This is a genomic window from Streptomyces nitrosporeus (assembly GCF_008704555.1).
Classification (GTDB): Bacteria; Actinomycetota; Actinomycetes; order Streptomycetales; family Streptomycetaceae; genus Streptomyces; species Streptomyces nitrosporeus.
Genome location: NZ_CP023702.1, coordinates 4,351,587 through 4,409,257 on the forward strand (window position 1 = coordinate 4,351,587; position 57,671 = coordinate 4,409,257).

34 protein-coding genes and 1 pseudogene (2 of these 35 cut by a window edge) are annotated in these 57,671 nt (G+C 71.8%); 21 read left to right on the forward strand and 14 right to left on the reverse strand.

Features of this window, described 5'->3' with window-relative positions; translation table 11 throughout:
• The 3 genes from CP967_RS19415 to CP967_RS19425 all read right to left on the reverse strand — a co-directional run.
• On the reverse strand, nt 1–332 hold the beginning of the coding sequence (locus tag CP967_RS19415; RefSeq protein ID WP_150491946.1) for a polyprenyl synthetase family protein. 718 nt of this gene lie to the left of the window's left edge; the window shows 332 of its 1,050 coding nt (coding positions 1–332); its start codon is at nt 330–332; the stop codon falls past the left edge of the window.
• A 32-nt stretch (nt 333–364) separates the two neighbouring features.
• Nucleotides 365–1,510 (reverse strand): tetratricopeptide repeat protein, encoded by a 1,146-nt coding sequence (locus tag CP967_RS19420; protein ID WP_150489176.1) that lies wholly within the window; start codon nt 1,508–1,510, stop codon nt 365–367.
• Nucleotides 1,511–1,727: 217 nt separating this feature from the next.
• The gene (locus CP967_RS19425) at nt 1,728–2,498 is read right to left on the reverse strand and encodes a DUF4232 domain-containing protein (RefSeq protein WP_150489177.1); all 771 of its coding nucleotides are present in this window, start codon (nt 2,496–2,498) and stop codon (nt 1,728–1,730) included.
• Between the two features lie 385 nt (nt 2,499–2,883).
• Here CP967_RS19425 and CP967_RS19430 point away from each other — a divergent pair, with 385 nt between their 5' ends.
• Complete coding sequence (locus CP967_RS19430; protein WP_150489178.1) at nt 2,884–4,620, forward strand: helix-turn-helix domain-containing protein; 1,737 nt, start codon at nt 2,884–2,886, stop codon at nt 4,618–4,620.
• 57 nt (nt 4,621–4,677) lie between these two features.
• On the opposite strand, the gene CP967_RS19435 is transcribed toward CP967_RS19430, so the two are convergent.
• On the reverse strand, nt 4,678–5,382 hold the full coding sequence (locus CP967_RS19435) for a 4'-phosphopantetheinyl transferase family protein (RefSeq protein ID WP_150489179.1): 705 nt from the start codon (nt 5,380–5,382) through the stop codon (nt 4,678–4,680).
• A 111-nt stretch (nt 5,383–5,493) separates the two neighbouring features.
• Here CP967_RS19435 and fabG point away from each other — a divergent pair, with 111 nt between their 5' ends.
• From fabG to CP967_RS19530, 18 genes and pseudogenes are all read left to right on the forward strand, one after another.
• Entirely contained in the window at nt 5,494–6,240 is a 747-nt protein-coding gene (gene fabG / locus CP967_RS19440) for a 3-oxoacyl-[acyl-carrier-protein] reductase (RefSeq protein ID WP_150489180.1), read from the forward strand.
• Nucleotides 6,237–7,001 carry a thioesterase II family protein gene (locus CP967_RS19445; protein ID WP_190175395.1) on the forward strand — a complete coding sequence of 255 codons (765 nt, stop codon included), beginning with the start codon at nt 6,237–6,239 and terminating at the stop codon, nt 6,999–7,001. The genes fabG and CP967_RS19445 overlap by 4 nt, the downstream gene beginning before the upstream one ends.
• A 279-nt stretch (nt 7,002–7,280) precedes the next feature.
• Nucleotides 7,281–8,216 carry a TauD/TfdA family dioxygenase gene (locus tag CP967_RS19450; protein ID WP_150489181.1) on the forward strand — a complete coding sequence of 312 codons (936 nt, stop codon included), beginning with the start codon at nt 7,281–7,283 and terminating at the stop codon, nt 8,214–8,216.
• Nucleotides 8,217–8,288: 72 nt separating this feature from the next.
• Nucleotides 8,289–9,266 (forward strand): TauD/TfdA family dioxygenase, encoded by a 978-nt coding sequence (locus tag CP967_RS19455; protein ID WP_150489182.1) that lies wholly within the window; start codon nt 8,289–8,291, stop codon nt 9,264–9,266.
• Nucleotides 9,267–9,294: 28 nt separating this feature from the next.
• On the forward strand, nt 9,295–10,257 hold the full coding sequence (locus CP967_RS19460; RefSeq protein WP_150489183.1) for a beta-ketoacyl-ACP synthase III: 963 nt from the start codon (nt 9,295–9,297) through the stop codon (nt 10,255–10,257).
• 144 nt (nt 10,258–10,401) lie between these two features.
• On the forward strand, nt 10,402–10,647 hold the full coding sequence (locus CP967_RS19465) for an acyl carrier protein (RefSeq protein ID WP_167535409.1): 246 nt from the start codon (nt 10,402–10,404) through the stop codon (nt 10,645–10,647).
• A gap of 21 nt (nt 10,648–10,668) precedes the next feature.
• A pseudogene (locus CP967_RS19475) lies at nt 10,669–12,048 on the forward strand (condensation domain-containing protein).
• The gene (sbnA, locus tag CP967_RS19480; protein WP_150489187.1) at nt 12,045–13,058 is read left to right on the forward strand and encodes a 2,3-diaminopropionate biosynthesis protein SbnA; all 1,014 of its coding nucleotides are present in this window, start codon (nt 12,045–12,047) and stop codon (nt 13,056–13,058) included. The pseudogene CP967_RS19475 and the gene sbnA overlap by 4 nt, the downstream one beginning before the upstream one ends.
• Nucleotides 13,052–14,116 carry a 2,3-diaminopropionate biosynthesis protein SbnB gene (gene sbnB, locus CP967_RS19485; protein WP_150489188.1) on the forward strand — a complete coding sequence of 355 codons (1,065 nt, stop codon included), beginning with the start codon at nt 13,052–13,054 and terminating at the stop codon, nt 14,114–14,116. The genes sbnA and sbnB overlap by 7 nt, the downstream gene beginning before the upstream one ends.
• Nucleotides 14,117–14,357: 241 nt before the next feature.
• Nucleotides 14,358–19,385 (forward strand): non-ribosomal peptide synthetase, encoded by a 5,028-nt coding sequence (locus CP967_RS19490; RefSeq protein WP_150489189.1) that lies wholly within the window; start codon nt 14,358–14,360, stop codon nt 19,383–19,385.
• A 31-nt stretch (nt 19,386–19,416) separates the two neighbouring features.
• Nucleotides 19,417–20,340, forward strand: a complete 924-nt coding sequence (locus CP967_RS19495) for an ornithine carbamoyltransferase (protein ID WP_150489190.1) — start codon at nt 19,417–19,419, stop codon at nt 20,338–20,340.
• Between the two features lie 50 nt (nt 20,341–20,390).
• The gene (locus CP967_RS19500) at nt 20,391–21,689 is read left to right on the forward strand and encodes an MFS transporter (RefSeq protein ID WP_167535410.1); all 1,299 of its coding nucleotides are present in this window, start codon (nt 20,391–20,393) and stop codon (nt 21,687–21,689) included.
• The gene (locus CP967_RS19505; RefSeq protein WP_150489192.1) at nt 21,682–22,455 is read left to right on the forward strand and encodes an ABC transporter ATP-binding protein; all 774 of its coding nucleotides are present in this window, start codon (nt 21,682–21,684) and stop codon (nt 22,453–22,455) included. Before CP967_RS19500 ends, CP967_RS19505 begins: the two co-directional genes overlap by 8 nt.
• Nucleotides 22,452–24,941, forward strand: a complete 2,490-nt coding sequence (locus tag CP967_RS19510; protein ID WP_167535411.1) for an FtsX-like permease family protein — start codon at nt 22,452–22,454, stop codon at nt 24,939–24,941. Before CP967_RS19505 ends, CP967_RS19510 begins: the two co-directional genes overlap by 4 nt.
• Before the next feature lie 329 nt (nt 24,942–25,270).
• The gene (locus CP967_RS19515) at nt 25,271–25,489 is read left to right on the forward strand and encodes an MbtH family protein (RefSeq protein WP_150489193.1); all 219 of its coding nucleotides are present in this window, start codon (nt 25,271–25,273) and stop codon (nt 25,487–25,489) included.
• An 88-nt stretch (nt 25,490–25,577) separates the two neighbouring features.
• On the forward strand, nt 25,578–36,530 hold the full coding sequence (locus CP967_RS19520) for a non-ribosomal peptide synthetase (protein WP_150489194.1): 10,953 nt from the start codon (nt 25,578–25,580) through the stop codon (nt 36,528–36,530).
• Complete coding sequence (locus CP967_RS19525; protein ID WP_150489195.1) at nt 36,527–39,472, forward strand: non-ribosomal peptide synthetase; 2,946 nt, start codon at nt 36,527–36,529, stop codon at nt 39,470–39,472. Before CP967_RS19520 ends, CP967_RS19525 begins: the two co-directional genes overlap by 4 nt.
• A 377-nt stretch (nt 39,473–39,849) precedes the next feature.
• Nucleotides 39,850–41,643, forward strand: coding sequence for an AfsR/SARP family transcriptional regulator (locus CP967_RS19530; RefSeq protein ID WP_229888398.1), 1,794 nt, complete (start codon nt 39,850–39,852; stop codon nt 41,641–41,643).
• A gap of 79 nt (nt 41,644–41,722) precedes the next feature.
• Here CP967_RS19530 and CP967_RS19535 read toward each other — a convergent pair whose 3' ends face one another.
• The 4 genes from CP967_RS19535 to argS all read right to left on the reverse strand — a co-directional run bounded on the left by CP967_RS19535 (nt 41,723) and on the right by argS (nt 48,589).
• Nucleotides 41,723–42,550, reverse strand: a complete 828-nt coding sequence (locus tag CP967_RS19535) for a phosphopantetheinyl transferase (protein WP_190175098.1) — start codon at nt 42,548–42,550, stop codon at nt 41,723–41,725.
• 249 nt (nt 42,551–42,799) lie between these two features.
• Nucleotides 42,800–42,967, reverse strand: coding sequence for a hypothetical protein (locus CP967_RS34085; protein ID WP_167535412.1), 168 nt, complete (start codon nt 42,965–42,967; stop codon nt 42,800–42,802).
• 150 nt (nt 42,968–43,117) lie between these two features.
• Nucleotides 43,118–46,135, reverse strand: a complete 3,018-nt coding sequence (locus tag CP967_RS19540) for an AfsR/SARP family transcriptional regulator (RefSeq protein WP_150489197.1) — start codon at nt 46,133–46,135, stop codon at nt 43,118–43,120.
• 684 nt (nt 46,136–46,819) lie between these two features.
• Nucleotides 46,820–48,589, reverse strand: a complete 1,770-nt coding sequence (gene argS / locus CP967_RS19545) for an arginine--tRNA ligase (protein WP_150489198.1) — start codon at nt 48,587–48,589, stop codon at nt 46,820–46,822.
• Between the two features lie 178 nt (nt 48,590–48,767).
• Here argS and lysS point away from each other — a divergent pair, with 178 nt between their 5' ends.
• Entirely contained in the window at nt 48,768–50,522 is a 1,755-nt protein-coding gene (lysS, locus tag CP967_RS19550; protein ID WP_150489199.1) for a lysine--tRNA ligase, read from the forward strand.
• Between the two features lie 86 nt (nt 50,523–50,608).
• Here the strand turns inward: lysS and CP967_RS34725 are convergent, their stop codons facing one another.
• The 3 genes from CP967_RS34725 to CP967_RS19565 form a co-directional block, all read right to left on the reverse strand.
• A complete protein-coding gene (locus CP967_RS34725) occupies nt 50,609–52,474 on the reverse strand; it encodes a DUF2637 domain-containing protein (protein WP_229888397.1) in 1,866 nt (621 codons plus the stop codon).
• Nucleotides 52,475–52,655: 181 nt separating this feature from the next.
• On the reverse strand, nt 52,656–53,471 hold the full coding sequence (locus CP967_RS19560; RefSeq protein WP_150489200.1) for a DUF3558 domain-containing protein: 816 nt from the start codon (nt 53,469–53,471) through the stop codon (nt 52,656–52,658).
• Between the two features lie 205 nt (nt 53,472–53,676).
• A complete protein-coding gene (locus CP967_RS19565) occupies nt 53,677–54,471 on the reverse strand; it encodes a DUF3558 domain-containing protein (protein WP_150489201.1) in 795 nt (264 codons plus the stop codon).
• Between the two features lie 173 nt (nt 54,472–54,644).
• On the opposite strand from CP967_RS19565, the gene CP967_RS19570 reads away from it, so the two are divergent.
• Entirely contained in the window at nt 54,645–55,838 is a 1,194-nt protein-coding gene (locus tag CP967_RS19570; RefSeq protein ID WP_150489202.1) for an RtcB family protein, read from the forward strand.
• Between the two features lie 142 nt (nt 55,839–55,980).
• On the opposite strand, the gene CP967_RS19575 is transcribed toward CP967_RS19570, so the two are convergent.
• The 3 genes from CP967_RS19575 to CP967_RS19585 form a co-directional block, all read right to left on the reverse strand.
• Complete coding sequence (locus tag CP967_RS19575) at nt 55,981–56,739, reverse strand: SDR family NAD(P)-dependent oxidoreductase (RefSeq protein WP_150489203.1); 759 nt, start codon at nt 56,737–56,739, stop codon at nt 55,981–55,983.
• 72 nt (nt 56,740–56,811) lie between these two features.
• Nucleotides 56,812–57,147: a YnfA family protein gene (locus CP967_RS19580; RefSeq protein WP_150489204.1), complete on the reverse strand. Its 336-nt coding sequence runs from the start codon at nt 57,145–57,147 to the stop codon at nt 56,812–56,814.
• A gap of 46 nt (nt 57,148–57,193) precedes the next feature.
• Nucleotides 57,194–57,671, reverse strand: the 3' portion of a protein-coding gene (locus CP967_RS19585) for a Mut7-C RNAse domain-containing protein (protein ID WP_150489205.1). 260 nt of this gene lie beyond the right edge of the window; the window shows 478 of its 738 coding nt (coding positions 261–738); the start codon falls outside the window, past its right edge; its stop codon occupies nt 57,194–57,196.

The following is a 57,671-nucleotide window of genomic DNA, read 5'->3' on the forward strand; positions in this document are numbered from 1 at the left end:
CGCCGGCGCAGTTCGTCGCCGTCCATGATGTCGTCGTGCAGGAGGGAGAAGGCGTGGACGAGCTCGACGGCCACCGCGCCGGGGACCGCGCTGTGCCCCGGTGCCCCGCATGCCTCGGCGGCCAGGACGGCCAGCGCCTGGCGTAGCCCCTTGCCCTCCGAGGCGCCCGCGTCCGGGGTGCCGGACAGGTCGGACCAGCCGAGGGAGTAGGCGGCCATCTCCCCGGTCCACGGGTGCAGCCGCCCGAGGGCGTCCACGAGGGCGGGGCGTACCAGGGCGCGGGAACGGGCCAGTACGGAGGGCGGTGCCGGGGCGGGCGGGGCCCCGGGTATCTCCGTCTCGGTGGTGGCGACGGCGGCCGGGCTCACCGGCCCGCCCCCCGGCCGCCGGGCGCAGGGGTCTCCCGGCCGTCGGGCGCGGGGGAGGCGTCGTACCCGGGGACGGGGCCGACGCCGAGTTCGGCCGCCGCTTTGTCGATCATGTCGTGGGCGTGCCGCAGGCCGAGCCGTTCCAGGGCGTGGCGCAGCGAGGCCAGTTCGGCCACCGTCTCGGCGGGGTCCTGGCCGAGCCGGGCCAGGGACTTGGCCAGGCCGAGCCGGGCCAGCGCCGTGCCGCGCGCCTCGTCCATCGCACGGAACTCCGAGAGGGCCAGCGTGTAGTCCTCGCGGGCCTGTGCGTACCGGCCGGCCCGGTAGTGGACGTTGCCGCGCATCTTGTGGTTGTAGGCGAGCGCGCTGGACAGCCGCATCTCGTGGCACATCGTTTCGGCGCGGGAGAGCAGTTCCAGCGCCCGCTCGGTGTCGCCGTCCCGGACGGACAGCACGTCCGCCATGCCCCGCAGCGCCCAGGCCTGTCCCCGCCGGTCGTCGGCCTGCCGTGCGGTGTCCGCCGCCTCCTCGAAGAGGGCCAGCGCGGTGTCGTACGAACCGGTGTTGCGGTGCATCTGCGCGATGCCCTCCAGCGCCCACACCGTGTGCCGGGCCTCGCCCCGCCGCCGGGCCTCCGCGAGGAGCTGTTCGTGGAGCTCGCCGACGGCCTGGTAATCCCCCTGTATCCGGCCGGTCTCGGCCAGGCCGGCCAGCGAGTACCCGCGTACGACGATGTCACCGCCCCGCTCGCCCAGTTCGGCCGCCAGCCGCAGCAGGCGGTACGCGAGCGGCAGCGCCCCGCGCTGGCGGGCGAGGGTGCCGCCGCTCCACAGGGCCCATGCCATCGCCCCGGTGTCCCGGGCGGAGCGGGCGGCACGGTAGCTGGCCTTCCACGCCCGGTCGGCCTCCTCGTTGTGACCGAGCCTGCGGCAGGCTTCCGCGACGGCGAGCCCACAGCGTGCCATCCCGCTCAGGTCACCGGCCGCCTCGGCGGCCCGGAGCTCCTCCAGCCCTTTCGCCCGTACGTCGGTGAGCGAGGCGTTCACCGAGAGCGTTCCGAGCGCCCCCTGGTACTCGGGGGCGAAGGCCTTGCCGCGCTGTGTCTCCTCCGGAAGCGTGTGCTGCTGTGTCACCTGTGCCATGCGTGTCACCTGTGTCGTCCCGCCGTAGCCCTGCGTTGTTCGGTTGGTCGTCCACGACCGTAGGAGAGGGAGGCGTCCCGGCGAATCCCCCTCCGTGCTGGTCCCCTGTCAGTCCCGAGAGCTACGCGGTCACCTGTCGTCTCGTCAGGAGGACGTACGGGGAAGGCCGGTGGGCCGGTGCGCGCGAGGCGCACCGGCCCACCGGGGTCGGGAGGAGTCACCACATGAGGGCGTTCTCCATGTCGGTCTGCCAGTAGGTGACGCTCAGCGAGCTGTCGACGTAGGCGTCCTTGCCGAGCGTCACGTTCGCCGAGGCGCCCGAGAAGCCGCCGCTCCTGCCCTGGAAGCCGACCACCAGGTCCTTGGTGGAGTAGCCGCCCTCCCCGCTGCCGTCGGCGGAGGAGGTCCTCACCCCGGCGTACGCGGTCTCGCCGGGGGCGATGCTCGCCACCGCCTGCGGCTTGCTGTCCTCGAAGACGGGCGGGACGGACTGGGCCTCGCCGAACCGCAGGCTCGGGTAGCCGTAGGCGTTGCAGATACCGGAACCGGTGTTGGTGATGCTCAGCAGCATGTGGTTCAGGGGACGGCTCACGGGGGTGATCGTCACCTTGGTGTTCTTGGCGTCGCACGCCAGGGTGACCGGGCCGTCGTCCTCCGCGTCGCCGCCGCCCTGGGGCTTCTTGGCGGCGGGCTGGGTGTCACCCGACCCGGAGGAGCCCGAGCCCGAACCGGAACCGGAGTCCGAACCGGAACCGCCCGAGGCGCTGGAAGCGGAATCCGTTCCCGAGGTGTCCTCGCCCTTCTCGGCGGGGGCCTCGGCGCCGTTCTCCGGCTGTGCGGAGGAGGTGCCGGCGGTGGGCGAGGACGGGGTGTCCACGGCCGAGGAGGAGCCGTCCTCCTGGCAGGCGGTCAGGGACAGAGCGGCCAGCAGGGCGGCGGTGCCGAGGACGGAGGTGCGGGCGGCGCGGCGGAAGCGAAGGTTACGCATGAGTGGTTCTCCCCGTTCAGAAGGTTCACATGGTGATTCGGTGCCCGGGGCGCCGTTTGGCGCGCCGGGGCGTCGGCGGATGTACTGGGTGGTGACGTGTGGTCAGAGGCGCCACAGGAGTGCGATGACGATCACTGTGGAGGCGATCAGCACCCCTGTGGCGATCGCATCCGTCAGGCTGGGTACAAGGCGGGTGCGCACTGCGTCTCCCGGTTCGGACCGGCTGGGTTCTGCGGTGTGTCCACAGCTTGTGGGAGCCCCTGTCCCAGTCGCAACGACTGCTGGGCACGACGGGACGCTGGAACGCTGAAATACCCTTTGACCTGCGGAAACAGTGCCGCCCTGGAATGCCGTTCCGGGACGGGAGAGAAGGGGAACGGTCGGGGTGGGTACGGAGATCCAGGACTTCGCGGCGACGCTCAGGGAGCTGAAACAGCGCTCCGGGCTGAGCTACGGGGCGCTCGCGCAGCGACTGCACATGAGTACGTCGACGGTCCACCGGTACTGCAACGGTGACGCCGTCCCTCACGACTACGCACCGGTGGAGCGCTTCGCGCGGGTGTGCCGCGCCTCGGCGGACGAGCTGGTGGGGCTCCACCGGAAGTGGATCCTGGCCGACGAGGCGAAGCGGCGCGGTTCACGGAAGCCGGAGGGCGGGGAGGGCGCCGGCGCGGGGGAGGAGACCGCGGAGGCGGCGTCCGGCGCGGCCGGGGGCGCGGGCGCGGCTGCCTCTTCGGGCCCGGCTGCCTCTTCGGGCCCGGCCGTGGAACCGGGGGCTGGACCGGAAACGGAACGCGGGCCGGGCTCTCCTCCGGCTGCGGACCCGGGTGCGGGCGGGGCCCCGGACGCGGGCGGGGACGCGGAGACGGGCGGGGAAGCGGAGACGGGCGCGGGCGTGATGGCCGCGCCGGCCGGTCCGGCCGGTCCGGCCGGTCCCGGTCGCGCCGGGGAGACGGGTAAGCCGGAGGAGAAGGCGGCGCGGGCCAGGAACTCCTCGGTTCCGTCGTGGGCCTCGGCCGAGGGGCCGGGGAGCACGGAGGGAGGGGGCACCGCCGCCCCGCCCCGGCGACCGGAGGCCCGGACCGATGAGGTGACGGCCCCCGACGATGTGGCCCCCGGCGGCGGGGCGCACGACGACAGGGCGCACGAGGACGTGACCCCCGGAGGCGGGGCACCCGGCGCCGGGCGGAAGCGGCGGACCGGCAGGAGGACGCGGGTGCTGCTCGCCGCCGCGGCCGTCGTCGCGCTGACCGTCCCCGGCGCGCTCGCCGTGCGCGGTCTCACGCAGGACGACGGGGCGACGGCCGACGACGGCCGGGACGGCAAGGCGCTGGGCAGCAGCGCGCCGCGTACGCCCGGTGGTCCGGCCGCGAGCGTCAGCGTGTCCGCCTCGCCGAGCCGGACGGAATCCTCGCCGAGCGCCACGGCGAGCGCTTCCGGTACGCCGTCGAAGACGGCCGGCAGTCCGGCCGCGGAGAAGACCGGCAAGGCGCGGAGCACCGGCACACCGGTGACCGCGGTCATCAGCTCGTACAACTGGGAGGCGCCGTGCGGGCAGTACTACCTGCTCGACCGGGACCCGAACGACGTGGTGCCGCCGCCCCCGCCCCAGGACACCCGGACCTGGGCGCAGAGGCTGGGCGGGGTGGATGGGGGCGACATGATGCTGGAGATCACCGTCCAGGGGACCTCGGAGGAGGCCGTCGTGCTCAAGGCCCTGCACGTGCGGGTGCTGGGCCGCAATCCGGCGCTGGACTGGGGGGCGTTCTCGATGGGGGACGGCTGCGGGAGCGGAGTCACCCCGCAGACCTTCGAGATCGACCTGGACGACGGCCGGCCGCGGTCGAAGCCGGTGGCCGGCCAGCAGGGCGATGTGGTCGTCCCGGCGAAGGGCTTCCCGTACCGGGTGAGCTCCACGGACGTGGAGGTCTTCCACATCGACGCGCATGTGGAGGCCCACGACGTGACCTGGTACCTGGAGCTGGAGTGGTCCAGCGGCGGGCGGAGCGGGATCCTGCGCATCGACGACCAGGGCAGGCCGTTCCGTACGAGCAGCATCACGGCCCGGCCCGAGTACTACTACCGGCCCGACACCGGGCAGTGGGTGGAGAAGGAGTACTGACGGGCGCCCGGGGCCGCCGGGACCGTCCGGGCGGCCCCGGGCGGCCGGGCGCGTGCCTCACCGTTCCCGTGGCGGCACCGTCACCGCCGTGAGCACCAGGCCGCGGCCGGTGTGCCAGCGTCCGTCGAAGCCGGTCAGCGGGGGGCCGGACGGGGTGGTGCCCGGGACCAGGAGGGCGGCGGTGAAGGTGCCGTCCGGGCGCAGGGTGACGCGGGCGTCGTGGAAGCCGAGCCAGCGTCCCGTCAGCGGCGACCACGCCTTGTAGACGGACTCCTTGGCGCTGAAGAGCACCGTGTCCCAGTTGACGTCCGGGCGGCGGGCGGCGAGTTCGCGCAGGGCGGCCTGTTCGCCGGGCAGGCTGACCAGATTCAGCACCCCCTCGCTGCGCAGCGGCCGGTCCGGTTCCACGTCGATGCCGAGGGAGGCCGCCGTGGAGTCCCGGGCCACGGCCGCCGCCCGGTACCCCTCGCAGTGGGTGAGGCTCCCCACCATCCCGTCCGGCCAGCGCGGCGCGCCCCGCGGTCCGCGCAGCACCGGACCGGGAGGGATGCCGAAGCCGGCCAGGGCGGCGCGGGCGCAGTGCCGGACGGTGGCGAACTCCGCGCGCCGCCGGTCCACGGCCGTCGCGACGAGGGCCTCTTCCCCGGGGTACAGGAAGGCGTCCGGGCTGTCCTCGAAGGTGTCCACCACGGTGACCGACGGGGGGAGGAGGGGGGCCAGTACGCCGGCGAGCGCGGGGCCGCCGGCCGGGAGCAGTGTCATGGGCGGCCACGCTACCGGGGCGCCCCGTGCGCTCCGGCGGCGCTGGATGCCGTATAGGCCGGATATAGCCGTTGAACGCACGCTCGACTCATTCGAACGGATGGGGGCAGCATGCCGGACCAAGAGGCACAGGTGGCACTGGTGACCGGGGGGTCGCGCGGAATCGGGCGGGCGGTGGCCACCCGTCTCGCCCACGACGGTTTCGACGTCGCGCTCTGCTATCGCGCCGACGACGCGGCCGCGGAGCAGGTCGAGAAGGAGATCCGGGCCGCGGGCAGGCGCGCCCTCGTCCGCCGGGTCGACGTGGCCGACCGGGTCGGTGTCCGGGCGTTCGTCGCGGACGTCGAGTCGGGGCTGGGCCCGGTGTCGGCGGTGGTCACCTCGGCGGGTATCACCCGTGACCGGCCGCTGGCGCTGATGTCGGACGACGAGTGGGACTCGGTGCTGAGCACCAACCTCGACGGCACCTACAACCTGCTGCGCTCGGTGGTCCGGTCGATGATCCGGCGCCGTACGGGCACGGTCGTCACCCTCTCGTCGGTGGCGGGTGTCGTCGGCAACGCGGGGCAGACGAACTACTCCGCGTCCAAGGCCGGGATCATCGGCCTGACCCAGGCGCTGGCCAAGGAGTTCGGGCGCTACGGGGTGCGGGCCAACGCCGTCGCCCCGGGATTCATCGACACCGAGATGGTCGCCGGGGTGCCGGAGGCCATCGTGAAGGACGCGCTGACCCGCATCCCGATGGGGTGTTTCGGCACACCGGAGCAGGTCGCCTCGCTGGTCTCCTTCCTGGCCTCCCCCCAGGCCGAGTACATCACCGGCCAGGTCATCCGCATCGACGGAGGCGTGGCGCTGTGAGTGCCTCCTCCGAGACCTGGTTCCGCAGGTACCCGCGCGGCTCCGCCCCCAGGGTGCGGCTGGTGTGCTTCCCGCACGCCGGCGGCAACGCCCAGCTGTTCCACGGCTGGTCGTCGCGGCTGCCCGCGGACATCGAGGTCCTCGCCGTCCGGTACCCGGGCCGGCAGGAGCGGATGGGTGAGCCGTGCGTCGAGTCGATGGACGAGCTGGCCGACCGGGTCTCGGAGGCGCTCACCTCCTACAGCGGGGTACCGACGGCGCTTTTCGGCCACAGCATGGGTGCCTCGGTGGCGTACGAGGTGGCGGCCCGGCAGGAGGCCGCGGGCGGTGAAGGGCCCGTCGCGGTCCTGGTGTCGGCGCGCAACGCCCCGCACCACGCCTCGCCCACCGCCCTGCACCGGGCGGCCGACGACGTGCTGGTGGCCGGGGTGTCCCGGCTGGGCACACTGGGCGGCGACCCCTATGCCGTACCGGAGCTGCGCGAGCTGCTGCTGCCGGTGCTGCGTTCCGACTACAAGCTCATCGAGACCTACCGTCCGCACCACCCGGCGGTGCTGCGCGCACCGGTCGTCGCGTACGCGGGCGACCGGGACCCCGGGGTCTCCCACGCCCGGCTGACGGCGTGGGGCGAGCTGACGACCGGCGGTTTCACACTGCGGTCGTTCCCCGGAGACCACTTCTACCTCGCCCCCCGGGAGGCGGAGCTGACCGCGGACATCGCGGAGCGGCTGGCCCGGATCCCGTCCGGACTGCGGGCCTGAGCACGTCCGGACTGCGGGCCTGAGCACGTCCGGGGCGGGGTCCGGGCACAGCCGGCGGGCCGGAAGCACCCGCCCGGGCACGGCCGCACGGGGTCCACGCGGCCGGTGTGCCGAAGGGCGCACCCGGAGCCGCCGGAGGCTCCCGCGGCTTTCACGCACGGCTTTCACCGCACGGCTTTCACCACCGCACGGCTTCCACCGCACGGCTTCCACCGCACGGCTTCCACCGCACGGCTTTCACCACGCGGCTTTCACCACAACAGCGAGAGGAGCGGCACCGTGACGACTGCGACGTCCTGGGCGCCACTGGAGATCGAGGCGAAGGGCGAGGGCGGTACGGCCGAGCTGCTGAGCCGTCTGGACGGGCTGGAACCCGGCCTGGCCGCCACCCTGGTCAAGGAGAAGGCCCTGGTCTTCCGGGGCTTCGGGATCACCCCCGGGACACTGGACACCGCCCTGGACCGGCTGCTGCCGAACCGGCTGGCGTACGTCCACGGCAACTCGCCCCGTACGAAGGTCGGCGGCAACGTCTACACCTCGACCGAGTACCCGCAGGAATTCACCATCTCGATGCACAGCGAGATGAGCTACGCCCACGCCTGGCCGTCCCGCCTCGCCTTCTACTGCCAGATCCAGCCCGGCACCGGCGGCGCCACCCCGGTGCTGGACGCCGAGCGCTGGCTGGCCGTCCTGGACGAGGAGGTGCGCGACGCCTTCGCCGGGGGTGTGCGCTACGTCCAGAACCTGCACGACGGCTACGGCCTCGGCAAGAGCTGGCAGGACACCTTCGAGAGCTCCGACCGCGCGGAGGTGGAGGCGTTCCTGAAGACCGCCGGCGCCGAGTGGGAGTGGCGGCGCGACGGCAGCCTGCGCGTCGAGTCCTACCGCCCGGCCACCGTCGAACACCCGGTCACCGGGGCGGAGGTGTGGTTCAACCAGGCCGACCAGTGGCACCCGGCCGGACTCGGGGACGACACCGCCGCCGAACTCGCCCAGATCCTCTCCGAGGACGAGCTCCCCCAGTCGGTGCGGTTCGCCGACGGCAGCCCGATCCCCGCCGAGTACGTCGCCCAGATCCGCGACCGGGGCCTGGAGGCGGCCGTCGACGTCGACTGGTGCCAGGGCGACCTGCTGCTCATCGACAACGTGCTGCTGGCCCACGGGCGCAGGCCGTTCACCGGGGACCGCCGGGTTCTCGTCGCGATGTCCGACTGACACGGCGGACCACAGAACCGATACGGCGGACCACGGAACCGACACGGCGGATCACGGAGCGGACCACTGATCATGACGACCATCACCTCGGAAGAGACACCCGCCGGCTGGGCGGGCGAGGGGACGGTGCCCGGGGTACGGCGCCCCGATGCGCCCGGCACCGGCATCCACGAGTACATCGACGCGAACCGGGCGGAGCTGCGCGCCCTGCTCACCGAACGCGGCGCCCTGCTGCTGCGCGGGTTCGAGGTGGGCGGCGTCGACGGCTTCGACGGGACCGTCCGGGCTTTCTCCGGCACCCCGCCGCTGGCGTACGCCGAGCGTTCCTCACCCCGCAGCACCATCAAGGGCCAGGTCTACACCTCGACCGACTACCCACCGGACGAGGAGATCTTCCTCCACAACGAGAACTCCTACCAGGCGGTGTGGCCGCGGACCCTGTACTTCTTCTGCGCCGAACCGCCCCTCACCCAAGGCGCCACCCCGCTCGCCGACATCCGCCGGGTGCTGCGGGCCGTCGATCCCGGGGTCAGGGCGGAGTTCGAGGCACGCGGCTGGCAGGTGGTGCGCAACTTCCACGCCGGTTTCGGGGTGCCGTGGCAGGAGGCGTTCAACACCTCGGACAAGGACGGGGTGGTGGCGTACTGCCGGGAGCGCGGGATCGACGCCGAGTGGCGGCCCGACGGCGGGCTGCGCACCACCGCGGTGCGCAAGGCCGTGCACCGCCACCCGGTCACCGGCGAAGAGGTGTGGTTCAACCACGCGACGTTCTTCCACGTCGGCACCCTCGCGCCGGAGGTCGGCGCCGGACTGCGCGCGATCTTCGCCGACGAGGACCTGCCCACGAACACCTTCTACGGGGACGGCGGGGCCATCCCCGACGAGGTGGCCGACCACCTGAGGGCCGCCTACCGGTCGGCCTCGGTCCGCTTCGACTGGCAGCGCGACGACGTCCTGGTCGTCGACAACATGCTCGCCGCGCACGCGCGCGAGCCGTTCACCGGACCGCGGCGGATCGCCGTGGCCATGGCAGAGCCGTCGGACGCCTGACGCCGACGGACCGATGGGGAGACCACGGATGTTCGAGTTCGAGACGTACGGATCACGGATCACGGGACTGGCGGTGTACCGGCCGGCCCGGCTGGTGTCCAACGAGGAGCTGTCACCGCTGACCACGGTCTCGCCCGAGTGGATCGAGGGCCGGACCGGTATCAGAACCCGCCACCACGCCTCCGAGGAGGAGGACCTGGTCACGATGTCGGCGGCGGCGGGCGAGAAGGCGGTCGTCTCGGCCGACATCGACCCCGCCGAGGTGGACCTGACGATCGTCGCCAGCGCCACCCGCCGGCGCCGGATGCCCGGCATCGCCCCCGAGGTGGCCAGCCGGATCGGCCTGCCCAACTCCGGTGCGTACGACCTGAACGCGGTCTGCGCAGGCTTCACCTACTCACTGGCCATGGCCTCCAACGCGGTGCGCCTCGGCGAGGCCCGCAACGTGCTGGTCGTCGGCGCCGAGCGGACCAGTGAGTGGATCGACCCGAACGACCCCGACACCTTCGTCATCTTCGGAGACGGAGCCGGAGCCGCGGTGGTCTCCCGCTCGGACCAGCCCGGCATCGGCCCGGCGGTCTGGGGCAGCGACGGCGCACGGCACGACGTCCTCGGCATCACCGAGAAGGCGGACGGCCGGGAGTACGTCGCGATGAACGGCCCGCTCGTCTACAAGTGGTCCACGGCCACCATGCCGGAGGTCGCCCACCGGGCGTGCGCCGCCGCCGGGATCGAACTGAAGGACATCGACTGGTTCGTGCCGCACCAGGCCAACAACCGGATCATCAAGACCCTCGCCGCCAACCTGGAGCTGCCGCCGGAGCGCGTCGTCAACGACGTCGTCGACACCGGCAACACCTCGGCCGCCTCGGTGCCGCTGGCGCTGAACAGGCTCAAGGACAGCGGCCGCGCCACCCCCGGCGACAACGTCCTGCTGCTCGGCTTCGGCGCCGGGCTGACGTACGCCGGCCAGGTCGTCCGGATGCCCTGACGGGCCCCGGCATGCCGCCCCGGGCGCACCGCCCGGGCACAGCCCCGGGCCCCGGACCGCACCACCGCACCACCGATCACCGCACCACCGATCACCGCACGTACATCCACGCCCCGCGCGTGCCTACCGATGGAGAGACAGGCCATGACCCGAGACGAACTGATCGTCGAGATCATCAACCTCACCCTGCGCACCGCCCCGGACCTGGACGCCGAGGTCACCGCCGACTCCAGCTTCGAGGAGCTCGGCATGGACTCCCTCACCCGTATCGACCTGCTGGCCGCGGTGGAGAAGGCCTTCAACCAAACAGTTCCCGACGAGAAGGTCGGTGACCTGCTGCGCGTGTCCGACGTCGCCGACTTCCTCGCCGCGGACAAGGCAGGAGTCTGACCCATGGCCCACACGGACCCCATGGGCGGGGCGAAGCCCCTGTCGGTGGGCCAGGAGGGGCTATGGCTGCTCCATGAACTGGCCCCCGGCAGCGCGACCTACAACCTCGCGGGTGGTGTCCGGATGGAGCCCGCGCCGGACCCTGAGGTCCTGGCGCGGGCGGCCCGGGCGCTCACCGGACGGCACCCCATGCTGCGTTCGGTGTACGTCGTGGCCGACGGAAGTCCCCGGCGGGTGGAGAAGGCCCCGGGCTAGACCGGCGAACTCGTCGTACGCGACGTCCCGGACGCGGACGACGCACAGCTGCGGAGCCTCGTCGAGGCGGAGGCCGCGACCCCCTTCGAACTCTCCGGCGAGGGCCCCTTCCGGCTGGTGCTCTGGCGGCGCCGCACGGATGCCGTGCTGCTCGCCCTGACCCACCACATCGCCACCGACGCCGCGTCCCAGTGGCTGCTGTGGCGCGATCTGCTGGACGCCTACCGGGCGTACGCCGGCGGCGGTGAACCGGAATGGGCCCCCCTCGCCGTCCCCTACGACCACTTCGTGGAGAGCGAGCGGGCCCTGCTCGACTCCTCGCGCGGGCAGCGCCAGGCGGAGTTCTGGCGCGAGCAGTGCGAGGGATCGGGCCCCGCCGAACTCCTCACGGACAGGCCCCGGCCGGCCACGTCCTCGTTCACCGGAGCCAGCCTCGTCCGCCGGCTCCCCGACGAGCTCGCGGAACGGCTGAAGCGGGCCGCGGCCGAACAGGAGATCTCCCAGTTCGCCCTGGCCCTCGGCTCCCTCCAGGCCCTGGTCAACCGGTGGTCCGGGCAGACCGACTTCCTGATCGCCTGCCCGGCCTCCGTACGCCGGTCGGCCGCCAAGGAGGTCATCGGCTACTTCGTGAACCCCGTGCTGATCAGGGCCGTACTCGACCGGCGCACCCCGATCGGCGAGGTCACCGCCGCCGCCAACGAGCGGCTCAGGCAGGCCACCGCACGCGCCACCTACCCCTATCCGCTGGTCGCACGGGCGGCCGCGGCCGACGGCCCGCTGTACCGCATCTCCATGACCATGGTCACCACGGACGCCTTCGGTACGGAGCTGGGCGGGGCGGTCGCCGGGGTGCCCATCGACGTCGCCGGTGTGACCACCACCTACCTGGAGATCCCGCATCTGGAAGGCCAGTGCGACATCGCCATCGAGGTGACCCGGGACGTCCACGGCCTCACCCTGGCCCTGCGCTACGACACCGCGCTCTTCGAGAAGGCCACCGCGGAAAGCCTCTTCGGCCAGTTCATCCGCATCATGACGGCGGCCGGCGACACCCCCGAGGTGCCCCTGTCCCGTCTTCCGCTGACGGACGCGGCCGAGAAGCGCTCGCTGCTGGCCATGGGCGGCGGCGCGGGCGTGGCCTCATGAAGCCGCCGGTGCTGCGCGGCATCCTCGACGGCGTGGGCAACACCCACCTGGTCGAACTCGGCGGGCTGCTGCCCCGCTTCGGGTCGCGTGTCTTCGCGAAGCTGGAGGCGTTCAACCCCGGTGGCAGCGTCAAGGACCGCTCGGCGCTCTCGATGCTGCTGGGCAGGATCCGCAGCGGGGAACTGGTGCCCGGACGGTCCACCGTCGTGGAGTCCAGCTCCGGCAACCTGGCGATCGGTATCGCGCAGATCTGCCGCTACTACGGCATCGACTTCATCTGCGTCGTCGATCCCAAGACCACCCAGCAGAACCTGGCGATCCTGCGTGCCTACCGGGTCGCCGTCGAGATGGTCACCGAGACCGACCCGGAGACCCGCGCCTACCTGCCCGTGCGGGTACGGCGGGTACGCGAACTGGTCGCCTCGATCCCCGGCGCGTACTGGCCCAACCAGTACGCCAACCCGCTCAACCCGCTGGCCCACGTGCAGACGATGCGGGAGATCGCCGAGGCGCTGGACGGACGGGTGGACTACCTGTTCTGCTCCACCGGCACCGGCGGCACCATGACCGGCTGCGCGCAGTACATCCGGGAGCAGGGCCTGGCGACCACCCTCGTCGGGGTCGACGCGATGGGCAGCGTCCTCTTCGGCGGACCGTCCGCGCCGAGGCTGCTCCCCGGGCACGGTGCCGCGGTCAAGCCGGCGCTCTTCGACCCGTCACTGGCCGACGAGGTCGTCCTCGTCTCGGACCTCGACTGCGTCGTCGGCTGCCGGACGCTGACCCACCGCGAGGCGATCCTCGCGGGCGGCTCGTCGGGTGCGGTCACCGCCGCCCTGACGAAGACCGCGGGCCGCATCCCGGCCGGCAGCAACTGCGTGATGATCTTCCCCGACCGCGGGGACCGCTACCTCGACACCATCTACTCCGACGACTGGGTGCGCGCCCACTTCGGAGAGGTCTCACATCTGTGGAACGAACCCGAACACACACTGGCGGTGGGCGCATGCTGATCCTCAAGCACGGTGAAGTGGCAGGCCTGCTGGCCGGCCGTGAGAAGGAGGTCATCGACCTCGTCGCAGCCGCCTACCAGCGGCACGACGAAGGCCGGACGGTGCTCCCGCACTCGGTCTTCCTGCGGTTCCCCGACCGGCCCAGGGACCGGATCATCGGCCTGCCCGGATACCTCGGAGAGGCGTCGCACGAGGGGACCGGGGCCGCCCCGGCCCCCGGTCACCGGGGCGAGGAGGCGTCCGGGGCCGGCGAGGTCGCCGGAATGAAGTGGATCTCCTCCTTCCCCGGCAACGTCGCCGCCGGACTGGAACGCGCCAGCGCCGCCGTCCTGCTGAACTCGCTGGACAACGGGCACCCCGAGGCCCTGATCGAGGGCTCCCTGATCTCGGCCAGGCGGACCGCGGCCTCCGCCGCGCTCGGCGCCCGGGTACTCCTCGGCGGCCGCAGGCCGACCGGGCTCACCCTCATCGGCACCGGGGTCATCAACCGCGAGGTGCTCCGCTTCCTGGCCGCCGAACTGCCCGGCCTCGACTCGCTGGCCGTCCACGACACGGACATGGCACGCGCCAAGCGCTTCACCGCCGATCACGCCCGCCTGCTGCCGGGCGCGAGGATACGTCACTGCGCCACCCTGGACGAGGCGCTCGGCGCCCATGACCTGGTGTCCTTCGCGACGACCGCCGCCACCCCCCACACCGGCCTGGACGCCTGCCCGCCCGGAACCGCCGTGCTCCACATCTCGCTGCGCGACCTGACCGTGCCGGCCGTCCTCGGCGCGCACAACGTGGTCGACGACACCGACCACGTGTGCCGCGAGCAGACCTCGCTGCACCTCGCGGAACAGCACACCGGCGGACGGGACTTCGTCCACGCCCCGATCGGCGCGCTGCTGCGAGGGACGGCCCGGCCCGTGCCGCGGGACGGGAAACCACTGGTGTACTCCCCGTTCGGCCTGGGCGTCCTGGACCTGGCGCTGGCCGCCTTCGTCCGGGACGAGGCACGGCGGGGAGGCATCGGGACCCGCATCGACGGATTCCTGCCGGGCCCGACGCTCTGAGAACTCCCGACGCTCTGAGAACTCCCGACGTTCTGAGAACTCCGGGCGCTCCGGGTGCTTTGAGCGCTCCGGGCGCTCCGAATGCTCCAAGTGCTTTGAGTGCTCCGGGTGTTCCGACACCGGCAGGCTCCGAGAGCCGGCCGGGGGCGGCGCCCGGCCCACCCCGCGAGGGCGGGCCGGGCGCCCTGCCCCGGGCCACCGCAACCGAACGCTGCAACTGATCAACACCTCTGGAGAAGAGATGTCTGTCCCGCTGCACGAACTGATCGCCCAGCAGTCCGCCCGCTCCCCTCACGCCATCGCGGTCGACGACGCCCAGGGGCCGATGACGTACGCGCAGCTGGACCGCCGCGCGAACGCCGTCGCCCGGCTGCTGCGCGGACGCGGCGTCGTCCCCGAGTCGCGGGTGGCCGTCTGCCTGCCGCGCGGCAGGGAACTCGTCGCCGCCCTGCTCGGCGTGTGGAAGGCCGGCGCCGCCTACGTGCCGCTGGACGCGGGCCACCCGGCCGAGCGGATCTCCTGGATGATCGCGGACAGCGGGGCCCGGACCGTACTGACCGTGAACGCCTCGGCGGGCGCCCTGGACAGCGCGGCGGCAGGGGCCGAGCTGGTGTTCCTGGACACCACCGCGGAGGAGGCCGACGCCGAGCCCGTACCGGTGGACCTGCGCCAGGCCGCCTACATCACCTACACCTCGGGTTCGACGGGCCGCCCCAAGGGAGTCCTCGTCGAGCACGGCGGGATCGCCAACCGGGTGGCCTGGTCGGTCGCCCGGCAGGGCATCGGGGCGGACGACCGGATGCTCCAGAAGACCGTGCTGACCTTCGACGCGGCTGCCCTGGAACTGTTCGCGCCGCTGGCCGCCGGCGGCACCGTGGTGATGGCACCGGCGGGGGCCGAATCGGACCCCGCGCTCCTGGTGCGTACGGTCGCCGAGCAGGGCGTCACCGTCCTCCAGGGCGTGCCGTCCGTGCTGCGGCTGGTCGCCGACGAACCCGGCTGGGCGGAGTGCACCGGGCTGCGGATGGTCTTCTCCGCCGGTGAGGCACTCGACGCCGAACTGTGCCGCAGGCTCGGCGAACCCACCGGGGCGACGGTGTGGAACACCTACGGGCCCACCGAGTGCTCCATCGACGTCACCGGCCAGGAGTTCGACCCGGAGCTGCACACCGAGGCCGTCCCGATCGGCCGGCCGATCGACCACATGCGGGTGTACGTGCTGGACGAGGAGCTGGACCCGGTACCGATCGGAGTGGTCGGCGAACTGTACGCGGGCGGCACCGGAACGGCCCGCGGCTACGTCGGGAACCCCGCCCAGACCGCCGACCGCTTCGTGCCGGACCCGCACGGCCCGGCCGGCAGCCGCATGTACCGCACGGGAGACCTGGCCCGCTGGCGCTCGGACGGCTCCCTCGCCTACCTCGGCCGGGTCGACCACCAGGTCAAGGTCAACGGTGTGCGTATCGAACCGGCCGAGGTGGAGGCCGCGCTCAACGCCCACCCCGACGTCCGGGGCGCCGTGGTCGGCGCCTACCCGGCGGCCGGGGCGGCGGGTGCCGGAGCGGCGAACGGTTCCGCAGCGGCCGCCGGCGGCGGGAAACGGCTCGTCGCCCATCTGGTGTCCGCCCGGCGCATCCCCCGCGACGAACTGCGCAGCTTCCTGCGCGAGCGGCTCCCCGAGCCGATGATCCCCGCCCTCTTCGTGCCGGTGGACGCCTTCCCGCTGACCAGCAACGGCAAGGTGGACCGCAAGGCACTGCCCGACCCCGCACAGGCCGGGACCGGCACACCGGAACGGGGGCCGGCCCACCTCGCGCCCCGTACGGTCGCCGAACAGCTCGTCGCCCAGGTGTGGGAACAGCTGCTCCAGGTCGAACAGGTCGGCGTACACGACGACTTCTTCGCCCTCGGCGGATCCTCCCTGGTCCTGACCCGGCTGGCCGACGCACTCGGCAAGGCGTCCGGCGACAGCATCCAGCTCCGCGGCCTCTTCGCGGCCTCCACGGTCGAGGCCCAGGCCCGGCTCCTGGAGGAGGCGCGCCCCGCCGTCCCCGAGGTGGTGCCGGTGGGCCGCGAGGTACCGCTGCCGCTCTCCTTCGGGCAGCACCGGCTGTGGTTCCTGGACCGCATGCACCCGGGCAGCCCCGAATGGGTCGCCCCCCTCTTCCTGCGGCTGCCGGCGGGCACCGGGGCGGAAACGGTGCAGGCGGCCCTGGACACCCTGGAACAGCGCCACGAGTCCCTGCGCACCCGGTACGTCCTGGAGGGCGAGGAGCCCCGCCAGGCCGTGACCGCCCCGCAGCCGGTGGAGCTGCGGGTGGAGGACGCCGGCGAATCGGCGCTGGAAGAGCTCTTCGGCGAGCAGTTCGCCCGCGGTTTCGACCTCACGGAGGGACCGCTCTGGCGCGCCCTGCTCGTACGGGTGCCCCACGGCGGCCCGGTCCTGCTGGTCACCACCCACCACATCGCCACCGACGGCTGGTCGACGGTGCTCATGGAACGCGAGATACGCGAACTGTGCGCGGCGGAACTGGAAGGCCGCACCCCGGAACTCCCCGAACTCACGGTGCAGTACGCGGACTACGCCGCCTGGCAGGCCACCCGCTCCGACGACGAGGCCCTCGACCGCGAACTGGAGTACTGGAAGAGCGCCCTGCGGGGGATGCCCGAACTCCAGCTGCACACCGACCGGACACGCCCCGCCCGGCGCGACGGCAAGGGGGAAGGCGTGCGCTTCACCGTGCCGGCCCCGCTCGCGGACGCCCTCAGCGGCATCGGCCGCAGGCACGGTGCGACCCAGTACGCCACCCTGCTCGCCGTCTTCGCGGCACTGCTCTCCCGGCACAGCGGACAGCACGACTTCGGCATCGGCAGCCCCGTCACCGGGCGCCTGCGCCCCGAGACGGAAGGCACGGTCGGCTTCTTCCTCAACTCCCTCGTCATGCGCTGCGACCTGACCGGCGACCCCACCTTCGGTGAGCTCCTGGGCCGCACCAAGGACACCGTCATGGCCGGATTCGCCCACCAGGAACTGCCGTTCGAACGCCTGGTGGACGAGCTCCAGCCGGTACGCGACCTGTCCCGCACCCCCCTGTACCAGGCGGCCTTCGACCTCCAGGACGAGGGAGCCACCTCGGTGGCCACCGACGGGGTCCTGATGGACGCGTTCCAGGGCGCCTGGCGGGTCGCCAAGACCGACCTGACGATGTTCATCTGGCGCCAGACCGACGGATCGCTCAACGGTGCTCTGGAGTACGCCAGTTCACTGTTCGACCGGTCCACCATGGAGCGCCTGGCCGACCACTTCGTCCGCCTGGTCGAGGGAGTCGTCGCGGCCCCCGACACCCCCGTCGCGGCCATCGACATCACCTCGGTCCACGAGCACCGGCTCCTGCGGGTCTGGAATGACTCGGGTGTGGTGGTGCCGGAGGTTTCGGTTTCGGAGTTGGTGGGTCGTTGGGCTGTTGAGTCGCCGGATGAGGTGGCGGTGGCGGCTGGTGGCCGGGTGTTGTCGTTTGGTGAGTTGGATGGTCGGGCGAATCGGTTGGCGCATCGGTTGGTTGCGGCTGGTGTGGGGGTTGAGTCGTCGGTTGCGGTGTTGCTGGATCGGTCGGTTGATCTGGTGGTGGCGTTGTTGGCGGTGTGGCGTGCGGGTGGTGGGTTCGTTCCGTTGGATCCGGTGTTGCCGGTGGGGCGTGTGGCGGGGATGGTCGCGGATGCGCGGGTGTCGGTGGCGGTGACGTCGGCGGATTATGCGGACCGGTCCCCGGGTGTGTCGGTGGTGTTGGTGGATGAGGATGTGTCCTTGTTCCCGGGGTCTGCTCCTGTGGTGTCGCCGGATTTGGATGGTGTGGCGTACACGGTGTTCACGTCGGGTTCGACGGGGCGGCCGAAGGGTGTGCAGGTTTCGCATCGGGGTCTGGTCAATCATGTGGACTGGGCTGTGCGGGAGTTGGTGGGTTCGGGGTCGGGTGGTGCGCCGGTGTTCTCGTCGGTGGCGTTCGATCTGGTGGTGCCGAATGTGTGGGCTCCGTTGGTTGCTGGTCAGCGGGTGTGGTTGTGGGACGGTGAGCTGACCGAGCTGGGCGAGAGTCTGGTGGCTGCGGGTCCGTTCGCGTTCATGAAGTTGACTCCGGGGCATCTGGAGGTGCTTTCGGGTCAGCTGTCGGACGGGGAGATCTCTTCTCTGGTGCCGCGTGTGGTGGTGGCGGGTGAGGCGTTGCCGGGTGCGTTGGTGGAGCGTTGGCGGGTTCTGCTCGGTGATGGTCAGGTGGTCAATGAGTACGGGCCGACCGAGGCGACGGTGGGTACGTGTGTCTTTCCGTTGACCGGGGCTCATGAGGGTGTTGTTCCGATCGGCCGGCCGTTGCCGAACATGGTGATGCGGGTGCTGGACGGGGGTTTGCGTCCGGTTCCGGTGGGTGCGGTGGGGGAGTTGTTCGTCGGTGGTGTGGGGGTGGCGCGTGGGTATGCGTTCCGTCCTGGTGTGACGGCGGAGCGTTTCCTGCCCGATCCGTATGGTCCGGCGGGTGCGAGGTTGTATCGCACGGGTGATCTGGTGCGGTGGCGTGCTGATGGTGCGGTGGAGTTTTTGGGCCGTATCGATGATCAGGTCAAGGTGCGGGGGTATCGCATCGAGCTGGGTGAGGTCCGGGCGGCTCTGGTCGCTCATCCCCAGGTCACCGACGCGACGGTCGTCGTCTCCGAGGACCAGCGCCTGATCGCCTACGTCGCCGGCACCACCGACGGCCTCGCCGAGGACCTCGCGGGCAGCCTGGCCGAAGCGCTCGGGGCCTCGCTGCCCGAGTACATGGTCCCCTCCCTCTTCGTCCGGCTCGACGCCCTCCCGCTCACCGCCAACGGCAAGATCGACCGCCGCGCCCTCCCCGACCCCGAGTCCGTCACCGCGGACGCCTTCGTCGCGCCCGGTACGCCGACGGAGGAGGCCGTCGCCGCCATCTGGCGCGATCTGCTGGGCAAGGAGGCGAGCACCCAGGACAGCTTCTTCGACCTCGGTGGCCACTCGATCCTCGCCGTCCGGCTGGTCTCGCGCCTCCAGAACGAGTTCGACCTGGACCTGCCGATGCGTGTCGCCTTCGAGAGTCCGACGATCGCTCAGCTCGCCGTCGAGATCGAGAACCGGATCCGGGCCGAGATCGATGCCGAACTGGCCGCGTCCGAGGTGCCGTCCGAGGTGCCGTCCGAGGCGCCGACCGAGGCACCGTCCGCGTCTCAGGACCCGGCGCGGTCCGTGTCCCGGTCCCACTGAGCACGTCGAGACGAGACGAGAGGCGAAAAGCATGTCTGTACGACACCTCATCTCCATCAGCGACCTGACCGACGAGGACCTGCGGGACATCGTCCGGCGTGGTGCGGAGTTCGCCGCCGGCGCGCAGGCAGAGTCGCTCAAGAACACGATCGTCGGTGTCTACTTCCGGCGGACGTCCACCCGTACCCGTACGGCCTTCACCAGCGGTGCGCTGCGGCTCGGGGCGAGGACCGTGACGTTCGGGCCGGACGATCTCCAGCTGAACACGGGGGAGACCACCGAGGACACCGGGCGGGTGCTTTCCGGGATGCTGGACCTGCTGGTGGCCCGTACCGCGGACGCCACCGAGGAGATGCGGACCTGGGCGGCCGGCGGGCGGATGTCGGTGGTCAACGCGATGAGCGCGGAGGAGCATCCGACGCAGGGGCTCACCGACCTCACCACCCTGCAGCACCACTTCGGCCGTATCGACGGACTGCGGGTGCTGTACGTGGGGGAGGGCAACAACAGTGCCGCGGCTCTCGCCCTCGCGCTGTCCCGCTTCCCCGGTACGGAGCTGGAACTGCGCACCCCGCCCGGGTACGGGCTGGCGCCGGAGATCCTCGCCACCGCCGTCGAGCAGGCCGGGCGCAGCGGGTCGAAGGTGTCCGAGCTGCACAGCATGGACGACCGGCCGTCCGGGTTCGACGCCGTCTACACCACGCGCTGGCAGACCACCGGGACCAGTAAGCCGACCGCCGACTGGCACGAGGTCTTCACGCCGTTCCAGGTCACGGGTGCCCTGTGGGAGAGGAACCCGGAGGCGGCCTTCCTGCACGACCTGCCCGCCCACCGGGGCGAGGAGGTCACCGCCGAGGTGCTGGACGGCCCGCACAGCATCGCGTTCACCCAGGCCACGCACAAACTGCACAGCGCGATGGCTGTCCTGGAATGGTGCTGGGCCGATCGCCCATGAGAGGTGACGGGGGAGAACGGGGAGAGCGGCGCAAGCACGCCCTCCCGTCGTTGCGCAGCTACCGGGACTTCCGGCTGCTGTGGACAGGCTCCGCCATGTCCGTCATGGCGGAGCGCTGCTCGGGCATGGCGTTCACCCTGCTCGTGCTGTGGCACACCGGCTCGGAGAGCGCGGCCGGGCTGGTCGGGTTCGCGTCGCTGCTGCCGACCCTGCTGGTGCAGCTGCCGGCCGGGGTGATGGTGGACCGCCTGAACCGGCGGCGGGTGATGATGGTCTGCGTCATCGTGCGCATGGTCGCGGTGGCGACGGTCGCCCTGACGCTCATCGGGGACACCGTCCGGGTCTGGCACATCGCCCTGGTGGCGTTCGTGCAGAGCACCATGACGGTCTTCTACCAGCTCTCCGAGCGGGCCATGGTGCGCGGTGTGGTGCCGCCGGCCCAGCTGGGCGCGGCCATGGCGACGAACGAGGCCCGCTCCCGCGGGGTCAACTTCGTCGGACACCCGGCGAGCGGGGCGATGTTCGGGCTGTCCGCGTGGCTGCCCTTCATGTCCAGCGTCACGCTGTACCTGCTCTCCCTCATCACCCTGCTGCGTCTGCGCGGCGAGAAGGAGCCGCCGGCGCGGCCCGCCAAGCGGCGCAGGATGCGGGACGACATCCTCGTCGGGCTGCGCTGGGTGTGGGGGCGGGCCTACTTCCGTACGGCGCTGCTGATCATCGCGGGGAGCAATCTGGTCTTCCAGGGACTCATCCTCACGGTGGCCGTGGTGATCAGGGAGGACGGCGGTGCGGCCGGGACCATCGGGCTGATCATGGCGTGCGGCGGTATGGGAGGACTGTTCGGGGCGCTGGCCGGAGGCTGGCTGAACAAGCGGCTGGCGATGCGCCAGATCATGATCCTGGCGCACACGCTCTGGGCCGTGGTGATGCCCGCAGCGGTATTTTTCCGGCAACCCGTGGCACTTGGTGTTCTTTTCTTCATAACGTCGCATATAGGAGCCGCTGTTACGGTCTCCGGCATGTCCTACCAGGTGCGTATCACCCCGAACAACATGCAGGGGCGGGTCGGCAGTGTCGTCATGCTCCTGGTGTCGGGGGCGAGTTCGCTGGGTGCCCTGGCGACGGGGTACCTGCTGGAGGCGGTCGGTTCCCGGCACACGCTGATGCTGGTGTCAGGGGTGATGGTGGTTCTCGCCGTCGTCGCCGCCGTGGTGTTCACCCGGAAGGGCGCGGCCGTCGAGGACCGGCAGGACAGCGAACCGCCCGCACAGCCGGTGCCGGCTGCCGTCGCGGACGGGTCGACGGCCGATCCCCTCACCACCCTGGAATTGCGGAGAACCGATGGATGACGCAGTGCGGCTAGAGTCGCTGACCAAGACGTACGGCTCCGGTGACAGTGCGGTGACGGCACTGCGCGAGATCGCCCTGTCCTTTCCCCGGGGGAGCTTCACCGCCATCATGGGCCCCTCGGGCTCCGGGAAGTCGACCCTGCTCCAGTGCGCGGCCGGACTCGACCGGCCCAGCTCGGGCCGGGTCCTCATCGACGGTGAGGACATCGTCGGGCTGAACGAGACGGAGCTGACCGAACTCCGGCGTGACCGGACCGGCTTCATCTTCCAGTCGTTCAACCTGCTGCCCTCGCTGACGGCCGAGCAGAACGTGGCACTGCCCATGCGGCTGGCCGGACGCAAGCCCAAACGGGCGACGGTCCTGGCGGCGCTCGCGCAGGTGGGGCTGGAGGCCAAGGCGGGCAGCCGCCCGAGCCAGCTGTCCGGCGGGCAGCAGCAGCGTGTCGCCATCGCCCGTGCGCTGGTGTCCCGGCCCGCGGTGCTCTTCGCCGACGAGCCCACCGGTGCGCTGGACCTGACCACCGGGCGCGAACTGCTCGACACACTGCGCCGCCTGGCCGGCGGGCCGGTTCCGGCGCAGCCGGGCGGGCCGGGCGGTGAGACGCGGGTGACCACCACCATCGTGATGGTCACGCACGATCCCACCGTGGCGGCGTACGCGGACCGGGTGCTGTTCCTCGCCGACGGCAGTCTGGTCGGCGAACTGCGTGCGCCGACCGCGGAGGCGGTCGCGGCGCGGATGACGGATCTGGCGGTGGCGCGGTGATCGGGGTCGCCTTCCAGACCCTGCGGGCCCGGTGGGTGTCGTTCCTGGGAACCGTGGTGGCCCTGGTGCTGGGGGTGGCGCAGGTCGCCGCCATGGGCTTACTCATCATGACGATGCTCGACCTGCCGGACCGGCCGGTGGAGCGGTTCGCCCAGGCCCCGGCGGTCGTCCAGGCCTCCGACCCCGACTGGAACCCGGCCCACCACGACCTCGGTATCCGGTCGCCGGCCGCGGCCCGCGGCATCACGGACGAGACCCGCGAGAAGGTCGCCGCCACCGGTGAGACAGTGGTCGACCGCGCCTTCTACGCCCAGGTCGAGGGCGGTCCGGACGACATGGTCGGCCACCCCTGGCCGGTGGCCAGGTTCGGCGGCTACCGGCTCACCGACGGCAGCGAACCGGCCGGGGACAAGGAGATCGTCGTCCCCTCCGACCAGGCCCGCACCGGTGAGAAGGTGACGGTCCTGACCGCGTCGGGTGTCGCCTCGTACACGGTGAGCGGCACCGTCGCCCCGGTCGGCTGGGAGAGCGCCGTCTTCTTCAGCGACGCGGAGGCCGCCCGGCTCTCCCCGCGCATCGAGTCCCTGGTGGCCCTCGGTCCGGTCGATGAGGTGAGGGCCGCCGCCGGAGACGGGGTCGCGGTACTCACCGGCCAGGACCGGCACAAGGCGGACGCCAGCGAGGCGAGCGACCGGGAGACGCTGGACAACACCATCACGCTCGTACCGGTGATGGCCAGTGTGGCGGGTACCACCGCGATCTTCGTCGTGGCCTCCACCTTCGCGTTCGCCGTGATCCAGCGCCGCCGCGAGGTCGCGCTGCTGCGCACGGTCGGCGCGACCCCCAGGCAGGTGCGTGCCATGGTGCGCAACGAGGCGTTGCTCGTCGGCGTCCTCGCCTCGGCGATCGGCTCGGTCCTGGGCCTGTTCGGCGCGCAGCTGCTCGCCGACATGCTCATCGCGATGGACATCTCGCCCGAGTGGTTCACGGTGGAGCCGTCGCTGCACTGGACCGTCCTGGCGCCGCTCGCCGCCGCCTTCCTGGTCGGCCTGCTGGTCTCCGTCGGCGGTGCGGCGGCCGCGGCCCGCCGGGCCGGCGGCATCCGCCCGGTCGAGGCGCTGCGCGAGGCGTCGGTCGACGACTCCGGGATGACACGAGGCCGGGCCCTGCTCGGTGCCGCCGCCCTGCTGGGCGGGGTCGGATGGACCGGCTGGATCGCCGTCGCCTCCCCGACGAGCGTGCTCTCGCCCACCGTCTACGTGGTGTCGCTGATGGTGCCCGTCCTGGCCGCCGCCGTGCTCGCCCCCCTCGTCGTCGGGCCGCTCGTCAAGCTGCTGATGCTGCCCTTCCGGAACCTGTCCGGGCCCACCGCGATGCTCGTACGGGAGAGCGCGCTCACCTCCCGCCGGCGCACCGCGGCCACGGCCGCGCCGGTCCTGCTCACCGTCGGACTGGCCTTCTCCCTGCTCGCGGCCACCGACTCGCTCGGAGCCGCACGCGACAACGGCCTCCAGAACCGGGTCAGTTCGCAGTACGCCCTGGCTCCCGACGGTACGCCGGGCATCAGCCCGCAGGTCATCGAGCGGGTCGCGGCCATCGACGGCGTACAGGTCGCCGCGCCGGTCCTCACCACGATCTACACCAAGGACGAGGACCGGTACGACGAGAACGACGGGCTCGTCGTCGACCCCGCCGCGCTGAAGGCCACCATGGACCTGGACGTCATCGACGGGTCCCTGGACGACCTCGACGACAACAGCACGGCCGTCGCCGACCTGTGGGGCATGGACGTCGGGTCGACGCTGGCCGTGGAGATGGCGGACGGGCAGAGCGTCGAACTGCGGATCGCGGCCACCTACAAGGCGCTGCGCGGCGAGGACGTGGCCTACCTGCCGCAGCGGTTCGCCCCGACGGCGGCCTACGCCCGCGACGGCCTCGCCCGGCGCGCCTACATCACCCTGGAGGAGGGCGCCGACCACACCGCGGTGACCGCGGAGATCCGTGAGGCGGTGGCCGGCAGCGGCGCGGCCTTCATGACCCGGGACGAACTGGTCGCCTCGGAGAGCGCGTACGCACGCCACCTCACCGAGGTACGGCAGCGGTCCACCGCGGTCATCATCATGGTCTTCTGCTTCATCGCGATCCTGAACACCCTGCTGATGGCGACCGCGGACCGGCGCCGTGACCTCGCGGTGCTGCGGACCGCGGGGGCGACACCGCGGCAGGTCCTGCGGTTCTTCGTCGCCGAGTCGCTGCTCGTCTCCGCCCTCGGCGTCGTCCTCGCCCTGGCGGCCACGGCCGTCAACCTGACCGGACTGTGGGGAGCACTGCTCCAGCTGTTCGGTGCGACCCCGATCGTGGTGCCGTACGCGGCCGTCATCGGTGTCGCCGCCGTGTCCACCCTGCTCGCGGTGGTCGGTACGGTCCTGCCGGTCGGCGCGGCGCTCAAGGCCCGCGCCATCCAGTTCATCGGCGCACGCGAGTAACCCTTCCCACCGGGCCGTGGCATCCCGGCCCCGTCACCCGGACCCACGCGGCCCGGTCCCGATACCCCCGTCGGGACCGGGCCGCGTGCCGTGCCGCGTGCGGTGCGGTGCGGTGCGGTGCTGCGAGCTGCGTGCGGTGCGTGCCGTGTGCTGCGTGCCGCGCCGTGCCGTGTCGTGCCGGGGGCCGTCGGCACGGTCCGTTCCGGGGCCGCCGGCCCACCGCCCGGCGGTGCGTACGGACGGGTCCGGCGCGGATGTGTCCAGTAGAGGGCCGGTATAGGCGGGCGCCCGAAGCTGGCAGCGAATCCGACCACCGAAGGGAAACCGTCATGGCTGACGAGCAGACCGACAACCGTGTCTACCGGGTCGTCCTGAACGACGAGGAGCAGTACTCGATCTGGGACGCGGACCGCGAGCTGCCGGCCGGCTGGCACGCCGAGGGCACCGAGGGCGCCCGCCAGGTCTGCCTGGACCGGATCGAGGAGGTCTGGACGGACATGCGCCCGGCGAGCCTGCGCCGCCGCATGGCGGAGACCGGCGCCGCCTGAGGCGCCCCCGCCGGCACCGGGCCGGCCGCAGCACGGAGCAGGAAACCCAGTGAGACGTACGGAACGAAGGTCGGGAGGGGCGCTCAGCATGAGTACTGGCGAAGGCCGCACGGACGGACAGACCGAGGAGAGGCGCGAGGAGCTGGTGCGCGCCAGGCTCGCCGGAGGCCGCAGCGGCCGGCGGGCCGCGGTGGTCCCGGTCGACCGGGACGGCCCGCTGGCGCTCTCCCACGGTCAGCAGCAGATGTGGTTCCTCAGCCGCCTGGACCCGGGCAGCTGGGAGTACAGCGTCCCGGTCGCCCTGAGGCTGCGCGGACCGCTCGACACCGAGGTGCTGCGCCGCGGCTTCGAGGAGCTGGTGGCCCGCCACGAGATCCTGCGCACCCGCTACCGCCTCGACGGCGCCGAGCCGGTCCAGCTGATCGACCCTCCCGCCCCGTTCCGCCTGCCCGTCGACGAGGTCACGGACGCCGCCGGACCCCAGGAGCGGGAACAGCGCGCCCGGGAACTCGCCGAGGCCGAACCGGGCCGCCCCTTCGACCTGGAGAACGGCTCGCCGCTGCGGGCCAGGCTCATCCGGATCTCCGTGGACGACCACCTGCTCGTCGTGGTCTTCCACCACGTCGCCTGCGACGAATGGTCCGTCGGCCTCTTCCTGTCCGAACTCTCCGCCCTCTACGGCGCGTTCACCGAGGGAAAGCCCTCTCCGCTCGCCCCGCTCGCCGTGCAGTACGCCGATTACGCCGCCTGGCAGCACACCCGCCTGGCCGGTGACACCCTGGGCAAGCAGCTCGGCTACTGGCGTAACCAGCTGGCCGGGGTGACCCCCCTGGAGGTCCCCACCGACCGGCGCCGGCCGGCGTCCCGCAGCTACGACGGTGACGCGGTGCCCGTCCACCTGGGCGCCGGGACGGCCGAGAGGCTGCGCGCCCTCGGCTCCGAGCACGGGGCGACCCCCTTCCAGACCCTCCTCGCCGGCTTCCAGGCACTGCTGTCCCGCTACACCGGCCGCGACGACGTCCAGGTCGGCACCGTGGTGTCCGGCCGGAGCCGCCCCGAGCTGGAACAGCTCATCGGCTACGGCATCAACACGCTGGTGCTGCGCGGCCGCTGGCAGGGCGACCCGACCTTCCGGGACCTGCTCGTCGGCGCCCGCGAGACCGTGCTGGACGCCTTCGACAACCAGGAGTACCCGTTCGCCCGGCTCGCCGACGAACTCGTACCCGTCCGCGACATGTCCCGGACCCCGCTGTGCCAGGTGGCCTTCACCATGCACCGGGAACGCACCCGCGACTTCCGGCTGCCCGGCGTCGAGGCCGAGGCCCTCCACGCGACCTCGCGGGTCTCACGCTTCGACCTCAGCCTCCAGCTCGGCGAGTCCCCGGACGGCTCGGTCACCGGAACCCTGGAGTACAGCACCGCGCTGTACGACCGGGCCACCGTGGAACGCCTCGCCCGGCACTTCGTACGCCTCGTCGAGTCCGCCGTCGCCGCGCCCGACACACGGCTCTCCCGCCTCACCATGCTGGACGAATCCGACCTGGCCGTCCTGCTGGACGAGCCCCGGTTCTTCGACGCGCCCGAGCGCTGCGTCCACCAGCTCGTCGAGGAGCAGGCCGCGATACGCCCCGACGCGACCGCCCTCGTCTTCGGCTCCGAGCGCCTCAGCTACGCCGGGCTCAACGCGCGCGCCAACCGTCTCGCCCACCACCTGCGCGCCCTGGGCGCGGGCCCCGGCAGCCTCGTCGGCGTCAGCATGGACCGCGATCTCGACCTGGTGCCGGCCCTGCTCGCCGTCCTCAAGTCCGGTGCCGGCTACCTCCCCCTGGACCCGGAGCACCCGGCCGACCGCATCGGCTACTCCCTCGCGGACGCCGGCGCCCGCATCGTCGTCACCACCTCGGCGTACGCCGCCCACCTGGGCGAAGTGGCCGAGGGAACGCTCGTGGTGCTGGACGCCCCGGAGACCGCGGCCGCCCTCGAAGCCGCCCCGGACGGCAACCCCGTCTCCGGTGCGGTACCCGAGGACATCGTCTACACCATCTACACCTCCGGCTCGACCGGCCGCCCCAAGGGCGTCGGCCTCAGCCACACCAACGTGCTCCGCCTGTTCACGGCGTCCGAGGAACACTTCGGCTTCGACGAGCAGGACACCTGGACGCTCTTCCACTCGTACGCCTTCGACATGTCGGTCTGGGAGATCTGGGGCGCCCTCATGCACGGCGGGCGGCTCGTCGTCGTCCCCGCGGACGTGGCCCGCGCACCCGAGGAGTACCTGCGGCTGCTCGCCGAACATCAGGTCACCGCGCTCAACCAGACCCCGTCCGCCTTCCGCAGCCTGGTCTCCCTGGCCGCCGACGGCAACGCCCTCGTCGACGAACTCGCCGTACGCGTCGTGATGTTCGGCGGTGAGCGCCTCGACATCCCGGGCCTCGCGCCCTGGGTCGCCCGCCGCGGCCTCGACCGCACCCAGCTGGTCAACCTCTACGGCATCACCGAGACCTGCGTCCACACCACCTACCACCTGCTGACCGAGGCCGACCTGGCGGCGGACACCGGCAACGCGATCGGCCGCCCGCTGCGCGACCTCCAGGTCCACCTCTTCGGCCCGCACGGCGAACTCGTCCCGGTCGGTGTGCCCGGTGAGATCCACGTCGGCGGCCCCGGCGTCGCCCGGATGTACCTCAACCGGCCCGCCCTGACCGCCGAACGCTTCGTCCCCGACCCGTACGGCAAGCCCGGTACCCGGCTCTACCGCAGCGGTGACCTGGCGAGCCGGCGGCCCGACGGCAGCCTCGACTACCTGGGACGCATCGACCACCAGGTCAAGATCCGCGGCCACCGCATCGAACTCGGCGAGATCAAGGCCGCCCTCCTCACCCACGCCCGCGTCCGGGACGCCGTCGTCGTCGCCCGCGAGGACACCCCCGGCGACCGCCGGCTGGTCGCCTACGTCGTCCCCACCGGCGACGCCGTCGCCGCGCCCAGCGAACTCCGCACCCTGCTGGCCCGCACGCTCCCCGACTACATGATCCCGACCGCCTTCCTGGTCGTCGGGAAGATCCCGCTGACCGTCAACGGAAAGCTGGACCAGGCGGCCCTGCCCGCCCCCGACCGCAGCGCCCTGGGGGTCGAGACCACCCACGTCGCACCCCGCACCGCGGCCGAGGAGGAGATGACCGCCGTCTGGCGCGAGGTCCTCGGCGTCGAACAGGTCGGGGTCGAGGACAACTTCTTCGACCTGGGCGGCGACTCGCTGCGCGCCGTCGCCCTCGTCGGCGCCCTGCGCGACAGCGAGTACGACGTGACGGTCCGCGACGTCTTCGAGTACCGAACCCCCGCCGAACTCGTCGCCTTCATCACCGGCCGCCCCGCGCCCGCCCAGGCCGCGCCGCCCGTCGAACCCTTCTCCCTGCTCGCCCGGGAGGACCTCGACCGGCTGCCCGCCGGGCTCGTGGACGCCTACCCGCTGGCCCAGGTGCAGCTCGGGATGGTCGTCGAGATGCTCGCCGACGACGGCCGCAACCACTACCACAACTCGACCTGCTTCCGGATCCTCGACGACCAGCCCTTCGACCGGGCACGGCTCCAGCGATGCGTCGACCTGGTCCTGGCCCGACACGAGATCCTGCGGTCCTCCTTCGCCATCGAGGGCTACTCCGTACCGCTGCAACTCGTCCACCCCGCCACCGACGTCGTCTCCCCGGTCGGCGCACGGGACCTGACCGGACTCGACGGTGACGCCGTCGAGGCGTCACTCCGGGCGTTCATGGCCCAGGAGCGCACCCAGCTCTTCGACCTGACCGCACCGCCGCTCATCCGGTTCACCGGGCACGCGTGCGACGACGGATCGTGGTGGCTGACACTGACCGAGTGCCACGCCGTCCTGGAAGGATGGAGCCACCACTCGCTGCTGATGGAGCTGGCCACCACCTACCGGGCCCTGCGCGACGGCACCCCGGTCGAGGAGCCCGCCCCCGCGGCCGTGCGGTACGCCGACTTCGTGGCCGCCGAACTGACCTCCCTGGCCGGTGAGGAGGACCGCGCCTACTGGCAGACGGTCCTGGAGGACAACGCCGCCTTCGAGATCCCCGCCGGCTGGGGCGACGACCCCGCCACGACCCCGCGCGGGCTGCACCGCTCCTGGGTCCCGTACCACGACCTGGAGACCGGCCTGCGGACCCTGGCCGCCAAGGCGAAGGTACCGATCAAGAGCGTCCTGCACGCCGTGCACCTGAAGGTGATGAGCCAGCTCACGCCCGAGGAGTCCTTCTTCACCGGCCTCGTGACCAACGCCAGGCCGGAGGCGGTCGGCGCCGAACGGGTCTACGGGGTCTACCTGAACCCGCTCCCCTTCGCCTTCACCCGGGGCGCGGCGACCTGGCTAGACCTGGTACGCCAGGTCTTCGACCAGGAGATCGAGGTCTGGCCGCACCGGCGCTACCCGCTCGGTGTGATGCAGCGCGAACTCGGCGGCGGCGAACGCCTCGTGAACGTCCGCTTCAGCTACCAGAACTTCCGCCAGGTCGACCAGGACGTCGTGGACTACCCGGCCACCATCGACGACAGCCCCACCGAATTCCCGCTCGGCGTCTCCACCCGGGCCGGCTTCATGGTCATCACCGCCAACCGGCACTTCATCGGCCGGGAGGGAACCGACCGCCTCGCTGCGATGTACCGGGCGGTGTTGGAGTCGATGGCGGGGGATGTGGAGGGTGATGCGCGGGAGGTGTTCCTGCCGGGTGGTGAGCGTGAGCGTGTGCTGACCGGTTGGAATGACTCGGGTGTGGTGGTGCCGGAGGTTTCGGTTTCGGAGTTGGTGGGTCGTTGGGCTGTTGAGTCGCCGGATGAGGTGGCGGTGGCGGCTGGTGGCCGGGTGTTGTCGTTTGGTGAGTTGGATGGTCGGGCGAATCGGTTGGCGCATCGGTTGGTTGCGGCTGGGGTGGGGGTTGAGTCGTCGGTTGCGGTGTTGCTGGATCGGTCGGTTGATCTGGTGGTGGCGTTGTTGGCGGTGTGGCGTGCGGGTGGTGGGTTCGTTCCGTTGGATCCGGTGTTGCCGGTGGGTCGTGTGGCGGGGATGGTCGCGGATGCGCGGGTGTCGGTGGCGGTGACGTCGGCGGATTATGCGGACCGGTTCGATGTGGATGTGGTCCGGGTTGATGACGCTGACCTTTCGTCCTATCCGTCGTCTCCGCCTCCGCTCTCGGTCGATCTGGATGGTGTGGCGTACACGGTGTTCACGTCGGGTTCGACGGGGCGGCCGAAGGGTGTGCAGGTTTCGCATCGGGGTCTGGTCAATCATGTGGACTGGGCTGTGCGGGAGTTGGTGGGTTCGGGGTCGGGTGGTGCGCCGGTGTTCTCGTCGGTGGCGTTCGATCTGGTGGTGCCGAATGTGTGGGCGCCGTTGGTTGCTGGTCAGCGGGTGTGGTTGTGGGACGGTGAGCTGACCGAGCTGGGTGCTGCTGTTGTCGAGGCGGGTCCGTTCGCGTTCATGAAGTTGACTCCGGGGCATCTGGAGGTGCTTTCGGGTCAGCTGTCGGATGATCAGGTTTCTGCTTTGGTGCCGCGTGTGGTGGTGGCGGGTGAGGCGTTGCCGGGTGCGTTGGTGGAGCGTTGGCGGGTTCTGCTCGGTGATGGTCAGGTGGTCAATGAGTACGGGCCGACCGAGGCGACGGTGGGTACGTGTGTCTTTCCGTTGACCGGGGCTCATGAGGGTGTTGTTCCGATCGGCCGGCCGTTGCCGAACATGGTGATGCGGGTGCTGGACGGGGGGTTGCGTCCGGTTCCGGTGGGTGCGGTGGGGGAGCTGTTCGTCGGTGGTGTGGGGGTGGCGCGTGGGTATGCGTTCCGTCCTGGTGTGACGGCGGAGCGTTTCCTGCCCGATCCGTATGGTCCGGCGGGTGCGAGGTTGTATCGCACGGGTGATCTGGTGCGGTGGCGTGCTGATGGTGCGGTGGAGTTTTTGGGCCGTATCGATGATCAGGTCAAGGTGCGGGGGTATCGCATCGAGCTGGGTGAGGTCCGGGCGGCTCTGGTCGCTCATCCCCAGGTCACCGATGCCACGGTCGTCGTCTCCGAGGACCAGCGCCTGATCGCCTACGTCGCCGGCACCACCGACGACCTCGCCGAAGCGCTCGGGTCCTCGCTGCCCGATTACATGGTCCCGTCCGTCTTCGTCCGGCTCGACGCCCTCCCACTGACCGCCAACGGCAAGATCGACCGCCGCGCCCTCCCCGACCCCGAGGGTTCGGCCGAGGACACCTATGTGGCTCCCCGTACCCCCACGGAGGTGCGCATCGCCGCCGTGTGGAGTGGCGTCCTCGGAGTCGAAAGAGTGGGGGTCGAGGACAACTTCTTCGACCTGGGCGGCCACTCGATCAAGGCCATCGCCCTGGTGGGCGCCCTGCGCGCCGAAGGCTTCGAGGCGAATGTGCGGGACGTCTTCCAGCACCGCACCGTCGCCGGCCTGGCCACCGCGCTCACCGACACCGAACCGGTCACCGGTTCTGCGGTCGTCGCGCCCTTCGCGCTGGTCGCGCCCGAGGATCGGGCGAAGCTCCCCGCAGGGCTCGTGGACGCCTATCCGCTGGCCCAGGTGCAGCTCGGCATGCTGGTCGAGATGCTCGCCGACGACGGGCTGAACAAGTACCACAACACCACCGCGTTCCGGATCAAGGACGGCCGCCCCTTCGACGCCGACGCCCTGCGGCGCGCCGGCCAGGCGGTGGTTGACCGGCACGAGATGCTGCGCGCCTCCTTCGATCTCGAAGGTTTCACCGTGCCGCTCCAGCTCATCCACGCGAGCGCGGACATCCCGGTGACCGTTCACGACCTGCGGTCACTGGACGCCGGACAGCAGGCCGAGGCACGCAAGGCGCACATCGTCTCCGAGCGGGCCGAGACCTTCGACCTGTCCCGCGCGCCGTTGCTCCGTATCTCCGCACTCATCGAGTCCGACGAGGCATGGTGGCTGTCGGTCAGCGTCTGCCACCCCATCACCGAGGGCTGGAGCCACCGCACTCTCCTCAGCGATGTCGTCGAGGGCTACTTGCGGATACGTGCGGGCGAAGCACTGCCGGATGTCGATGTCCCCGAGGTGCGGTACGCCGACTTCGTCGCCGCCGAACTCGCCTCCCTGGAATCGGAAGAGGACCGGTCCTACTGGCGTGACGTGCTGAGCACCCACGCCAAGTTCGAGCTGCCTTCCGGTTGGGGGGACGCCGAGCCCGGACGGACCGCGAACACCGTACGGGTACCGCTCGGCGACCTCACCGCAGCCCTGCGTGCCGCCGCGAGCAGTACGGAGACCTCACTCAAGGCAGTCCTGCACGCCGCACACCTGAAGGTGATGAGCCAGCTCACCGCAGAGGAGTCCTTCTGCACGGGGCTGGTGTCCAGCGGCCGGCCTGAGGTCGTGGGAGCCGAGCGGGTCTACGGCATGTATCTCAACACCGTGCCGTTCGCCTACGAACGCGGTGCCCGGACCTGGAGGGAACTCATCCGCCAGGTCTTCGACCAGGAAGGTGCGCTCTGGCCGCACCGCCGCTTCCCGATGCCGGTCATGCAGCGGGAACTGGGCGACGGTACACGCCTGCTCGACGTCCGCTTCAGCTACCTCGACCTGGCAGACGCCCAGGCCGAATCCGACCTTGTGGACGCCGACTCCGGCGACGGTGAAGGCGCGACGGAGTTCGGCCTCGCGGTGGCAGCCCGGGGCAGTGGCCTGCTGCTCACCGTCAACCCGCGGATCCTCGGCGAATCCGGTGCACAACGCCTCGCTGCGATGTATCGGGCGGTGTTGGAGTCGATGGCGGGGGATGTGGAGGGTGATGCGCGGGAGGTGTTCCTGCCGGGTGGTGAGCGTGAGCGTGTGCTGACTGGTTGGAATGACTCGGGTGTGGTGGTGCCGGAGGTTTCGGTTTCGGAGTTGGTGGGTCGTTGGGCTGTTGAGTCGCCGGATGAGGTGGCGGTGGCGGCTGGTGGCCGGGTGTTGTCGTTTGGTGAGTTGGATGGTCGGGCGAATCGGTTGGCGCATCGGTTGGTTGCGGCTGGTGTGGGGGTTGAGTCGTCGGTTGCGGTGTTGCTGGATCGGTCGGTTGATCTGGTGGTGGCGTTGTTGGCGGTGTGGCGTGCGGGTGGTGGGTTCGTTCCGTTGGATCCGGTGTTGCCGGTGGGGCGTGTGGCGGGGATGGTCGCGGATGCGCGGGTGTCGGTGGCGGTGACGTCGGCGGATTATGCGGACCGGTTCCCGGGTGTGTCGGTGGTGTTGGTGGATGAGGATGTGTCCTTGTTCCCGGGGTCTGCTCCTGTGGTGTCGCCGGATTTGGATGGTGTGGCGTACACGGTGTTCACCTCGGGTTCGACGGGGCGGCCGAAGGGTGTGCAGGTTTCGCATCGGGGTCTGGTCAATCATGTGGACTGGGCTGTGCGGGAGTTGGTGGGTTCGGGGTCGGGTGGTGCGCCGGTGTTCTCGTCGGTGGCGTTCGATCTGGTGGTGCCGAATGTGTGGGCTCCGTTGGTTGCTGGTCAGCGGGTGTGGTTGTGGGACGGTGAGCTGACCGAGCTGGGTGCTGCTGTTGTCGAGGCGGGTCCGTTCGCGTTCATGAAGTTGACTCCGGGGCATCTGGAGGTGCTTTCGGGTCAGCTGTCGGACGGGGAGATCTCTGCTTTGGTGCCGCGTGTGGTGGTGGCGGGTGAGGCGTTGCCGGGTGCGTTGGTGGAGCGTTGGCGGGTTCTGCTCGGTGATGGTCAGGTGGTCAATGAGTACGGGCCGACCGAGGCGACGGTGGGTACGTGTGTCTTTCCGTTGTCCGGGGCTCATGAGGGTGTTGTTCCGATCGGCCGGCCGTTGCCGAACATGGTGATGCGGGTGCTGGATGGGGGTTTGCGTCCGGTTCCGGTGGGTGCGGTGGGGGAGTTGTTCGTCGGTGGTGTGGGTGTGGCGCGTGGGTATGCGTTCCGTCCTGGTGTGACGGCGGAGCGTTTCCTGCCCGACCCGTTCGGGGCACCTGGTGCGAGGTTGTATCGCACGGGTGATCTGGTGCGGTGGCGTGCTGATGGTGCGGTGGAGTTCCTGGGCCGTATCGATGATCAGGTCAAGGTGCGGGGGTATCGCATCGAGCTGGGAGAGATCCGGGCGGCTCTGGTCGCTCATCCCCAGGTCACCGACGCGACGGTCGTCGTCTCCGAGGACCAGCGCCTGATCGCCTACGTCGCCGGCACCACCGACGGCCTCGCCGAGGACCTCGCGGGCAGCCTGGCCGAAGCGCTCGGGGCCTCGCTGCCCGAGTACATGGTCCCCTCCCTCTTCGTCCGGCTCGACGCCCTCCCGCTCACCGCCAACGGCAAGATCGACCGCCGCGCCCTCCCCGACCCCGACGACTCGGCCAAAGACACCTACCTGGCTCCCCGTACTCCCGCCGAGGAGCGCATCGCCGCTGTCTGGAGCCGGGTGCTGGGCATGGAGAAGGTCGGGGTCGAGGACAACTTCTTCGACCTGGGCGGCCACTCGATCAAGGCCATCGCCCTGGTGGGCGCCCTGCGCGCCGAAGGCTTCGAGGCGAATGTGCGGGACGTCTTCCAGCACCGCACCGTCGCCGGTCTGGCCACCGCGCTCACCGACACCGGACCGGGCCAGGAGGACGTGGCCGTCGCCCCGTTCGCCCAGGTGTCCGAGGAGGTCCGCACCGCGCTGCCGGCCGGCCTGGTCGACGCGTACCCGATCTCAAAGGTGCAGCTCGGCATGCTGGTCGAGATGCTCGCCGACGACGGGCTGAACAAGTACCACAACACGTCCACGTTCCGGATCAAGGATGGCCGTCCCTTCGACGCCGACGCCCTGCGGCGCGCCGGACAGACCGTCGTCGAACGGCACGAGATGCTCCGTACGTCCTTCTCACTCGATGGGTTCGACGTACCGCTCCAGCTGGTCCATCCGAGTGCCGGCATCCCGGTGACCGTACGGGATCTGCGGGGGCGGGACGCGGAGGAGTTCGCGGCGGCGCGGCAGGCGCACATCGCCTCCGAGCGGGCCGAACTGTTCGACCTCGGTGTGCCGCCGCTGCTCCGGCTCTCCGCGCTCATCGAGTCGGAGGAGGCGTGGCACCTGGGCTTCACGCACTGCCACGCCATCACCGAGGGCTGGAGCCAGCAGTCGCTGCTGATGGAGGTGCTGGACGCCTACCACGCGTACGCCGCGGGTGGTCTGCCCGAGCGGTCCGAACCGGCAGCGGTGCGCTACGCCGACTTCATCGCTGCCGAACAGCGGTCGCTGGAGTCCGACGAGGACCGGGACTACTGGCAGGGCATCGTCGACCGTTACGCGATGTGCGTGCTCCCCGAGGAGTGGGGCGACGGCAGCGCGGCGCCGCGTGAGGACTTCAAGCTGTCGGTGGAGTTCCGCGACATCGAGCCTGCCCTGCGGGCCCTGGCCACCTCCAGCGGTACCTCGTTCAAGGCGGTACTGCTGGCCACGCACCTGAAGGTACTGAGCACGGTGACCGGCGAACCGGCCTTCCACACCGGGGTGCTGTACAGCGCGCGCCCGGAGGTCCCGGGTGCCGAGCGGGTCTACGGCATGTACCTCAACACCCTGCCGTTCGCCCACGACCGTACGGCGAGGACCTGGCGCGAGCTGGTCCAGCAGGTGTTCGACCGCGAGGCCGAGGTGTACGGCCACCGCAGGCATCCGCTCCCCGCGGTGCAGCGGCTGGCGGGCGGGCGGCGGCTGTTCGACATCATGTACCGCTACCAGGACTTCCACCAGGTCGACACCGGCACGGTGGACGTACGGGCGGGGGCGGGTGACAGCTCCAACGAGTTCACCCTGTCGGTCGCCAACGTGCCCGGACGGCTGGTCCTGAGGGCCGTCAGCACCGGGCTGAACCGGGCGAACGCCGAGCGCCTCGCCGGGATGTACCGGGCGGTGCTCGAAGCGATGGCGGCCGACCCCGACGGGGACGTGGACGCGGCGATCCTCTCGCCGGCGGAACTGACCCAGGTGCTCCAGGACTGGAACGACACCGAGGTGGAGTGGGGATGAGCAGATACGTCCACGAGGTGTTCGAGGCGACAGCCGCGGAACACCCTGACACCGTGGCGGTGCGGACGGGCACCACGTCCCTGACGTACCGGGAGCTCGACGCACGGGCCAACCGCCTCGCGCACCAGCTGCGCGGGGCGGGGGTGGGGCCGGAGTCCGTCGTCGGTGTGCTGCTGAACCGGGGGCCGGACACCCTGCCCTGCCTGCTCGGGATCTGGAAGGCCGGCGGTTCCCACCTGCCTCTGGACGCTGGGCTCCCGGCGGACCGGCTGACCTACATGCTCGGTGCGGCGGGCGCCCGGCTGATCGTGACGCAGGGCGGCCTGGAGGAACGGCTCGCGGGCGGGTACGACGGCGGGGTCGTGGACCTCGACCGTGACCGGGCCCTGATCGAGGGCCGTCCGGCCACCCCGGTCGACGGCCCGCAGGAGCGGGACCCGAAGGACCCCGCCCGGCGGCACCGGCTCGCGTACACGCTGTTCACGTCCGGTTCCACCGGGCGTCCCAAGGGGGTGCAGATCGCGCACTCCTCCCTGCTGAACGTGCTGTTCTCGATGCGGGAGCGGTACGGGGCGGGCCCGGGGCACCGCTGGCTGGCGCCCACCTCGCTGTCCTTCGACATCTCGACGACCGAGCTCTACCTGCCGCTGATCACCGGCGGCCGGGTGGTCCTGGCCGACGACGAGGAGGCGCACGACCCGTCCGCCCGGCTGCGGCTGATCGAGAGCGCCGGGATCACCCACGCCCAGGCGACCCCGGCGGGCTGGAAACTCCTCCTCGCCGCCGGGCTCGGCCGCACCCCGCTCACCGCCATCGCCGGGGGCGAGGACCTTCCGCCGGCCCTGGCCCGCGACCTGGCCCGCAGGGTGGACCGGCTGGTCAACCAGTACGGGCCGACGGAGGCGACCGTGTGGTCCACCGCCTGGGAGGTCGAGCCGGACGCCGGCAGCGTGCCGATCGGGCGCCCCATCCACAACTACCGGGCGTACGTCCTGGACGCCGCCCAGCGGCCCGTACCGGTCGGGGTGGCCGGTGAGCTGTACATCGCGGGGGCCGGGGTGGCCCGGGGGTACGTGGGCCGGCCGTCGCTGACCGCCGAACGGTTCCTGCCGGAGCCCTTCGGCGGGCCGCCCGGCTCGCGGATGTACCGGACGGGCGACCTGGCCAGGTTCCGTGCGGACGGGCAGCTGGAGTGCCTCGGCCGGATCGACAACCAGGTGAAGATCCGCGGCTACCGCATCGAGCCGGGGGAGATCGAGGAGGTCCTGCTCGCGCACCCCGCGGTCCGGGACGCCACGGTCCTCGCCCGTGAGGACGGCAACGGCGAGAAGGTCCTCGTCGCCTACGCGGTCACCGCGGGGACCACGGACCAGGCCGGACTGCGGGCCCACCTGGCCGCCGCGCTGCCCTCCTACATGGTGCCCGCCGCGTTCGTCCTGCTCGACGCGATGCCGCTCAACGCGTCCGGCAAGGTCGACCGGAAGGCGCTGCCCGCGCCCGGCCGTGCGGCGCTGGGCGCCGGCCGGGAGTACACGGCGCCCCGCACCAGGACCGAACGGCTGCTGGTGGAGGTCTGCGCCGAGGTCCTCGGAGTGCCCGGCGTGGGCGTACGGGACAGGCTGCTCGACCTGGGCGCCGACTCGATGCGCATCGTCCATGTGATGGCCGCCGCCCGGAAGAAGGGGCTCGGCGTCACCCTGCGGATGCTGCTGGACAGCGAGACCGTCGAAGACCTCGCGCAGACCGTCGACGGCATCCGGGACGGACACGACACCCAGGACACCCAGGACACGCACGGCAGGCAGGACACACAGAACACGTACGGCACGCGGGGCGCCCCGGAGCCGCAGGGCGGCGCCCCGGACGTGGCGGACGGCGGTCAGGACACCGACAGAGGGGCGAGCAGGCCGATGACATCCGCGCTCACACCGGCACGGCAGGCCGGGCCCGACGTGGCCGGGGCGATGGAAGCGCACCGGATACCGGGGGCCGCGGTCGCGCTCCTCCAGGACGGCCGGCTGGTCGGGGTGCAGGTCCACGGCGTCCGGGCCGCCGACACCGGCGCCCCCGTGACGCTGCGGACCCGGTTCCAGGCGGGCTCGATCAGCAAGCACGTCACGGCCTTCGCCGCGCTGCGCCTCGTCGACCAGGGCGTGCTGCGCCTCGACGAGGACATCGCGGAGCACCTCACCGGCCGCCCCGTGCCCCGGACCGCTGCCGGGTCCCGGCTGACCCTGCGTCACCTGCTGTCCAACACCGCAGGACTCTCGCAGACCCCGGCCACCTGGTGGCGCCCCGGAGAGGACATGCCGAAGCTGTCCGCCGTACTGGACGAGGTGTGGGCCGAACACGAGCCCGGCGCGCTCTTCCGCAAGGCGGGCAGCCAGTGGGCCCTGCTGGAACAGCTGCTGACCGATGTGACGGGACAGGACTTCCAGGAGCTGGCCACCGGTCTCGTCCTCCGGCCGCTGGACATGCGGGACAGCACCTTCCTGGCGCCCGGGGACCCGCACGCCGCCGGCCAGGACATAGCGACCGGACACGACCAGCACGGCCGGGCGCTGCTCGACGGTTACCGGGTACGCCCGGTGCTCGCAGGCAGCGGGCTGTGGTCCACAGCCGTCGACCTCGCCCAGCTGGCCGTGGAGATCCGCCAGGCCCATCTGGGCTTCTCGGACCTCCTGTCCGCGAAGTCCGCCGCCCTCATGCTCACGGAGGCGTTCCCCGGCAGCTTCTACGGCCTGGGCACCGTGGTGGACGGCTCGATGACGGACCTGGAGTTCGGGCACGGCGGCCAGACCGCCGGATACCGGGCCCTGACCTCGCTGCGACTGCGCTCCGGTAACGGCTGCGTGGTCCTCACCAACTCCGACAACGGCAAGCAGGCCCACAAGGCCGTGGCGGCCTTCCTCGGCCGTGAACTGGACGTCGCCACAGGCTGACCCACACCCGCAGCCCGGCACACACCAGGAGGCCGTCCCGGACCGGAGGACAAGGGGCACGGGGTGGCCTCCGGGCGTGTGCCCCCGGCCGTACCACCGGGCCCGGGGAAACCTTCCGCCCGTGTCCCCGCCCCCGTACCACCGGGCACGGGACAACCTCCCCGCCCCCCGTCCCACCAGGCACGGGACAGCCTCCCCGCCCATGTCCCCGGCCCCGTCCGCCGGGCGCGGGAGGCGGTGTTACCGAACGGATAACCCGTGAATAAGCGCCCCGCATAGCTTCTGCGACGAGCATTCGTTCGCATTAGCCAGACGGGGGGTGCCGAATGGACTTCCGAGTCCTCGGCCCGGTTGAAGCTCACAAGGACGGCACGCGCGTGGCGCTGTCCGGCTCCAAGATCCACACCGTACTCGCGGCCCTGCTGCTCGCCCGCGGCCGTGTGGTGTCCGACTCCAGACTCAACACACTCCTGTGGGGATGGGAGCCGCCGGCGACCTCCGGCGCCCAGATCTACACGTACATGTCCAGGCTCCGCAAACTGCTCGGCGACGAGGTCGGGATCGAGCGCCGCCAGCCCGGCTACCTGCTCCGGGCACCGCACAGCACCGTCGATCTCCTGGAGTTCGAACGGCTCGACACGCTGGGGCGCGCGGCCCTGCGCCGCAAGCGCTTCGGGGAGGCCGGTTCGCTGCTGACCCAGGCACTCGGGCACTGGCGGGGGACCGCCCTCGCCAACGTCACCGAGCACCTCGCGGACGCCGAACTCCCGCAGCTGGAGGAGGCGAGGATGCACACCCTGGAGAGCCGGATCGAAGCGGACCTGGCGCTCGGCCGGCACGAGCAGCTGACCGCCGAACTCACCGGCCTCGTCGCCCGGCACCCGCTCCGGGAGAAACTGCGCGCCCAGCTGATGACGGCGTACTACCGCGGCGGGCGCCAGAGCGACGCCCTGCAGAGCTACTACGAGGGCCGCAGCCTGCTCGCCGACCAGCTGGGCGTCGACCCCGGCGAGGACCTCGGCTCGACCTACGCGGCCGTACTCGCCGGGCGGAGCGGCCCCGGGCCGGGCAGCACCGCGAGCCGGAGGCCCGCCCCGTCCGCCTACGCCGACGAGGACGCCCCCTCGATGCTGCCGGCCCAGACCACGGAGTTCGTCGGCCGGGGCACCGAACTGGCCGCCCTGCGCGCCCAGCTCGCCGAACCGGCCGGCGGCCGGGGCCCGCGCCACCTGCTCGTCACGGGCATGGCGGGGGTGGGCAAGACGGCCCTGGCCGTGCACGCCGCGCACCTGAGCGCCGCCCACTACCCCGACGGCTGCCTCTTCGCCGAACTGACCGGACCCGACGGGCAGCCGAGACAGCCCGCCGACGTCCTCACCGGGCTGCTGAGAGGACTGGGTGAGCACGTCTCCGGCGGGCAGGACGGCCCCGCGGAGACGGACGAGCTGCTGCGCCGGTACCGGGCGCGGACAGCGGGCAGGCGGCTCCTGGTGGTCCTGGACGGGGCGGTCAACAGCCGCCGGCTCGACCCGCTGCTCGCCGGATCACCCGACGCGGTCGTACTGATCACCAGCCGCGCCCGGCTGCCCCAGGTGACAGGGGCGCGGACGACGGCGCTCGCCCCGCTCGGTGACGGTGCCGCCTTCGACCTGCTGGCCGCCTCGGCCGGACGGGCCCGCCTGCTCGCCGAACCCGACGCCGCCGATGACGTCCTCGCCTACTGCGGAGGGCTGCCGCTCGCCCTGCGCGTCACCGGGAGCCGGCTCGCGGCACGGCCCTACTGGCCGGTGGCCCGGCTCGCCGAACGGCTGGCCGACCCCGGGAGCCGGCTGGCGGAACTGGCCTTCGCCGGAGTGGACGTGGCCGGCGCACTGATGCCGTCACTGGAACAGTTACCGGAATCCGGCCGGGCCCGGGCCACCCTGGTCCAGCTCGCGGACATCGGGGCGGAGTCCTTCCCCGCGCAGCGCGCGGCAGCCTGCCTGCGGACCCGGGAGGCGGCGGCGGAACAGCTCCTCGAACAGCTGGTGGACGGCGCCCTGCTGGACATCTGCGGGGTGGACCGCCAGGGCCGCCCGCTCTATCGCTTCCACGAACTCGTGCTGCTCCTGGCGCGGTCGCTGAAGGACGCCCCCCGGCAGAGCCGGCGCGAACCCACCGGTGCCCGCTGAGACCCTGGCACCGGCCCCCGGTGCACCCGCCCCCGTGAGGCGCGCCGCCGCCGGGGCGGCCCCGGGCCGCACGCGGACGTCACCGGGGGCGGCGCGCACCGCCGGGGGCCGCCGCCCCCGGCAGGTGCAACCGCAGCGGGCCGCACGGCGGTTCGGCACCCGCGGCACCGGCGACCGCCGCCGCCACCGGTTCGGGCAACGCCAGATCACGGACGACCCAGGCGGTGCGCCCCAGGGTCCCGGGAAGCCCGGGACAGTGCATGAGCACGGTGCCGGTGGTGGCCGGGTACGACTCGATGCGGTCCAGCGGGACGGCGTCCGCCCCGTGCCCCACCGCGTCCAGAACGGCCCGCTTCCTGGCCCGGCACCGGTAGAACGCCTCGTCGCGGGCGGCGCCCCGGGGCAGCGACAGCATGTGGAGCGCCTCGTCGGCGGTCAGCCACGGCTCGCTCAGCACGTCGTGGCGGACGGGGTGCAGCAGTTCCGCCCCCGCACCCACGGCGGACCCCGCCCCCACGGCGAGGACCGTGAAACCACCGGTGCGGGCCAGGCCCACCGCCAGCGGCGCGTCGGGCCGGCCCAGATGCGTCGGGCCGTGGCTGACGTCCCCGCAGGGCGTACAGGGAGGTTCGACGATCCCGATGTCCTCGGGACCGGTGCCCAGCAGCTCAGCGGCGGCCCGGCGGGCCGCCGCCCTGGTGTGGACGAACGCCGTCGCCTCCTGCTCCGAACGCATGCACAGCGCCTGCCGGAACTCCTCCGTGCCCAGCAGGGCGAGGTCGGCGGGATCGGTGCTCAGAGGCTGCCGCCACCACCAGACATGCGTGTCGCCACGGGCGCGGAGCGCGTGGAACACGGCCGCGGGGCCGATGTCCTCGCCCCCGCGGCCGTCACTGTTCTCATCCATGTCGTAAGGCGGCGCCATGGGCACTGTCTGCCCTTTCCACTGCTGACTGCGTGGCGCGGACCGTATCGACCCCGTATATATCGCGGATATATTCCCGGCGCCGCGCCGCCCGCTTCACCGCCGGGCCCGGTGCCCGGACGCGGTGCCCTGCCCCCGGAGGCGGTCACCCGGCCGCGTCCCGCGGTCGGCCCGCCTCGTGTCCGGCCGCTTCCCCCAGGGCCGGACAGGCCGTTCCGGCCGGAACCGTGATCAGTGCCAGCTCTCGTCGTCGGTACGGTCGACGGCCCCCGCGGCCGGTGCGGCGAGCCGGTCACCGGCCGGCGCCGCCACCGCCGTCCCCGCCGTCAGGAATGCGCACAGTCCGACGAGAACCGTGGTCGCCGCGGCGGTCGCGACGGTGTTACGGACGTTCTTCATTTCTTCCCCCATGTCATCTGACCCGCGTCAACTGCTATGTGAGGAACCGTATGGCACAGGGGTTTCGGCTCATTATCGCTCTGCTTTCGGGGACGGGGACGCCCGATAGCGGGGAAGAGCCCCGGTGACCCCGTGACAATATCCGGCCCGTCAGGTGCCCCCGGGCGTTTCCCCGGCGGACGCGACTTCGGCGGGGAGTTCCCCCACCGGGTCCGTGCCGGCGAGGGCGAGCCGGGCGCGCTCTGTCCACTTCGCCACGCCGATCCGGGCGAAGTCCGTTCGGGCACCCGAGAAATGACGGCGGGCGGCCACGCGGTCACCGCACTTCCAGCACGCCTCCCCCAACGCCAGTTTGATTTTCCCCTCGACCAACGCGCTGTCGACCAGTCCCGCGATTTCCAGGGCCTGCGCCAGGGTCGCCCGCGCCTGCCCCCAGCTCTCCGCGCCCAGCCGCGCCTCGCCCAGCCCGAGCAGCCCGTGGGCCAGCCCCAGCATGTCGGCCTGCGCCCGGACGACCCCTATCATCCGCAGGAACGCCTCCTCCGCCAGGGCGTACCGCTTCTGCGCGAGATACACCCGGGCCAGCCGGTGGGTCCCCAGGGCCAGACTCCTGGAGCCTCCTTCACCGATCGCCGCGGAGACACGCAGGGACTCCAGACTCAGCCGCTGCGCCGCGTCCGTCTGCCCCCGGTCGAGCTCGATCTGCGCCATGTTGTTCAGCACATGGGCCTCCGAGGAGAGATCACCCACCGCGCGGAACACCTCCAGCGCCCGCGTGCTGCGCTCCACGGCCCGGTCGAGGTCACCGCGCATCTCGTCGATCATGGCCATGTTGCGCAGCACCAGGGCGTGGCCGTGCTCCTCGCCCGCCCGCCCGTGCAGCTCCAGCGCCTCGGTGAAGGAGGCGTACGCCTTGGAGAAGTGGCGCAGGCGCATCTCCAGCGCCCCCAGGTTGTGCAGCATCGCCGCCTGGCCGCGGGCGTTGCCCGCCACCCGGGCCGCGGCCAGCGCCCGCTCGCTGCACTCACGCCAGTCGTCGAGGTAGTTGCGCGTCTCGAAGAGCACCACGACCGACATGGTGAGGTCCCAGGCCAGCTCGTCCAGCCCGAGCGCCGCCGCCTGGTCGACCACCGCGACCAGGGAGAGGCGCTCCGTCTCCAGCCAGCCCAGCGGATCGGTGAGCAGCCCCTCACCGAGCTCCCCGGGCAGGCGGTAGCGCGGAACCGCACTGTGGATCACACTGAAGTCGCCCCCGAAAGCCCGCTGGTGAGCCTGCTCGGCCAGCGCCAGATAGGCGCGGAAGGCACGCTCCTGAGCCGCCCGGCGGTCCTCGGCGGTGTCCTCCGCCTCCGCCCGCTCCCGGGCGAACAGCCGCAGCAGGTTCTGGAAGCGGTAGCGGGGATGGCCGGTCGCGTCGAGCCCCACGACGTCCAGGAACTGGGCGTCGACCAGCTGCTCGACCAGCCGCTCCCCGGTCAGGAGATCGGTGTCCAGCAGAGCGGCCGCCACCCAGGCACCGAAGTCCGGTGCGTCGAGCAGCCCCAGCCGCCGGTACAGCAGCGCCGTCGCAGCGGTCAGACCCCGGTAGGTCAGGGCGAAACTCGCCCGCACCTGCGATTCCCCCGAACTCAGCTCGTCCAGCCGCTGCCGCTCGTCACTCAGCCTGCGCACCAGACGTGACACCGTCCAGTGCGGCTTGGACGCGAGCCGCGCCCCGGCGATCCGGAGAGCCAGCGGCAGCAGGTCGCACAGCTCGGCCAGCCGGGCGGCGGAAGGGGGATCGGCCGCGACACGCTCCTCACCGACGATCTTCTCGAGTAACTCGACCGCCTCGTACGGCGACAGCCGCCCCAGCCGGACCCAGGACCGCGGCGGCCAGGCCAGCATCTCGGACAGCTGCTCCCTGCTGGTCACCAGCACACAGCAGCCCCCGCTGCCCGGCAGCAGCGGACGCACCTGGGCGTAGCTACGGACGTTGTCGAGGACCACCAGCACCCGGCGGTCGGCGAGCAGACTGCGGTAGAGGGCGGCGCGCTCCTCCGGTTCCGAGGGGATCTGGGCCGTCGGCACCGACAGCGAACGCAGGAAGCGGCCCAGGATCTCCCCCGCGGTGGTCGGCTCCAGATGCTCGTCGTACCCCCGCAGATCGGCGAAGAGCTGCCCGTCGGGGAAGTGCTCGGCGACCTGGTGCGCCCAGTGGACCGCCAGGCCCGTCTTGCCGACCCCGCCGACCCCGGTGATCAGCCCGGTCGCCGGCCCGTTCGACTCCACGGCCGGGGTGAGGAGTTCGTCGAGCTGGGCGAGTTCCTCCTTGCGTCCGGCCAGCCCCGGTACGTCCGGGGGGAGTTCCAGCGGGTCGCCGACCGGCTTGGACGGCAGCGTCCCCTCGCCGTCCGGCCCGGGTACGGCCGGCGAGAGCTCGTCCTGCAGGATCGCGTTGTGCAGCTCGGACAGGGCGGGGCCCGGCTCCAGCCCCAGCTCCTCGATCATCCACCGCCGCCCGTCGCGGAAGGTCTCCAGGGCCTCCGCCCGGCGTCCCGACTGGTACTGGGCGGTGATCAGCTGGTGCCGCGCCCGTTCCCGCAGCGGATGTTCCCGGACCATCGCCGCCAGGTCCGGGAGGATCTTCTGGTGCTCCCCCAGCTGGATATGGACGGCGGTGGCGTTCTCGTACGTGTCCAGGCGCAGCTCCTCCAGCCGCCTCGCCTCGTCCTCCACCAGCCGGCCGGTCACCCCGTCCAGCGGCCGGCCACGCCACAGGGCCAGCGCCTCGGCGTAGCAACGGGCCGCCTCCGCGGGCCTGCTGTTCCGCACGGCCAGCTCGGCCGAGGACACCAGCGCGGAGAACTCCTCCGAGTCCAGCCGGTGCATCCCGACCTGGAGGAGGTAGCCGGGGTGGGCGGTGACGATGACCTCCCCGGGGAAACCGGCGGCCTTGAACGTCTTGCGCAGCGCGGCGATGCAGATGGACACCTGGGTCCGTGCCGTGGCCGGAGGGCGGTCACCCCAGACGGCCTCGATCAGGGTGTCGACGGCGACGATCCTGCCCGGACTGAGGAGCAGCATGACGAGGATCGTCCGGTGTCTGGGCCCTCCGACCGGCACCTGCGCGTCGTGGGACGTCACTTCCAGGGGCCCCAGCACCTTGAAGTTCAGCCGTTTCTCCATGTACCCCCCTCAGGCTGTCCCGTGCTGCCGGACGAGGAACAGCCCTTGATCCGCCATCGGCGGGCCGCACGGCACGCCGTGCACCCCGCCTCCCCCCGCACCCGCGAAAACGGGTGTGAGAACCGTCCGGTCGCGCTTATCCAGCTGGATCTCCGACCCAACAATACGGCGGCCGGACGCTCTACCGACCGGTAGATCCCCGATTACTCCGGAGTAAGCCGACAGCCCTGTCGTAAAAGCCCAGTTGGACGGGGTGAGGGTGGCGGAAATGCCGGGGCGGGTATCGCGGAGTGGATTCGTGGCGTCGCGCCCGGGAATGGGCGGGGAATGGGAGGTCCGAGGGCCTGGGCGCGGCCTCTGCGGCTTTTTATGATCCCGCGTCCGGTGGCACAAAGTGAGTTCTGTTCACGTTTCCCGGGGTAATCGATTAAGCCACGCAGGCCGGGCGGATCCGGACGTGTAAGGGCGGCGAGGGAAGCGGTCGGAACGGAACGCGTGTGAATGTGTCAGCGGCATACGATTCCGCTTCCGGGCTCCCGCCCCGGCCGTCTCTGCACCGGCTGTCCCTGCGCCGGCCCCCGTGCGAGCCGGCGTCCCCGCACACCGGAGCCGCCCCGCACACCGGGCGGTGTACGGGGCGGCAGCGGCGGGGTCCCGGGCCGGGCGGGGCCGGGGCCGAAGGGCTCAGAGGCGCTCGGGGGTGCGGATGCCGAGCAGCCGCATGCCCTGGTGCAGGGTGCGGGCGGTGAGCTCGACGAGGAAGAGGCGGTTCTCGACGACCTCGGGCGCGTTCTCGTCGCTCAGCACCTGGCACTGGTCGTAGAACGTGGTGAGGTGCGAGGCCAGCTGGTAGAGGTACGCGGCCAGCTTGTGCGGCTCGTACCCCGCGGCGACCTCGGACAGCACCTCGCCGAACCCGTCCAGGTGCAGACCCAGCGCGCGCTCGGCGGGGGCCAGCTCCAGCTCCGGGTGCGCGGCGGGCTTCGCGTCGCCCGCCTTGCGCAGGATGGACCGGATCCGGGCGTAGGCGTACTGGAGGTAGACCGAGGTGTCGCCGTTGAGCGAGACCATCTGGTCCAGGTCGAACTTGTAGTCCCGTACCGCAGAGGTCGACAGGTCCGCGTACTTCACGGCGCCGACGCCGACGTACCGGCCGTTCTCGACGATCTCCTCCTCGGACAGGCCCACCTTCCCGGCCTTCTCCCGGACCACCGCGGTGGCCCGCTCGACCGCCTCGTCCAGCAGGTCCTGCAGCCGGACCGTGGTGCCCTCACGGGTCTTGAACGGCTTGCCGTCCTTGCCCAGGACCGTGCCGAAGGCCAGCTGGTGGGCGCGGACGTCCTCGTTCAGCCAGCCGGCCCGGCGGGCCGTCTCGAAGACCATCTTGAAGTGCAGCGACTGCCGGGCGTCCACCACGTACAGCAGGGTGTCGGCCTTGAGGTTCTGGACCCGGTCGCGGATCGCGGAGAGGTCGGTCGCGGCGTAGCCGTAACCGCCGTTCGTCTTCTTGACGATCAGCGGGACCTGGTTGCCGTCCGGGCCCTTCACGTCCTCGAAGAACACGCACAGCGCACCCTCGGAGCGGACGGCGACACCCGTCTCCTCCAGGATCCGGCAGGTCTCCTCCAGCATGTCGTTGTACCCGGACTCACCGACGATGTCGGGGTCGTCGATCTCCATGTCCAGCTTGTCGAAGACCGAGTAGAAGTAGATCTTCGACTCGTCGACGAAGCGCTGCCAGTGGGCCAGCGTCTCCGGGTCCCCGGCCTGGAGCGCCACCACCCGGTCCCGGGAGCGGGCCTTGAACTCCTCGTCGGAGTCGAACAGCGCACGGGAGGCCTTGTAGACGCGGTTCAGCGAGGACATCGCCGCCTCGCCGTCCGCCCCGCCGCCCTCGTGCTTCAGCTCGTCCGGGTGCTCGAAGAGGTACTGGATGAGCATGCCGAACTGCGTGCCCCAGTCGCCGATGTGGTGGCGCCGGACGACGTTCTCGCCGGTGAACTCCAGGATCTGGACCATCGCGTCCCCGATGACCGCGGACCGCAGGTGGCCGACGTGCATCTCCTTCGCGACGTTCGGCTGGGCGTAGTCGATGACCGTGGTGCCCGCGCCGGCGTTCACCGGCACACCGAGCCGGTCGCCGTCGGCGGCGCGCGCGGCGAGCGTCTCGACGATGGCCCGGTCGGCGAGCGTGATGTTGAGGAAGCCGGGGCCGGAGACCTCGACCTCCTTGATCAGCTCACCCGCCGGGAGGGCGGCCGTGACCTTCCCGGCCAGCTCGCGGGGGTTCCCCTTGAGCTTCTTGGCGAGCGCCAGGATGCCGTTGGCCTGGAAATCGGCCCGGTCGCTTCGGCGCAGCAGCGGGTCCGCGGTGCCGGCCTGGGGCAGTGCTGCCGTCAGGGCGTCCGCGAGCTGCTGCTGGAGCGTGGAAGCGAGGGAAGAGACCGAAGCCATGAGCCGGCTGCCGTTTCGGTAGAGGACAGGGAAGCAGGCCCCAGTATCCCACGGGGCGCCGAGGCCCCTGAAAGCCGTTTTCGCGGTAGCGGCGGCACCTGGGAGAATGGGGGTGCCCCTGGGCAGTGACCGGCGGGCCCCCGTACAAGCCCCGCACAAGAGAGAAGGACGGCCGACCGTGGCTTCGAGTCAGAGCAGCACCGAGACCGACTGGGTCTCCCGCTTCGCGGACGATGTCATCGCCGAATCGGAGCGACGTGCGCCTGGCAAACCGGTCGTCGTCGCCTCCGGCCTCTCCCCGTCGGGCCCGATCCACCTGGGCAACCTCCGCGAGGTCATGACCCCGCACCTGGTGGCCGACGAGATCCGCCGCCGTGGCCACACCGTGCGCCACCTCATCTCCTGGGACGACTACGACCGCTACCGCAAGGTGCCGAACGGCGTCGAGGGCGTGGACGGGTCCTGGGCCGAGCACATCGGCAAGCCGCTGACCTCGGTGCCCGCCCCGGCCGGCTCCGCGTACCCGAACTGGGCCGAGCACTTCAAGGCCGCCATGACGGCGGCACTGGACGAGCTGGGCGTGGAGTACGACGGCATCAGCCAGACCGAGCAGTACACCGCGGGCACCTACCGCGAGCAGATCCTGCACGCGATGAGGCACCGCGCCGCCATCGACGCCGTCCTGGACCGCTACCGCACCAAGAAGGACGGTGCGGCCGGGGCCAAGGGCGGCGGGAAGAAGCCCCAGCAGAAGAAGGCCGACGAGGCCGAGCTGGAGGCCGCCGAGGGCTCCGGCGCGGCGAGCGAGGACGACGGCGGCTCCGGCTCGGCCGGCTACTTCCCGTACAAGCCCTACTGCGGCAACTGCGAGAAGGACCTCACCGTCGTCACCTCCTACGACGACGACACGACCGAGCTGAACTACACCTGCTCGGCCTGCGGCTTCGCCGAGACGGTCCGTCTGAGCGAGTTCAACCGCGGCAAGCTGGTCTGGAAGGTCGACTGGCCGATGCGCTGGGCCTACGAGGGCGTGATCTTCGAGCCCAGCGGGGTGGACCACTCCTCGCCGGGCTCCTCCTTCGTCGTCGGCGGCCAGATCGTCCGCGAGGTCTTCGACGGCGTCCAGCCGATCGGCCCGATGTACGCCTTCGTCGGGATCTCCGGCATGGCGAAGATGTCCTCCAGCAAGGGCGGTGTGCCGACCCCGGCCGACGCCCTGAAGATCATGGAGGCGCCCCTGCTGCGCTGGCTGTATGCGCGCCGCAAGCCCAACCAGTCCTTCAAGATCGCCTTCGACCAGGAGATCCAGCGGCTCTACGACGAGTGGGACTCGCTGGCCCGCAAGGTCGCCGACGGCACGGTGCTCCCCGCCGACGCCGCCGCCTACTCCCGGGCCGTCGGCACGGCCGCCGGGGAGCTGCCCGCCACGCCGCGCCCGCTGCCGTACCGCACGCTGGCCTCGGTCGCCGACATCACCGCCGGAGCCGAGGACCAGACGCTGCGCATCCTCAGCGAGCTGGACCCGGAGAACCCGCTGGCCTCGCTCGACGAGGCCCGGCCCCGGCTGGACCGCGCCGAGAACTGGATCACCACCCAGGTCCCGGCGGACGCCCGCACCATCGTCCGCCAGGAGCCGGACAAGGAGCTGCTCGGCTCCCTGGACGAGAAGGGCCGCGAGTCGCTGCGTCTCCTGCTGGACGGCCTCGACTCGCACTGGTCGCTGGACGGGCTGACCACCCTCGTCTACGGCGTGCCGAAGGTGCTGGAGGGCCTGGAGCCGGACGCCAAGCCGACACCGGAGCTGAAGGCGGCCCAGCGGTCCTTCTTCGCCCTGCTCTACCGGCTGCTGGTCAGCCGGGACACCGGCCCCCGGCTGCCCACCCTGCTGCTCGCGGTGGGCGCGGACCGGGTCCGCACGCTGCTCGGGGCGTAAGGGCTCCGGCGCACATACGACCGGGCGGGCCGTTTCGCGGCCCGCCCGGTCGTATGTGCGCGGTGCGCTGTGCGTCCCGCCGCCGCTCAGGCGATGTGGTCGGCGGACATCTCGGTGTCGAAGCGCTGCTTGAAGCCCGGCAGCAGCCGCCGGAGCAGGGCGCCGCTGCGGGGGTGCCGGACGTCGTGGCCGTCGGCGAGGACGATGTCGAGCACCGCGACGCTCGGGTAGTCCTGGTGCTCCTGGGTGTAGGAGACGAACACCTCGTAGGCCTTCTCACCGAACTCGGCCTCGGCCGCCGCCCACTCGGCCTCCTTGCCGTCCTCGCGGTACGGCTGCACGGGCCCGTCCTGCTCGTCCTGCCCGCCCTGCTCGTCCACCGGGACCCGGATCCCCGGCGCCTGCGGCTGGGCCTGCTGGGCCTGGAGGGCTTGCTGGGCCTGCTGGGCCTGGGGCTCCGGGTGCGGGGCCTGGGCCTGCGGGTGCTCCGGGGGCCGCTGGTGGTCGGGGCGCTGCGGCTGCTGCCGGCCGGAGTGCTGCTCCCGCTGCGGGGCGGGGGCCTGTTCGTACGGCTGCTGCGCCTGCGCCCGGGCCTGTTCGTACGCCTGCTGGGCCTGCGCCTGTGCCTGGGCCCGCGCCAGCTCCTCCTGGGCCGCCCCCTCCTGCGGCTGTTCCGGGGAGCGGTGGAGCGGGGCGCCGCCGAGGGTGCCCACGTTGCCGAGCGGCCGGGTCCGCCCGTCGGCCCCGGTGGGCACCTGGACCGGCGCACGGTCCGGGTGCCCGGGGTACGCCGGGTCGTACATGCCCTCGTACGGGGCGTCCGGGGCGAGGGGCGGCGCGAACCAGGGGCTGCCCTCCACGTCGAGCGCGCCCTGCCGGGCCTGCTGCTGGGCCTGTTGGGGGTGACCCTGCTGAGGATGCTGCTGGAGCTGCTGCTGCGGGGACGGCTGTACCTGCTGGGGGAGCGGCAGTTGGTGCAGGGAGTGCTGCTCCGGAGCCACCACCTGCGGCTGTTCAGGGGCCTGCTGCTGTTCTGCCGTCTGGTGCTGCTCCGCCTGGTGCTGCTCCGGCGCCACCGCCTGCGGCTGTTCCACCGCCTGCGGCTGTTCCACCGTCTGCGGCTGTTCCGGCGTCGCCGTCTGCTGCGGGGCGTACGGCAGTTGGGGCTTCCCTCCGGCCTCCAGGGCCTGCGGCCCCCCGGCGGCACCCGCCGCCACCGTCGCCTCCCGCACGCCGTCCGCCGGGGCGGGCGGGAGCAGGGCCGGTTCGATGCCCGCGGCGGCGAGGCCCGCCGGGGCGGTCTCCGAGAGCGGGACGCCGTACCGCGCCAGACGCAGCGGCATCATCGACTCGATGGGGGCCTTGCGGCGCCAGTTGCGCCCGAAACGCGCCTGGAGGCGGGCCTGGTAGATCAGCCGCTCCTGTTCGAGCTTGATCACCTGCTCGTAGCTGCGCAGCTCCCACAGCTTCATCCGGCGCCACAGCTTGAAGGTGGGCACCGGGGAGAGCAGCCAGCGGGTGATGCGGACGCCCTCCATGTGCTTGTCGGCGGTGATGTCCGCGATGCGGCCCACGGCGTGGCGGGCCGCCTCGACGGCGACGACGAACAGCACGGGGATCACCGCGTGCATCCCGGTGCCCAGCGGGTCGGGCCACGCGGCGGCGCCGTTGAAGGCGATGGTGGCCGCCGTCAGCAGCCAGGCGGTCTGCCGCAGCATCGGGAACGGGATGCGCATCCACGTCAGGAGCAGGTCCAGCGCCAGCAGGACGCAGATGCCCGCGTCGATGCCGATCGGGAAGACCAGTGAGAACTGGCCGAACCCCTTCTCCTCGGCGAGTTCGCGCACGGCCGCGTACGAGCCCGCGAAACCGATCGCGGCGATGAGCACGGCACCGGCGACGACGACCCCGATGAGTACGCGGTGCGTGCGTGTGAGCTGCATGGCGGCCACGCGCGGTTCCCTCCCGAACTTCGACGTACCGGCCCCATTTCGGCAACCGGCGCGGGCACAGCCTGGCACATGTGTACGAGGGACATTGTCCGGGGAGGGGCCGAAGCCCGGTCCGCGGGGGCGGACCGGGCTTCGGGAAGCACGTTCGAACAGGGCTGCCGGGGGCCCGGAGCCCTCGAGGTCACGACTTGTCGTCAGCCTTGTCGTCGGCCTTCCCGGTGGACTTCTCGCCGGATCCGTCGGCCGGTTCGTCGGACGGCGCCTTCGAGGCCGTACCGGAGTCCCCGGTGTCCGCCGCATCCGCGCCCACCGCGGCGACGGCCTCCGCGGCCGCCTTCTGGGCGCCCTTGAGGATGTCGGAGGCGGACGGGGTCTTGGCACCCGCGTAACCGGCGCCGTTGTAGGTGAGGGTGACGACGACGTTGCCCGTACGGGCCACGACCGTGGCGTACTCGAAGTCCTCCTTCGTCTTCTCCAGGCCGTAGGTGACGACGGTGGCCTCCTCGCCGATCCCCGCGGCGGGCGCCGACTTCACCTTCTGGGCGTCCTCGGTGGCCTGCACCTTGCCGATCTGCTTGGTGTACTCGGCCGTCGCGCGGTCGGCGCCGCTGCCCAGGGCCTGGTCGGAGTCGAAGCGGGTGAAGCCGACGTCGAGCCAGCGGTACTGCGAGCCCTTGATGCCGTTGTCGTCGAGACCGTTCCACGAGCAGCTGCCGCGGGTCACGGTGTCACTGGACTTGCCGGCGGTGCCGCCCTTGTTCTTGGTCTTCGGGACCAGCGACTTGATCGTCTTCTTGCCGATCGAGGTGCAGGCGTCCGGCAGCGAGGCGAACTTCGCGGGCTCGACGGCCGGCTCCGTCGGCGAGGCACTCGCGGAGGCGGAGGAGTCCGAGGCTTTCTTGTCGTCGGAGTCCGACGAGCATCCGGCGGCGACGAGCATCACCGGGACGGCGGCGCAGGCGAGTATGCGGGACAGTCGCGGGGCTGATCGGTGCATGGTTCCTTCACTCGGACGGCACGGTGGTCTCGGTCGTGCGGGGCGGTCGGACGGTCGCGGGGTGCGGTGCGGCCGGGCGGGGCGTTCCGGGGCCCGCCCGGTGCTCCGGAGGGCCACCGTACGACGGACGGCGTCGGGATGCCGCCTCGCCGCCGGGCCCCGGGAACGCGGCGCACACCCCCGGGAGGGGCGGTTTCGGCCCGGGTCAGTCGCTGAGCGTCTCGGACAGTTTCCGGGCCAGGGCCTGCGCCTTCTGCTGCAGTTCCCTGCTGTCGGGGACCTCGGTGACGGCCGAGGGCTGCTCGGCGTACCGGATGGTCACGACGACGTTCGATGTGCGGAACACCACGCTCACGGTGCGGTGCCGCGTGGCGGATCCCGCCCGGGCCGGCCGGTCGTCCAGGAACGCGGCGTCCCCGATACCGCCGAGCAGCCTCGGCCGCAGGTCCTCGCCGTCCTGCGCGCCGCCGGTGTCCCCGCTCTCCCCGCTCTCCTCCGAAGAAGACCCGGAGGGGGACGAGGAAGGGGAGCCGGTGTCCGCCGGCGCGGAGGGCTGCCCGGAGGCGGACGCGGACGCCAGACCGGCGGCCTCCTCCTTCTTCCCGTACACCTCGCGGGCACGGTCGTCATCGCTGACCGACGGGTCGTACGACACCACGCGCTCGAAGTCGAGCGACAGGCTCCGGGCCCTGTCCGGTGCGTCGGACTTCCAGCGGCAGCCGACCTTGCGGTCGGTGTCGTAGGTCACGGCGGGCGTGCCCTCGTAGGCGTTCTCCTGCTGGTCCTCCGGCAGTTCGGCGATGCCCGGCAGGAGGTCATCGAGGGTGGCGCGCGGTACCGCGCGGCAGGAGGCCGGAAGCGTCCGGTACTTGCCGGGTGCCGCGGCCGTCACGGTGGGGCTGCCCGGCTTGCTGTCGGCGCCGGTCCCGCCGGAGCCGGATCCGGCGCTGCAGCCGGCGACGAGCGCTGCCAGCAGCGCGACACCGGGTACGTACGCCATGGGTCGCACGGTCCCAGGCTCCCTTCGGTACGGAAAACAGGTTGCCGCTCACGTGCGGCCGATGGACACAATGTGTATCGCACGCGCCGCTGTGAATGCCGGTCGGCCGACCTTTATGCCGACCTTGGCACCGGTATTGCGCTTTCAGACTTTTCCGGGGGAAACGAGGAGCTATGTCGTATGTAGAGGTGCCCGGGGCGAAGGTCCCGATCCGGATGTGGGCGGACCCCGCGTCCGTCGAGGACGGGGCGATGCAGCAGCTGCGGAACGTGGCCACGCTGCCGTGGATCAAGGGCCTCGCCGTGATGCCCGACGTCCACTACGGCAAGGGCGCGACCGTCGGGTCCGTCATCGCGATGCACGGCGCGGTCTGTCCGGCCGCGGTGGGCGTGGACATCGGCTGCGGGATGTCCGCGGTGAAGACCTCGCTGACCGCCGAGGACCTGCCGGGGGACCTGTCCCGGCTCCGCTCGAAGATCGAGCAGGCGATCCCGGTGGGCCGCGGGATGCACGACGACGCAGTGGACCCCGGAAGGCTGCACGGGTTCCCCACCGCGGGCTGGGACGACTTCTGGTCGCGCTTCGACGGGGTGGCCGACGCGGTCAAGTTCCGCCAGGGCCGGGCGGTCAAGCAGATGGGGACGCTCGGATCGGGGAACCACTTCATCGAGTTCTGCCTCGACGAGTCGGGTTCGGTCTGGCTGATGCTGCACTCCGGGTCCCGGAACATCGGCAAGGAGCTCGCCGACTTCCACATCGGGCAGGCTCAGAAGCTGCCGCACAACCAGGACCTGGTCGACCGCGACCTGGCGGTCTTCATCGCGGACACCCCGCAGATGGCGGCGTACCGCAACGACCTGTTCTGGGCGCAGGAGTACGCCAGGTACAACCGCGCGATCATGATGGGCCTCTTCCAGGACGTGGTCCGCAAGGAGTTCAGGAAGGCGAAGGTCGCCTTCGAACCGGTCATCTCCTGCCACCACAACTACGTGGCGGAGGAGCGGTACGACGGCATGGACCTGCTGGTCACCCGTAAGGGCGCGATCCGGGCCGGCTCGGGGGACTTCGGGATCATCCCGGGGTCGATGGGCACGGGCTCGTACATCGTGAAGGGCCTGGGCAACGCCCAGTCCTTCAACTCGGCGTCCCACGGGGCCGGCCGCAGGATGAGCCGGAACGCCGCGAAGCGGAGGTTCTCCACCCGGGACCTGGAGGACCAGACGCGGGGCGTGGAGTGCCGTAAGGACTCCGGCGTGGTGGACGAGATCCCGGCCGCCTACAAGCCGATCGAGCAGGTCATCGACCGGCAGCGGGACCTGGTCGAGGTCGTCGCCAAGCTCAAGCAGGTCGTCTGCGTGAAGGGCTGAACCGGCGGCCGGGCACTCCCCGGCCGCCGTTCCGTTCTGCTCCGCCCCGGTCCCTCCCGGACCACCCCGGTCCACCCCGGTCCACCCCGGTCCATCCCGGTCCGTTCCGGTCCGGACAGTGCCGGAAATCGGGACGAAAAGGTCAGAGCGTCCGGTGGATCTTCGTGTTGGACGCCTGGGTGCGCGGCCGGACCACCAGCAGGTCGATGTTGACGTGGCTGGGGCGGGTGACCGCCCAGGTGATCGTGTCGGCCACGTCGTCGGCGGTGAGCGGGGCGTCCACCCCCGCGTAGACCTTGGCGGCCTTCTCCGTGTCGCCCCGGAAGCGGGTGGTGGCGAATTCCTCGGTCCTGACCATGCCCGGCGCGACCTCGATCACCCGCACCGGGGTACCGACGATCTCCAGGCGCAGGGTCTCGGCCAGCACGTGCTCCCCGTGCTTGGCGGCGACGTAACCGGCCCCGCCCTCGTACGTCCCGTGCCCCGCGGTGGACGAGACGACCACCACTGTGCCGTCGCCGCTCGCGGTGAGCGCGGGAAGCAGCGCCTGGGTGACATGGAGGGTGCCGATGACATTGGTTTCGTACATCCGGCGCCAGTCGTCGGGGTCTCCCGTCGCCACCGGGTCGGCCCCCAGCGCGCCGCCCGCGTTGTTGACGAGCACGGCCAGCGAGCGGAACGCGGTGGCGAACTCGTCGACCGCCGCCCGGTCGGTGACGTCCAGGGCGTAGGCGGTGGCCTGGTGGCCGGCCTCGGTCAGCTCGGCGGCGAGCGCCTCGATGCGGTCCTTGCGGCGGGCCGTCAGCACGACGCGGTATCCGGCGCCCGCCAGCTGCCGGGCGGTCGCGGCACCGATGCCGCTGCTCGCACCGGTGACGACGGCGATGGGGGTGGCGGCCATGGCGAACTCCTCGGACAGCTGATCGGTACGCGGCCAAGAATAGGCAAGCCCCCGGGAGCCCGGAGAGCGCGGTCAGTGGTTGCGCGGGGCGTACATGATCAGCGCCATGCCGGCCAGGCAGACCAGCGCCCCGGCCACGTCCCAGCGGTCCGGCCGGTACCCGTCGGCGACCATGCCCCAGACGATCGAACCCGCGACGAACACCCCGCCGTACGCCGCGAGGATGCGGCCGAAGTCACCGTCCGGCTGGAGCGTGGCGACGAAGCCGTAGGCGCCGAGCGCGACGACACCGGCCCCGATCCAGATCCAGCCGCGGTGCTCCCGCACCCCCTGCCAGACGAGCCAGGCACCGCCGATCTCGAAGAGCGCGGCGACGAGGAACAGGACGGCGGAGCGGGCGACGAGCATGGGCACAGCGTGTCATGCGGGGCCTGCGGAGGGGCACGGGCCCGGGTCAGACGCCCGGGGCCCCGCCGAACTCGCGTACCGCGTCCGCCACGACCGCTTCCAGGTGCGCGTGGTGGGCGCCCCGCCAGTACACCCGTCCACAGGCTGTGCACTGTGCGAACACGTCGTACGACGTCTGCGTGCCCCGCTCCAGCCGCTCACTCACCGATTCCTTGTCGGCCTCGACGAGCGTGCCGTTGCACGCCGTGCAGCGGCTCCACGGCACGAGTACGGGGGTGAAACGGCCCAGCACGTCCCGCAGCTGCTCCGCGGGGCGGTCGCTGTAGACATAGGCGCCCGCCCAGATCTCCCGGCGCCTGAGCAGACCCCGGTCCCGGGAGAGCAGGACCCGCCGCTCCCGCGCGGAGAGCGCCGCCAGCGCCGGGTCGCCGATGTCCTCGCTCTCGTACGCGGCGTCCACGCCCAGCAGCCGCAACCGGCGGGCCAGCGTGCCCAGATGGACATCCAGCAGGAAGCGCAGGGGC

Coding starts and splice junctions, on each gene's coding strand:
- sbnA (WP_150489187.1), top strand. CDS start 12,045: ATGAAGCCGCCGGTGCTGCGCGGCATCCTCGACGGCGTGGGCAACACC.
- CP967_RS19490 (WP_150489189.1), top strand. CDS start 14,358: ATGTCTGTCCCGCTGCACGAACTGATCGCCCAGCAGTCCGCCCGCTCC.
- CP967_RS19435 (WP_150489179.1), bottom strand. CDS start 5,382: ATGACACTGCTCCCGGCCGGCGGCCCCGCGCTCGCCGGCGTACTGGCC.
- CP967_RS19525 (WP_150489195.1), top strand. CDS start 36,527: ATGAGCAGATACGTCCACGAGGTGTTCGAGGCGACAGCCGCGGAACAC.
- CP967_RS19495 (WP_150489190.1), top strand. CDS start 19,417: ATGTCTGTACGACACCTCATCTCCATCAGCGACCTGACCGACGAGGAC.
- CP967_RS19460 (WP_150489183.1), top strand. CDS start 9,295: ATGTTCGAGTTCGAGACGTACGGATCACGGATCACGGGACTGGCGGTG.
- CP967_RS19425 (WP_150489177.1), bottom strand. CDS start 2,498: ATGCGTAACCTTCGCTTCCGCCGCGCCGCCCGCACCTCCGTCCTCGGC.
- CP967_RS19465 (WP_167535409.1), top strand. CDS start 10,402: ATGACCCGAGACGAACTGATCGTCGAGATCATCAACCTCACCCTGCGC.
- CP967_RS19580 (WP_150489204.1), bottom strand. CDS start 57,147: ATGCTCGTCGCCCGCTCCGCCGTCCTGTTCCTCGTCGCCGCGCTCTTC.
- fabG (WP_150489180.1), top strand. CDS start 5,494: ATGCCGGACCAAGAGGCACAGGTGGCACTGGTGACCGGGGGGTCGCGC.
- CP967_RS19570 (WP_150489202.1), top strand. CDS start 54,645: ATGTCGTATGTAGAGGTGCCCGGGGCGAAGGTCCCGATCCGGATGTGG.
- CP967_RS34085 (WP_167535412.1), bottom strand. CDS start 42,967: ATGAAGAACGTCCGTAACACCGTCGCGACCGCCGCGGCGACCACGGTT.
- CP967_RS19520 (WP_150489194.1), top strand. CDS start 25,578: ATGAGTACTGGCGAAGGCCGCACGGACGGACAGACCGAGGAGAGGCGC.
- sbnB (WP_150489188.1), top strand. CDS start 13,052: ATGCTGATCCTCAAGCACGGTGAAGTGGCAGGCCTGCTGGCCGGCCGT.
- CP967_RS19455 (WP_150489182.1), top strand. CDS start 8,289: ATGACGACCATCACCTCGGAAGAGACACCCGCCGGCTGGGCGGGCGAG.
- CP967_RS19535 (WP_190175098.1), bottom strand. CDS start 42,550: ATGGATGAGAACAGTGACGGCCGCGGGGGCGAGGACATCGGCCCCGCG.
- CP967_RS19560 (WP_150489200.1), bottom strand. CDS start 53,471: ATGCACCGATCAGCCCCGCGACTGTCCCGCATACTCGCCTGCGCCGCC.
- CP967_RS19565 (WP_150489201.1), bottom strand. CDS start 54,471: ATGGCGTACGTACCCGGTGTCGCGCTGCTGGCAGCGCTCGTCGCCGGC.
- CP967_RS19540 (WP_150489197.1), bottom strand. CDS start 46,135: ATGGAGAAACGGCTGAACTTCAAGGTGCTGGGGCCCCTGGAAGTGACG.
- CP967_RS19505 (WP_150489192.1), top strand. CDS start 21,682: ATGGATGACGCAGTGCGGCTAGAGTCGCTGACCAAGACGTACGGCTCC.
- CP967_RS19420 (WP_150489176.1), bottom strand. CDS start 1,510: ATGGCACAGGTGACACAGCAGCACACGCTTCCGGAGGAGACACAGCGC.
- CP967_RS19575 (WP_150489203.1), bottom strand. CDS start 56,739: ATGGCCGCCACCCCCATCGCCGTCGTCACCGGTGCGAGCAGCGGCATC.
- argS (WP_150489198.1), bottom strand. CDS start 48,589: ATGGCTTCGGTCTCTTCCCTCGCTTCCACGCTCCAGCAGCAGCTCGCG.
- CP967_RS19515 (WP_150489193.1), top strand. CDS start 25,271: ATGGCTGACGAGCAGACCGACAACCGTGTCTACCGGGTCGTCCTGAAC.